This is a genomic window from Streptomyces sp. NPDC001156, from assembly GCF_053598275.1.
The window spans coordinates 55958-106415 of the sequence record NZ_JBSFJX010000019.1 but is presented as its reverse complement, the minus strand read 5'-3'; the positions used below and the strand labels follow the sequence as shown (position 1 = coordinate 106415).

At 69.4% G+C, this 50458-nt stretch carries 50 protein-coding genes, 1 tRNA gene and 2 pseudogenes (1 of these 53 only partly in view); 17 read left to right on the top strand and 36 right to left on the bottom strand.

Going from position 1 to position 50458, the window contains the following annotated elements:
• A partial coding sequence (locus tag ACWDA7_RS13265) for a GntR family transcriptional regulator (protein WP_450604210.1) occupies positions 1-679 on the top strand: 679 nt, incomplete at its 5' end.
• A gap of 62 nt (positions 680-741) precedes the next feature.
• Here ACWDA7_RS13265 and ACWDA7_RS13260 read toward each other — a convergent pair.
• The 4 genes and pseudogenes from ACWDA7_RS13260 to ACWDA7_RS13245 form a co-directional block, all read right to left on the bottom strand.
• Positions 742-1221 (bottom strand): hypothetical protein, encoded by a 480-nt coding sequence (locus ACWDA7_RS13260; protein ID WP_450604209.1) that lies wholly within the window; start codon positions 1219-1221, stop codon positions 742-744.
• Positions 1218-1712, bottom strand: coding sequence for a hypothetical protein (locus tag ACWDA7_RS13255; RefSeq protein ID WP_450604207.1), 495 nt, complete (start codon positions 1710-1712; stop codon positions 1218-1220). The genes ACWDA7_RS13260 and ACWDA7_RS13255 overlap by 4 nt, the downstream gene beginning before the upstream one ends.
• Before the next feature lie 2067 nt (positions 1713-3779).
• A pseudogene (locus ACWDA7_RS13250) lies at positions 3780-3872 on the bottom strand (DUF6233 domain-containing protein); the annotation flags it as partial.
• A gap of 61 nt (positions 3873-3933) precedes the next feature.
• Entirely contained in the window at positions 3934-4464 is a 531-nt protein-coding gene (locus ACWDA7_RS13245) for a hypothetical protein (protein WP_450604205.1), read from the bottom strand.
• A gap of 337 nt (positions 4465-4801) precedes the next feature.
• Between ACWDA7_RS13245 and ACWDA7_RS13240 the strand changes: the two genes are divergently transcribed.
• Positions 4802-5461 carry a hypothetical protein gene (locus ACWDA7_RS13240; protein WP_450604204.1) on the top strand — a complete coding sequence of 220 codons (660 nt, stop codon included), beginning with the start codon at positions 4802-4804 and terminating at the stop codon, positions 5459-5461.
• 268 nt (positions 5462-5729) lie between these two features.
• Positions 5730-5951 carry a hypothetical protein gene (locus tag ACWDA7_RS13235; protein WP_450604202.1) on the top strand — a complete coding sequence of 74 codons (222 nt, stop codon included), beginning with the start codon at positions 5730-5732 and terminating at the stop codon, positions 5949-5951.
• A gap of 672 nt (positions 5952-6623) precedes the next feature.
• Here the strand turns inward: ACWDA7_RS13235 and ACWDA7_RS13230 are convergent.
• Entirely contained in the window at positions 6624-7139 is a 516-nt protein-coding gene (locus ACWDA7_RS13230) for a YxiG-like protein (protein ID WP_450604200.1), read from the bottom strand.
• A 293-nt stretch (positions 7140-7432) separates the two neighbouring features.
• Complete coding sequence (locus tag ACWDA7_RS13225; RefSeq protein WP_450604198.1) at positions 7433-8323, bottom strand: hypothetical protein; 891 nt, start codon at positions 8321-8323, stop codon at positions 7433-7435.
• A 272-nt stretch (positions 8324-8595) separates the two neighbouring features.
• Here ACWDA7_RS13225 and ACWDA7_RS13220 point away from each other — a divergent pair, with 272 nt between their 5' ends.
• The 3 genes from ACWDA7_RS13220 to ACWDA7_RS13210 all read left to right on the top strand — a co-directional run bounded on the left by ACWDA7_RS13220 (position 8596) and on the right by ACWDA7_RS13210 (position 10229).
• Entirely contained in the window at positions 8596-9120 is a 525-nt protein-coding gene (locus ACWDA7_RS13220) for an SCO4402 family protein (protein WP_450604197.1), read from the top strand.
• Between the two features lie 76 nt (positions 9121-9196).
• The gene (locus ACWDA7_RS13215; RefSeq protein ID WP_450604196.1) at positions 9197-9613 is read left to right on the top strand and encodes a hypothetical protein; all 417 of its coding nucleotides are present in this window, start codon (positions 9197-9199) and stop codon (positions 9611-9613) included.
• A 259-nt stretch (positions 9614-9872) separates the two neighbouring features.
• The gene (locus ACWDA7_RS13210; RefSeq protein WP_450604195.1) at positions 9873-10229 is read left to right on the top strand and encodes a hypothetical protein; all 357 of its coding nucleotides are present in this window, start codon (positions 9873-9875) and stop codon (positions 10227-10229) included.
• A 142-nt stretch (positions 10230-10371) separates the two neighbouring features.
• Here ACWDA7_RS13210 and ACWDA7_RS13205 read toward each other — a convergent pair whose 3' ends face one another.
• Entirely contained in the window at positions 10372-10992 is a 621-nt protein-coding gene (locus ACWDA7_RS13205) for a hypothetical protein (RefSeq protein WP_450604194.1), read from the bottom strand.
• A 136-nt stretch (positions 10993-11128) separates the two neighbouring features.
• A complete protein-coding gene (locus tag ACWDA7_RS13200) occupies positions 11129-11416 on the bottom strand; it encodes a hypothetical protein (protein WP_450604193.1) in 288 nt (95 codons plus the stop codon).
• A gap of 84 nt (positions 11417-11500) precedes the next feature.
• On the opposite strand from ACWDA7_RS13200, the pseudogene ACWDA7_RS13195 reads away from it, so the two are divergent.
• Together ACWDA7_RS13195 and ACWDA7_RS13190 are read left to right on the top strand one after the other, a co-directional pair.
• Positions 11501-12755 (top strand): annotated as a pseudogene (locus tag ACWDA7_RS13195) (IS3 family transposase).
• A gap of 453 nt (positions 12756-13208) precedes the next feature.
• Positions 13209-14465, top strand: coding sequence for an IS256 family transposase (locus ACWDA7_RS13190; protein ID WP_450604192.1), 1257 nt, complete (start codon positions 13209-13211; stop codon positions 14463-14465).
• Positions 14466-14506: 41 nt separating this feature from the next.
• Here ACWDA7_RS13190 and ACWDA7_RS13185 read toward each other — a convergent pair whose 3' ends face one another.
• The 4 genes from ACWDA7_RS13185 to ACWDA7_RS13170 form a co-directional block, all read right to left on the bottom strand.
• A complete protein-coding gene (locus ACWDA7_RS13185) occupies positions 14507-14821 on the bottom strand; it encodes a DUF6416 domain-containing protein (RefSeq protein ID WP_450604220.1) in 315 nt (104 codons plus the stop codon).
• Between the two features lie 407 nt (positions 14822-15228).
• A complete protein-coding gene (locus tag ACWDA7_RS13180; protein ID WP_450604191.1) occupies positions 15229-16461 on the bottom strand; it encodes a hypothetical protein in 1233 nt (410 codons plus the stop codon).
• Between the two features lie 340 nt (positions 16462-16801).
• Positions 16802-17155, bottom strand: coding sequence for a tyrosine-type recombinase/integrase (locus ACWDA7_RS13175; RefSeq protein ID WP_450604190.1), 354 nt, complete (start codon positions 17153-17155; stop codon positions 16802-16804).
• Positions 17047-17778, bottom strand: a complete 732-nt coding sequence (locus tag ACWDA7_RS13170) for a tyrosine-type recombinase/integrase (protein WP_450604189.1) — start codon at positions 17776-17778, stop codon at positions 17047-17049. Before ACWDA7_RS13170 ends, ACWDA7_RS13175 begins: the two co-directional genes overlap by 109 nt.
• Before the next feature lie 425 nt (positions 17779-18203).
• Here ACWDA7_RS13170 and ACWDA7_RS13165 point away from each other — a divergent pair.
• Positions 18204-18275: transfer RNA gene (locus tag ACWDA7_RS13165), tRNA-Val, on the top strand.
• Positions 18276-18319: 44 nt separating this feature from the next.
• On the opposite strand, the gene ACWDA7_RS13160 is transcribed toward ACWDA7_RS13165, so the two are convergent.
• From ACWDA7_RS13160 to ACWDA7_RS13145, 4 genes are all read right to left on the bottom strand, one after another.
• Entirely contained in the window at positions 18320-18607 is a 288-nt protein-coding gene (locus ACWDA7_RS13160; protein WP_450604188.1) for a TFIIB-type zinc ribbon-containing protein, read from the bottom strand.
• Between the two features lie 74 nt (positions 18608-18681).
• Positions 18682-19623 (bottom strand): phosphotransferase family protein, encoded by a 942-nt coding sequence (locus ACWDA7_RS13155; RefSeq protein ID WP_450604187.1) that lies wholly within the window; start codon positions 19621-19623, stop codon positions 18682-18684.
• A 255-nt stretch (positions 19624-19878) separates the two neighbouring features.
• On the bottom strand, positions 19879-20088 hold the full coding sequence (locus ACWDA7_RS13150; protein WP_360991917.1) for a hypothetical protein: 210 nt from the start codon (positions 20086-20088) through the stop codon (positions 19879-19881).
• Positions 20089-20287: 199 nt separating this feature from the next.
• The gene (locus ACWDA7_RS13145; protein ID WP_450604186.1) at positions 20288-20563 is read right to left on the bottom strand and encodes a hypothetical protein; all 276 of its coding nucleotides are present in this window, start codon (positions 20561-20563) and stop codon (positions 20288-20290) included.
• Positions 20564-20759: 196 nt separating this feature from the next.
• Here ACWDA7_RS13145 and ACWDA7_RS13140 point away from each other — a divergent pair, with 196 nt between their 5' ends.
• Positions 20760-22067, top strand: coding sequence for a serine/threonine-protein kinase (locus ACWDA7_RS13140; RefSeq protein ID WP_450604218.1), 1308 nt, complete (start codon positions 20760-20762; stop codon positions 22065-22067).
• A 63-nt stretch (positions 22068-22130) separates the two neighbouring features.
• On the opposite strand, the gene ACWDA7_RS13135 is transcribed toward ACWDA7_RS13140, so the two are convergent.
• From ACWDA7_RS13135 to ACWDA7_RS13090, 10 genes are all read right to left on the bottom strand, one after another.
• A complete protein-coding gene (locus ACWDA7_RS13135; protein ID WP_450604185.1) occupies positions 22131-22523 on the bottom strand; it encodes an NUDIX domain-containing protein in 393 nt (130 codons plus the stop codon).
• Positions 22524-22535: 12 nt separating this feature from the next.
• A complete protein-coding gene (locus ACWDA7_RS13130) occupies positions 22536-23354 on the bottom strand; it encodes a TrmH family RNA methyltransferase (protein WP_432925725.1) in 819 nt (272 codons plus the stop codon).
• 89 nt (positions 23355-23443) lie between these two features.
• Positions 23444-24676 carry a uroporphyrinogen-III C-methyltransferase gene (gene cobA / locus ACWDA7_RS13125; protein ID WP_450604184.1) on the bottom strand — a complete coding sequence of 411 codons (1233 nt, stop codon included), beginning with the start codon at positions 24674-24676 and terminating at the stop codon, positions 23444-23446.
• 210 nt (positions 24677-24886) lie between these two features.
• Positions 24887-28420, bottom strand: a complete 3534-nt coding sequence (gene cobT / locus ACWDA7_RS13120) for a nicotinate-nucleotide--dimethylbenzimidazole phosphoribosyltransferase (protein ID WP_450604183.1) — start codon at positions 28418-28420, stop codon at positions 24887-24889.
• Between the two features lie 344 nt (positions 28421-28764).
• Positions 28765-29976: a precorrin-6y C5,15-methyltransferase (decarboxylating) subunit CbiE gene (cbiE, locus tag ACWDA7_RS13115; protein ID WP_450604182.1), complete on the bottom strand. Its 1212-nt coding sequence runs from the start codon at positions 29974-29976 to the stop codon at positions 28765-28767.
• Positions 29977-30105: 129 nt separating this feature from the next.
• On the bottom strand, positions 30106-30744 hold the full coding sequence (locus ACWDA7_RS13110; RefSeq protein WP_450604181.1) for a GNAT family N-acetyltransferase: 639 nt from the start codon (positions 30742-30744) through the stop codon (positions 30106-30108).
• Between the two features lie 163 nt (positions 30745-30907).
• On the bottom strand, positions 30908-31741 hold the full coding sequence (locus ACWDA7_RS13105) for a MetQ/NlpA family ABC transporter substrate-binding protein (protein WP_450604180.1): 834 nt from the start codon (positions 31739-31741) through the stop codon (positions 30908-30910).
• Between the two features lie 70 nt (positions 31742-31811).
• Positions 31812-32576 carry a methionine ABC transporter permease gene (locus tag ACWDA7_RS13100; protein ID WP_450604179.1) on the bottom strand — a complete coding sequence of 255 codons (765 nt, stop codon included), beginning with the start codon at positions 32574-32576 and terminating at the stop codon, positions 31812-31814.
• The gene (locus ACWDA7_RS13095) at positions 32573-33616 is read right to left on the bottom strand and encodes a methionine ABC transporter ATP-binding protein (RefSeq protein ID WP_450604178.1); all 1044 of its coding nucleotides are present in this window, start codon (positions 33614-33616) and stop codon (positions 32573-32575) included. Before ACWDA7_RS13095 ends, ACWDA7_RS13100 begins: the two co-directional genes overlap by 4 nt.
• 362 nt (positions 33617-33978) lie before the next feature.
• Positions 33979-34629 (bottom strand): HAD-IA family hydrolase, encoded by a 651-nt coding sequence (locus ACWDA7_RS13090; RefSeq protein WP_450604177.1) that lies wholly within the window; start codon positions 34627-34629, stop codon positions 33979-33981.
• A gap of 70 nt (positions 34630-34699) precedes the next feature.
• Here ACWDA7_RS13090 and ACWDA7_RS13085 point away from each other — a divergent pair, with 70 nt between their 5' ends.
• Positions 34700-35059 (top strand): hypothetical protein, encoded by a 360-nt coding sequence (locus ACWDA7_RS13085; protein WP_360991878.1) that lies wholly within the window; start codon positions 34700-34702, stop codon positions 35057-35059.
• Between the two features lies 1 nt (position 35060).
• The gene (locus tag ACWDA7_RS13080) at positions 35061-35489 is read left to right on the top strand and encodes a hypothetical protein (protein ID WP_450604176.1); all 429 of its coding nucleotides are present in this window, start codon (positions 35061-35063) and stop codon (positions 35487-35489) included.
• 36 nt (positions 35490-35525) lie between these two features.
• On the opposite strand, the gene ACWDA7_RS13075 is transcribed toward ACWDA7_RS13080, so the two are convergent.
• From ACWDA7_RS13075 to ACWDA7_RS13065, 3 genes are all read right to left on the bottom strand, one after another.
• The gene (locus tag ACWDA7_RS13075; RefSeq protein ID WP_359389882.1) at positions 35526-36029 is read right to left on the bottom strand and encodes a GNAT family N-acetyltransferase; all 504 of its coding nucleotides are present in this window, start codon (positions 36027-36029) and stop codon (positions 35526-35528) included.
• A 45-nt stretch (positions 36030-36074) separates the two neighbouring features.
• Complete coding sequence (locus ACWDA7_RS13070) at positions 36075-36581, bottom strand: RNA polymerase sigma factor (RefSeq protein WP_450604174.1); 507 nt, start codon at positions 36579-36581, stop codon at positions 36075-36077.
• Between the two features lie 99 nt (positions 36582-36680).
• Positions 36681-37841, bottom strand: a complete 1161-nt coding sequence (locus tag ACWDA7_RS13065; protein WP_450604173.1) for a glycerophosphodiester phosphodiesterase — start codon at positions 37839-37841, stop codon at positions 36681-36683.
• Between the two features lie 341 nt (positions 37842-38182).
• Between ACWDA7_RS13065 and ACWDA7_RS13060 the strand changes: the two genes are divergently transcribed.
• Positions 38183-38857, top strand: a complete 675-nt coding sequence (locus tag ACWDA7_RS13060) for a lysophospholipid acyltransferase family protein (RefSeq protein WP_450604217.1) — start codon at positions 38183-38185, stop codon at positions 38855-38857.
• 126 nt (positions 38858-38983) lie between these two features.
• Here the strand turns inward: ACWDA7_RS13060 and ACWDA7_RS13055 are convergent, their stop codons facing one another.
• From ACWDA7_RS13055 to ACWDA7_RS13035, 5 genes are all read right to left on the bottom strand, one after another.
• Positions 38984-40504, bottom strand: coding sequence for an MFS transporter (locus ACWDA7_RS13055; protein ID WP_450604172.1), 1521 nt, complete (start codon positions 40502-40504; stop codon positions 38984-38986).
• On the bottom strand, positions 40501-41052 hold the full coding sequence (locus ACWDA7_RS13050; protein WP_450604171.1) for a TetR/AcrR family transcriptional regulator: 552 nt from the start codon (positions 41050-41052) through the stop codon (positions 40501-40503). Before ACWDA7_RS13050 ends, ACWDA7_RS13055 begins: the two co-directional genes overlap by 4 nt.
• A gap of 80 nt (positions 41053-41132) precedes the next feature.
• Positions 41133-42104: an aldo/keto reductase gene (locus ACWDA7_RS13045; RefSeq protein ID WP_450604170.1), complete on the bottom strand. Its 972-nt coding sequence runs from the start codon at positions 42102-42104 to the stop codon at positions 41133-41135.
• A gap of 75 nt (positions 42105-42179) precedes the next feature.
• Positions 42180-43613: an argininosuccinate lyase gene (gene argH, locus ACWDA7_RS13040; RefSeq protein ID WP_450604169.1), complete on the bottom strand. Its 1434-nt coding sequence runs from the start codon at positions 43611-43613 to the stop codon at positions 42180-42182.
• A gap of 100 nt (positions 43614-43713) precedes the next feature.
• A complete protein-coding gene (locus ACWDA7_RS13035) occupies positions 43714-44907 on the bottom strand; it encodes an argininosuccinate synthase (protein WP_359389862.1) in 1194 nt (397 codons plus the stop codon).
• A 189-nt stretch (positions 44908-45096) separates the two neighbouring features.
• Here ACWDA7_RS13035 and ACWDA7_RS13030 point away from each other — a divergent pair, with 189 nt between their 5' ends.
• Together ACWDA7_RS13030 and ACWDA7_RS13025 are read left to right on the top strand one after the other, a co-directional pair.
• Positions 45097-45684 (top strand): pyridoxamine 5'-phosphate oxidase family protein, encoded by a 588-nt coding sequence (locus tag ACWDA7_RS13030; RefSeq protein ID WP_450604168.1) that lies wholly within the window; start codon positions 45097-45099, stop codon positions 45682-45684.
• A gap of 3 nt (positions 45685-45687) precedes the next feature.
• Positions 45688-46392 (top strand): L,D-transpeptidase family protein, encoded by a 705-nt coding sequence (locus ACWDA7_RS13025; RefSeq protein ID WP_450604167.1) that lies wholly within the window; start codon positions 45688-45690, stop codon positions 46390-46392.
• Here ACWDA7_RS13025 and ACWDA7_RS13020 read toward each other — a convergent pair.
• Both ACWDA7_RS13020 and ACWDA7_RS13015 read right to left on the bottom strand, forming a co-directional pair.
• Positions 46379-47869, bottom strand: coding sequence for a sensor histidine kinase (locus ACWDA7_RS13020; protein WP_450604166.1), 1491 nt, complete (start codon positions 47867-47869; stop codon positions 46379-46381). The genes ACWDA7_RS13025 and ACWDA7_RS13020 overlap by 14 nt on opposite strands.
• Positions 47866-48606 (bottom strand): response regulator transcription factor, encoded by a 741-nt coding sequence (locus ACWDA7_RS13015; protein WP_359389850.1) that lies wholly within the window; start codon positions 48604-48606, stop codon positions 47866-47868. Before ACWDA7_RS13015 ends, ACWDA7_RS13020 begins: the two co-directional genes overlap by 4 nt.
• 206 nt (positions 48607-48812) lie before the next feature.
• Between ACWDA7_RS13015 and ACWDA7_RS13010 the strand changes: the two genes are divergently transcribed.
• Positions 48813-50162, top strand: coding sequence for a ferredoxin reductase family protein (locus tag ACWDA7_RS13010; protein WP_450604165.1), 1350 nt, complete (start codon positions 48813-48815; stop codon positions 50160-50162).
• A gap of 7 nt (positions 50163-50169) precedes the next feature.
• Positions 50170-50458, top strand: the 5' portion of a protein-coding gene (locus ACWDA7_RS13005; protein ID WP_450604164.1) for an FMN-binding protein. Its footprint extends 215 nt past the window's final position; 289 of the gene's 504 nt are visible here — the first part of the coding sequence; its start codon is at positions 50170-50172; its stop codon lies beyond the right edge, outside the window.

Sequence of the window (50458 nt, the reverse complement as noted above, 5' to 3'; positions counted from 1 at the left end):
GTACGGTCCCGGTGACCGGCTTCCGGGAGAGAACGACCTGATGGCCGAGTACGACGTGGCCCGCATGACGGCCCGCCAGGCCCTGGGCGTACTCAAGGACGAAGGCGTCGCCGAAGCACGCAAGGGCGCCGGCGTGTTCGTACGAGACTTCCGACCCCTACGACGCCGGGGCATCCAGCGACTGTCACAGGAGCAGTGGGGAAGCGGCCGCTCTATCTGGTCTGCCGACATCGAAAGCCGCGCACTCGTTGTGGACCAGGTGACGGTGTCCGAGGAGGCTGCACCCGAGCGCGTCAGCCTGGTCCTCGACCTAGCCGAGGAAGACAGCGTCTGCGTGAGGCGTCGACGGTTCGTCCTGGACGGCAAGCCCGTCCTGCTCGCGACGAGCTACCTGCCCACGTCGGTGGTCGCAGGGTCCGCAATCACTCAGGAGGACACGGGTCCCGGCGGAACGTACGCACGGCTTGCCGAACTCGGCTACAAGCCAGTGCACTTCCGCGAGGAGATCCGCTCACGCATGCCCTCGAAACATGAAGCGGCACAGCTGAGCATCTCCGCGGGCACACCTGTCATCCTCATCTGCCGCACCGCATTCGCGGACGAAGGCCGCCCCGTCGAGATCAACGAGATGACACTCGATGCCGCCTCCTACATCCTGGAGTACGACTTCGACGCATGACCTGGCACGGGAACCCCCTTGATGCAGCATTGTTCGCGCTCCCGTGTGGCCCAAGGTGATGGTCACGCGGGTGGCTGCGCCTGCGATGCAGCGCTCGTGGCCCCCTTTGCGGCAGCTGCTACAGCCGACATGTCCCCAGCATCGCTACGCCGCAAGATGACGATCTTCAGGAGGGCAATCAGGCTCGGCCCGCATAGCAACATCGCCAGCCACCACACGTCCTTCGCGACGTAGACGCCGGCCCCCAGCATGGCGACGCTCATGATCGCTCCAACGATGAGGCTGGTCATACGGAACTTGTGCTGGCGGATCTCACGCTCGGCGCGGGCCTTCCGTTCCGCGGCGTGCCGCTGTCCCTCCAACTGCTTGAGTCGTATCTGGTGTTCGCGCTTCAGCTGCGGCTCAAGTGCCTCGAATGCGACCTTGAGCTGCTCGGGTCCGCCGAGCGCTGCTCCCCACTTCATGGCGATTTCCAGGCCGGCGGACACCAGTGGGTCATCGCCGCGGGGCACGGGTACCGCGCTGCTGTTCTCCAAGCTCACTGCTGGGCCCCTCCGCCACCGCTTCCCGCTGGTGTGTAGTCAAGTTCGGTTGGTTCCGGTGGCGGACCGAGACGCATAAACATCCTGGCCAGGGTGTGCTCGATGGTCTGCTCGGCGGTGGGGGCCACTGCCTCGATTTCCTCGCGTCCGAGCGGCTGCTCAAGCAGCCGGGCCAGCTTGTTCCGATAGAACCGAAGCTGCGCAGACAGATGTGTTTCTGCATCTACCTGATCTAGGAGTTCTCGGGCGTTCCGGTAAGCCTGTACGACTTCCTCTTCGGTGGTTGCGTCGTAAAGTAGTCGGTCAGAGTTCCATTCCTGCTTCGGCAAAAAGACGTACGTCTCGCCAGAAAGATGGATAAACCCGGCCTTATTGGACGGAAGATCCTGGGCCTCGGTCTCCTCACTGACTTGAGGCTGACCGTGAGCTTGTCTGCGCGCACGTCGGATGCGGCGTTGCCGTCCTGCTGAGAACCACGAAATTGCCCTCACCCCCTCGCTGTACACCCGAAACCGTATCGAGGCACAGGTTGAGGAGGGGAGGGTTCCGACATGACAACCTGCCCGAAAGTGCCGACCCGCCGCCTATGGGGTGTGCAGTGACGGGCCGTCCTTGTGGCTCGGCTGACTAGGCGTGGGGAAGCCCTCCGAGCGACTCAGTCCACGACCGGCCGCAGTCTTCGCAGGGCACACCACCGGCGGAGCGCCATCCCCGCCCTCTACGACCAGCCAGCGCCTGTAAGCCACTGGTACCGCAGGTCAGACACCACGCCCTTAAGCCGCTCAACGCGAGTTCAACGCGAGTTCAACGCGAGTACCTGTTACAGATTTCTCTACCTCATCAAGCCCCGGCTGCGCTCCGCTCCGCCGGGCGCGCTCCCGGCTCCGCTGCGCGCTGCGCTCCTGCCTTCGGCCCGCTCCGCGCACGCTGCACCGACGCGCGCCCACAACGGGTAGGACCGGAGGTCATGAGATGATGACAACCGTAGAACGGCAGCACGTCAGAGCATGCCTCCGGCGGGGGCGCTCAGGCTCCGAGATGGCGGGGGCACCGTCCGCGGGTGCCGGCCCGTGGAGGGCGTGGGCGGGAGGCTCCCATCCCGCCTGCCATCGACCCAGGCAGAGCCGAGCAGTCGCGGCCCAGGGCGTCAAGGTCGTTCGTACAGTGGCGCGCTCCACCTTGACGCCCTGAACCACGCCCGCTCCACGGTGTGTGGGTCGACGGCAGACGGGATGGGAGCTGGGCAGATTGTGGTTTCTGCTTGATCGAAAAGCCCCGCCCCCGTCGCTAAACTGGCCTAAGTTGGGAGGGGCGCTATGACAGCGTGGATCATGTTCGCCTGCGGGTGTTTCATTGCCGCTTTGGGGGTCTTGACCCTGAACGGCTGGCGGGCAGCGCAGTACAGGAAGCCGGTCGTAGCCGGTTGGGGGGCTGTCGCCATGGGCGCCGGCCTTGCCGTCGACGGACTGCCGAGAATGCTCGGGTGGTCTATCGGTGCAGGAGCCACCTCTGCCACCGTGGGCTTGATTCTCGTCGTGCTCGGTGCCGTGGCTCAGGTCCTTGGCCGCAGCGGCTGGAAACGCAGGCAGAGGACCACGGGCTGAGCGCGCCGCCCCAGGAGTCGTTGCAGTACAGCAGCGAAGTACAGCAACCATCACGACCGGATGCAGCCGCGAACAGTCCCGTATGACCGGCTGACCAGCCGAGCAGACCCCAGCGACCGCCCCGCCCATAGTTCGTATCGAGGGGCGGCGTGCGTGTCTAACTGCGTGACAACGCGGGCGAACGACGGCGGACGAGCGCGGACACAAGCGCACGCTAACCCCAGGCGAACGGGGCCGCAGTCCCAGGCCAAGCACAGGCCCAAGTTGCTTCGGGACGAAGAGGTCCGTGCCCGATCGAGCGGGGAACCACGGTGGCGAGCGGGCACCGCGCAGCACAACGACCCCTGACCGATTCGCCTGGTCAGGGGCCGTTCCACCTGGCGGTGGGTGTGGGATTTGAACCCACGGTGACTCGCGCCACGACGGTTTTCAAGATTACTCACGTGGGCGGTCCCTGACTTCCCCGCTTCCACAACACCGTGCCCGATGTCCGCCTCCGATGAGAAAGCGCCAGCCGGAGGAGCAAGGCATCCTCGCCAAGGACCGCCACGGTCCAAACGCTACCGAACAGACTCCGACCCCGGCCAAGGCCAAGCGTCGACCTCAGCCAGGGTCAGCCCACGGCTCAGGGGCGGCCAGCGCTGGGCCGTCTGTGGGCCGTCCGAGGGCGGCCGACGACGACAGATGACGACAGTCCACGCCAGCCCTTCCCCTGCTCAGCAAAGGTGCTTTGGGTACCGGCGCAGGTGCCCATCAGGGAAGCAGAGTTGAGGAAGATCAGAAGGTCCCCGAGACCCGTGCCACATCCGTGCCAGATCCAGCGGGGAGCCGCGGGGAACGGCGGGGCCGGCAGGTGTCTGATACCCCTCTCCGCCCACGTGGCTGTTTCGCAGGTCAGAGCCGCAGTCGCCTCACCTCGCTCCTAAAGCGGTGTCGGCGGCAGCCGCCCTCTCACTACTTCAGGAGCCCCAAGGCAGTGTCTGGACGGCAGTGCGTGCACGCAGGCACCTGCTGACGCAACGCCTCCAGAGCCTGTGTCCGCGAGACGCCGACACGCCGCGGTCAGGGCCCGTGGAGGCACCCCTGCGGGGACTGGGGTGGGTGGCGGTCAGGTGAAGGTGCGGGCGAACGCGTCCGGACCGTAGACGAGCTCGGGCGCGCGGGCGTTGATGATGGGCCAGAGCTGGATCAGGTGCTGCTCGGGGTTGATGCGGCTGATCTGGGGTGCGTCAAGCGGGGCGGGCTGCAGGCTGGCGGAGCGGCCGCGGACGTGGACCCGGCAGCGGTAGGCGCCCGGGGCGGTGCCGAGGACCAGGTGGGGCAGCTGGCCTTGCGGGCCGGTGACGGTGACGATGCCGTGCAGGATCTGCAGGTCGTACTCGGCGGCCATCTCGAAGGTGCGGTCCACCTTCGGCGGCATGCGGCGCAGAATCTCGACCCGGCACGGCAGGGGGCAGAAGTCGGTGCCGGTGAAGATGCCGAGCCAGGACGGGCCGCCGAAGGCGAGCCCGTCCTGGCTCAGGGTGTCGCGGCCGTCGCGCTCACCACCTGCTTCCAGCAGGTAGAAGTTGTCCTGGACGGTGAGATCGGCCTGGCCGGAGGAGGCGATGTCACGGGGCGGGCTGACGTACTCGGTCACCTGGTCCAGTGTGTCAGCGGCCCACTCGGGATCCCGCCCAATCCCATACGAAGCACGAGGGAACAGCAGGGATCCACGGAAATCGGATGACGCTTCGTTTCCCTGAACCGACCAGCATGCCCGTCCCAGTCGTGGTCTCACTTCTGGTCTCAATCTTGACTGCGTTAGAGGTATCGACGCCTCTCTGGCAGACCCAATAGGATGCGGCGCTCAATTCAACCGCGATCAAGCAAGGAGGGGGCGCGGGATGCTACTGACGTGCCGGAAGTGTCGGCAGCGTGGAGTTGCTTTTGACGGGATCAAAGGACTGTGTCCGGTCTGTCAGCAGGAGAGCGACTTGTCGAAGCCGCCTCAGCGTCGTGGGCGCAACGACAAGGCGGCGTTGCTGGTCCAGTCCAAGGTGAGTCCCGGGCGGGTCTCGCTGTCGGGCCCACTGCTTATGGTACTGGCTGCAGCCGCGGTAGCCATCGTCAGCGAGGCCGTGCGGTTCTCCGCCGAGCGCACGCGGGCCCACCAATGGGCCTTGGCTGCCGCTAACAACGGCTATGACCGGCAGGCTTTGCACAGCGCACTCCAAACGATCAACACCACGGGCATGTTGCGCTTCGTAGTCTTCATGGCAGTTCTGTACGCCTACCAGCGGTGGGCGCGCGCCGGCCACGCGAACGCCATGTCACGCACCGACATCGGGCTGGGATGGCTCAGGGCCCTGCCAGGCGGCCGCGGAGTCGTCTGGACCTACGGCGCGTGGTTCCTGTCGGTTTTCGCCGCGGTCTACTTCTCGTTCGTGACCAACTCCCACCTCCAAACGCCCGGCGACTACGAGACCGCGGCGAACGTCGACGCCAGCTACAGCCTGGTCCGAATAGCCCTGGCCGTCCTACTGAGCGTGTTCGTCGTGCAGTTGACCCTTGGGCTGAACAAGCTGCTGGCCACGCCGCAGACGATGGACGTGGCCGACCGGCCCGTCGAGCTGCAGACCATCGACGGGGAGTAACGTGCCACGCCTGGTCGCAGCGCCGAGGGAGCGCGACCTGCGATGTTCCAGTTATCCGTAAAGGTGCAGTTCCCTGAGGGGATCAGCACCCAACCGAAATAGCAAAACGGGCATCAGTTCGCGTACCGCCCTCTGAGGTCCAGGGAAGCTGCTAGCCAGCACGGGTCGGGTCTCGAAACACCAGGTCCGTGGCGTGCCGCGAGCGTTCCCGTCCGGATCTGTGCCGACGGCCGCAGCGAGAGGGATGCCCGTAGGCTCATACTGAGCCATGACAAAGCCTGCGGCACCGAAGCGTCATTTGCCTACCAGCCCCTTCAAGGCCCCGGTCACACCGACTCCCAAGCACTTCGCCATGGGTGACCAGGTCACACATGACGTGTACGGCCTCGGCCGGGTGGTCGGCATCGAGGACGGAATCGCGGCGCTCGTGGATTTCGGCTCGGCGCAAATGCGGATATTGAGCCCGTACGCCAAGATGACCAAGCTGTAGGACCGCTGTGCCCGGTCACGGCACGCCAGACCCCATCAGGGACCCGTAACGAAAGGCAGACCTCTCATCGACCCGACGTCGCTGTTCTCCGCCTTGGAAGGGCAACCCCGCCGTTCCACTGCAGTATCGCCGCCTCCGACGACAGATCCCTTCCAGGCCCCGGACTTCGGAGAAGACGAGATCTTCTGGTCCGAGGATGCACAGGAGCCCGCCCCGGGCACGCGTGCGGCGCGGCCCAAGGCTGCCTAGCGGTAGTTTCGACAGCTACCCGCGGGCTGTCTGCGGTGAGGAGTGCGGCCGTCTCAGTTTCCGTCTCATTCAGCCCCGTTCACGGTCGTTCAGGCGAGATCCAAAGCCGTCCTGGCACCGGCGGCTAGTTGCCCATGAACGCAGGTGAACGCCCTGGAACACAGCCCAGCACCCCACCAACACAGTTGGAAAGCGTGTTGGGGGCAACCCCTCACGAGTTCGAATCTCGTATCCTCCGCAGCCGCCCAGCAGGGCAAACGAAGGCCCCGACCGTGATTGGTCGGGGCCTTCGGTCGTGGTCTCATTCGGGCAGGTCCACAAGCCTGCCCGATTCGCGGGCCCGCGTAAGGGGCCGTGATCACTCGCGCCAAGGCAGCTCCAGCCCAAAGCCGTTCCACCGACCTACGCGCAATCGCTCAGGCGTCAGCCCTGATCCATGCCTTTCGTCGCGGTTGGTGCCCCCTCGTCCACCACTGTGAATGGGGCGTATCCCGGAGGCACCTTGCTCACCTGGACGTCAGAGAAGACCAGAGTCAGATCATGGGCGTTGGTCTCGATACGCACCTCGCGGAAGTCGATGCCGATGGCCTGCGCCCACCGGGCAGCGGCCTCCGACCCGGAAACGATGGTCGCGCCGGGATAGAGGGGCTGCCACTTGACGCCCCAGATGAAGCCATCGAGATCCTTGCCGGTCTCGTGCGTTGTGAGCCTGTCATCCAACGAGGCCTGCCACGTTGCGGGCGCCAGCGAGGTACGGCATCGAGCCTCCACGCAGTGGCGGAACAGGTACCGGTAGTGGGCCGGAGGAACGCCGGTCCTCGGATCAGCCGCCATGTACACGATCAGTTCGTAGTCGCGCATGTAGTCGGCGTAGCCGTGATAGATCAGGGCATGATCAAACATCTCGTCGAGTAGGCGCTGAAGATCCGGGACGTCCATGGCCCAGTTCTACATGGCGCGACGTTGGGCCGTCTGCGGGCCGTCCGAGGTGAACCAACGTCGACAGACGACGACGGTCCGTGACCGTCTTTGCGCTGGCCAGAAAGGCGCCGCAGGGCAGACCCCGAGGCGGGAGACTCGGCGCATCACTTCCAGAAGAACTGGATGCTCTGCGAGCCATTGTCTCGGTCATTGCGACACCGCCGCCCGCGCGATTGGGTCCGCGTCGTGTTGCGAACGAGTTCCTGGACCGACCGCGAAGGGACCCGGGACGGTAGCGCTGGGGAACCCGTCTACAGACCGGCTCGGGTAAGAAGAGCTTCTGCCTGTTCGAGGGTTAGTGGAGACGGCGCGGGGGCTGGTGAGGGGCACCCGTGGCGGCGGAGCGACAGATAGAAGTCCTCGGCCGGATCCTCGGTTGTCAGCGTGGCCTCGAGCTGCTCCCTCAGTACTGGCGGAGTGTCCGGGCGGCACGCGATTTCGTTGCGGACGAGAGGGTTCGAGTCCGCGGCGAGCAGGTCGCGCAGGTCGGCAGGTAGTTCAGGATGGGCGGCAACGGCGGTGCGCACAGAGGGATCTGGGTCGCTGGCCAGTTCCCGGGAGGGGGGTACATGCCGAACGGTGTCGACGCGAGTCGCCGGATCGGCGAGGAGGGCAGGCAGCATTTCAAGGGGCGGAGACCACCTGACGACTGCGCGCCAGCGGACGCCTGGTTCGGGATCCGTGAACAGTGCCCGGCGCACCATGTCTAGAACGTTGCGGCAGTACTGGGCAGCCGACTCCCGCACACCGGGGTCCGGGTCCGCAGCGAGACGGGCGCCGAGTTCCGCCGGCAGGTGCTCATTCATCGCCAGGAACGACCGCACCAGGGATTCCGGATCGTCGGCCAGGCGAGCCAGCAGTCCTGGCGGCTCGTCGGTGGCGGTGGCGGCGGCCGCGCACCGGACCGCCGAGTCCGAGTGCTCCGCCAGGCGGGCCTTGATCGTCGCAGGTACCGAGCCGTTGGCGGCGAGGGACCGTGCGGAGCCGAGCGCGATGATCTCCTCGATCTGTTCCTCGGTGAGGTCCCGGCGCTGCAGTGCCGCCGTACTGCGGGCCGCCGGATGCCGGAGCAAGCGCTGTACCAGGCGGGCCGGAAGGTCCTCTTGGGCTGCCAACGCGGTCAGTTCAGCGTCCAGGTCCATGGGTCGCAGGGTAGACCGACGCGCTGCGCTGCTCATACCCCGCCGCCAAGGTCACGGATGGCGTGCCCACGCGTGCCCCATGGTTCGGGCGTGCCACAACCGTGCCAGATCGAGCGGGGAACCACGGGGAACAGCGGCGAGTGGCAGGCAACTCGAAGCGATCGCCCGTGCCCCGGAAGCCGCAGCTCACGGCGCATCCTCCCCACCTCACTCCTAAAGCGGTGCTCCAAGAGCGCCGGCGCCTCCACCAGCTCCGTCGCTACGCTCGACTTGTGAGCGAAGACGCCCGACTCATAGCGAACCACCGAGTCCACGTCCTACCCGTTGTGTTGGCTCTGGCCAATCCACCGTGGCAGCGGGACGTGTGGCTTGACCCATCGGCGTTCGAAGACCTGGACCATGTCTTCCACACACTCTTCGACGACTTCTGCGACGCCGACGAGCCAGAGCGGTACCTCGGCGTCAGCCTTCGAACTGACGAAGAGGTCGTCCTGATGAGGGAGCTCGGTGTCGCACTCAACGCTGCGGCGGCCGAGGCACCCAACGACACCGACGCGGAGTATCTCCGAGCATCCGTCTGGCCAGAGGTCGTGGCCGTCGCCGGACGCCTCGCTCAGGTCATGGTCGCGAACGATCTGAGGGAACTTGCCGTGCTGCTCGACGAAGAGGCCGTGCCAGACCCGTGCCAGGTCGTGCGGGGAACCACGGGGAACACCGGGGATCAGGGCGACGGACGTCCAAGCTCCGACACCGCGTCGCCACAGGTCAGCCGGGCATCCTCCCCTAAACGCCCCTAGCTTCCCAAGCTGAAGTCCTGGGGCGACGGTCTTGCGATACGGTGCGGGCTTCATATGACGCCCCCTCGGAGAGCAAGTGGATCTGCTGAACAGCCGTGTTGCCCGCTTTGCGACCATGATCCTGCTGGGCTTGGCTGCACTCGCTATCGCCGGTTGCAACCCTGATCCGACCGACCCCGAGAACGTCGATCCGATCGCTCTGGTGAACAGCACACCGAACCCAGTGCGCGTCTTCTGGTGTGCCGGCGACGGGGACAACGAATGCGCGGAGGAGCACAGCTTAGGAGTCATCCCAGCAGGGGCACATCGCACCGTGCACATCTCCTCCTACGAAGTAATGCTGCACGTCGAGACAGCTTCGGGCCCAGGGGGATATGTCTGCGAAGACGATGCTCCGGGCAGTCGGATAGCTCTGAGCGCGTCGTACCCCTCCATGAAAGCCGCATACGACCACTGCCTGGACGGAGCCTCACCGAGCATCTCGCCCCGCTGAGATCCCGCATGGACGTGCCCTTACCCAGGAGTTGACATCCACCGCCGACATCAACGGCGCGGACAGCGGCAGAGGTAGACGCACGTGGACGGCCAGTACCCCCAAGCCAGGTGGGCCTACCGAAGGAGTTTCAGCCCTCCGGATCGAACTCCTGCAGCGGTGCTCAGTCGTAAAGACTCCGCCGACCGCGATCACAACTGCGGCGTGCATGATGACGCAGTGCAAACACTTCTGGTTAAGCGCGGACGACGGGGGAATCGTGGCCTACCAACTCAGCTTCTTCTGCCGCTCTGGAGAAGACAGAGGCGACGAGGCGCTTGATCGCCTGCTGCACTACCTGCTGGAGAGCGGCGACCGTCTGGTGGGCGAGTGGTTGCTGACACTGGAAGTACACGTGGGCGTAGCAGAGATCGCAGAGTCTGTGATCACTGCATCGCCTAATGACGAGCAGGGCATCTGGGGATGCGACCTGCTAGCCACCGTCACCCTCAGCGGGGACAACCCCGACTGGGCTCTGCTGCACCGCATTTGGGCCGCCGTGGTGAGCCTGTGGGGGGCGGTTCCTTGGGACGAGTCCTCCGGGTTCGAGATCGCTGCCGGGATGCCGCAGCTCTGAGCTCCTACCAAGATCACGGCCAGTTGCGGCGCAGGTCAGCAACGCCGCAGGCCAGACACCATCCACATACGCGATCTCCAGACTGGTGCTGAAGCACCCGGCCAACGGCGCTTGACTGGGTCATTAAGACTCCACCGCCCTATCAGAATTGACTGTGCGATGTGCGCAGCTTTTTGCGCATCCAAACATTGAATTCTTCATCCGTGAAGTGCGGCCTTAGTGACTCATACGGTGACCGCACTGAACCTTCCTGGCCTTCAGCGAGCACCGCAATTCCCGTGATCATCGGGATGGCGATAAGTTCCATCCTTCGAAATACCTCTCGGCACGCCTCCTGAACCTTCTCGGTGTAGGTTGGGAGGTAGGCCTGATGAACCACATCCATTGCATAGAGTTCCGAGTAACCGAACCCAAGCCGCTCCGAGGACGGCTCGACTCTAACCACACGAACCCAAGGCAACGCAGTCATCTTCGGTTCACCCTCGATTACATGAACGCCAACCATGGGTGCCCTGACGACAGCAACCGGAAAGACCGCCCGGACATCGTAATAGCAGTGCTGGGGCTTGGGTTGACAAACCCGTGACAGGTGCTTGAACGCCTTCATCAGGGGCAAGGCTATACCTCTGAAGGTCTCTTCTCCCGTCAATTCTATCTTCCCAGATTTCCGCACCGCCTTACTCATGGCAATCGCCCTTGGGGGTTCCAGGGAGAAGGGAGTTTCGTCGAGTCCTAGCACATGACCTAGCTGAATATTGATCACTATCGGAGCATCAGTGGTACCCCCGTCTGCAACCTTAAGTCCCAGTTGTCGATGAGGCATGCCAATGAGGTGAGGAAAATCACCGCAAGGAGCCGGTCGAAGAAAGAAAACAAAAGGAAGCTCGGATTGCTTGCATTCAACGAGCATGGTCAGATGTGGGCGAATATGATCCCCCCCCGATTTGGTCAAATTGACGGTCAACATAGGCGTCCAAATTGCGGAACTCGCCAGTATCCTCATCAATATAGGACCATTCCTCCTGGACCTGCAGAGGCTGCTGGTCTGAGGTCAATTTAGATGCGATCGAATCCACGGCGACCGATTGGAGGGGATAACCCGACGGGGTCACTGCCTTCAGTAGGTCTTCTTCTTTCACCCCCGCGCCCAGTTGATTTTCTTCTGGGTTCCCTGGACTGGCTTCCATCTACCCCACCCTGGATTAGACCTGTCTCTAATTATGAACCGCCCCGGGTCAGACGGAGGCTCGATTCTCTGAGAGGATTGAGTCATGGCACGTCCCTCCCGTTACCCCCCTGAGCTGCGCAAGCGTGCGGTCCGCATGGTCGCCGAAGTGCGGCCCGACTACGCCACCGAGTGGGCCGCGATGAAGGCGGTCGCGAGCAAGTTGGGGATCGGTTCGACCGAGACGTTGCGCTCATGGGTCCGCCAGGACCAGATCGACAGCGGGACTCGGCCAGGGACGACGACGGAGGAGTCCGCGCAGGTCAAGGCGTTGAAGAAGGAGAACGCCGAGCTGAAGCGGGCGAACGAGATCCTCAAGGCCGCAGCAAGTTTCTTCGCGGCCGAGCTCGACCGGCCACATCTGCGCTCGTAGCGTTCATCGACGAGTGCCGGGACCGCTTCGGCGGTGTCGAGCCGATCTGCAGAACACTCACCGAGCACGACTGCAGCATCGCCCCTTCCACCTACTACGCCCACAAGCAGCGCCAGGAGAATCCCTCCGCCCGCCAACTGCGGGACACGGATCTCAAGGCCCTGATCAAGGAGATCTTCGAAGCCAACTACCGGGTCTACGGGGCCAGGAAGATCTGGCGGGAGCTGAACCGGCGGGGCCACGCCGTGGCTCGCTGCACTGTCGAACGCCTCATGCGCGAACTCGGCATCAGCGGAGCCGTCCGCGGCCGGAAAGTCATCACCACCATCGCCGACCCGGCCGCCGAGCGGGCCCCGGACCGGCTCGACCGCGACTTCGTCGCTGACGCGCCGAACCGCACCTGGGTCGCGGACTTCACGCATGTCGCGGCCTGGGCCGGCACCGTCTATGTCGCATTCGTCGTGGACACCTTCTCCCGCCGCATCGTCGGCTGGTCCGCAGCGATGAGCAAGGAGACCCAACTGGTCCTGGACGCACACTGGAGATGGGAATCTGGCAGCGCGACCGCGACGGCCACCCGCACACGCCCGGCGAGCTGATACATCACTCGGATGCCGGTTCGCAGTACACCTCATTCAAGCTCGCCGAGCACCTGGACCGCGACGGCATCGCAGCCTCTATCGGCTCGGTCGGCGACGCATACGACAACGCCCTGATGGAATCCACGATCGGCCTCTACAAGACCGAACTGATCAAGCCCCAGCGGCCCTGGAAGACCCTGGCCGAGGTCGAGTTGGCCACCGCCGAATGGATCGACTGGTACAACTTCCGCCGCCTGCACGGTGAGATAGGCCACGTCCCGCCAGCCGAGTACGAGGCCAGCCACTACCAGACAACCCAGAAACCCCAGGTCACAACCGCAATCTAGAGTCTCCGACGAACCCGGGGCGGTTCATTATGCCACCCGTGAGTGATCCCGACTGGTGAGTTGTGGATGCAGGGCGAGCGCCTGGCCCTGGCATCAAGCTCCCTTTGCCACCCAGCTGATCAGAGTGCTCCGTCCCAACGCCGCCGTTGCCAGTTGAGAAGCGCACCGAAGAGGCGAGCGCCCTCCCGGGCCGTCCTCGGGCCGTGGAAGGGCACTCAGCGGTGACCAACTTCGACAACTGCTGACAGCTCAGCAGCAGATCAGACCGTTGATCCGTAAGGCAACCGCACGTCACGGCCGCCGATGGTCAGTTGTGGCTGTGCAGATTACGGAGCAATGCTCATGACTTGTGGATCGGCCTCGGGTTGGACGCGAAGGGCGTACCTTCCCGAATGATCGACTTCTGGTCATCGAGTAGGCCGACGTTGCACCGTCGGCCGGGAAGGCACGCCCGTGCTCAGCGTAGTGAATGCCGACGGTTCCACTGAGACCGGCTCCCTGATTGACGACATCGTCCGCGAGGGTGCGAGGCGGATGCTGGCAGCCGCACTGGAGGCCGAAGTCAACGCCTACATAGCCGAGTTGGCCGACCAGTGTGACGAGGCGGGCAGGCGTCTGGTGGTCCGCAACGGCTACCACCGCGAGCGGTCGGTGACCACGGCCGCCGGCCCCATCGAGGTCAAGGCGCCGCGGGTCAACGACCGGCGCATCGACGAGGCGACCGGCGAGCGCAAGCGGTTCTCCTCGAAGATCCTGCCGCCGTGGTGCCGCAAGTCGCCGAAGGTCTCCGAGGTGCTGCCGCTGCTCTACCTGCACGGACTGTCGTCCGGGGACTTCGTGCCCGCGCTGGAGCAGTTCCTGGGCAGCTCGGCCGGGCTGTCGCCGGCCACCGTGACGCGGCTGACCAAGCAGTGGCAGGACGACCACGCCGCCTTCCAGGACCGCGACCTGTCGCAGTCTGACTACGTGTACGTGTGGGCCGACGGAGTGCACCCCAAGGTCCGCCTGGGCCAGGCCCGTTCCTGTGTCCTGGTGCTGATGGGCGTGCGCACCGACGGCTCCAAGGAGCTGATCGCGCTGGCGGAGGGGCTGCGGGAGTCGACCGAGTCGTGGGCCGACCTGCTGCGCGACTGCCGCCGTCGCGGCATGCGCGATCCTGAACTGGTCGTCGGGGACGGCGCGATGGGCCTGTGGAAGGCCCTCGCGGAGGTGTTCCCCAATGCCCGGCATCAAAGGTGCTGGGTTCACAAAACCCGGAATGTCGTGAACGCCCTGCCGAAGTCCGCACAACCGGGCGCGAAGAAGGCCCTGCAGGAGATCTACAACGCCGAGGACCGCACCCACGCCGAGAAGGCCGTCACGGCGTTCGAGAAGGCGTACGGCGCGAAATGGCCGAAGGCCGTGAAGAAGATCACTGACGAGGTCGACGAGCTGCTGGCGTTCTACGACTTCCCCGCCGAGCACTGGATCCACCTGCGGACCACCAACCCCATCGAGTCGACCTTCTCCACGGTGAAACTCCGGACCAAGGTCACCCGCGGCGCGGGCAGCCCGGCCGCCGCCCTGGCGATGGTGTTCAAGCTTGTCGAGTCCGCCCAGGCCCGCTGGCGCGCGGTCACTGCACCCCACCTCGTCGCCCTCGTCCGGGCCGGCGCCCGCTTCGAGAACGGTCACCTCGTCGAACGCCCTGAGGAACCCGCCGCAGCGTGACACACCTCAACCGACCCACAACTCTTGACAGTTGCTCCAGATTACGCGGCGTCGAGCTGAGCGGCCAGGAACACCGCTGCCACCGAGGGGCGCACTGCGTACGTTGCACCCGCGCTCCCCTCGGGAGCCTCCCACCAGTAGAACGGAAGCCGCCGCTCACTGTTGCTGTGTCCCTTGCTCATCCCGGACAACACCCCTGCCACGCGCCGCGCCGGATCACTCTCGTTCGGCCCGCCCAGGGCCTTATCCACCAACTCCGTGCAGTGGATACTCCGGCCAGGGTTGCGCAGCAGGTACTGGAACACCAGCCGGGCCTGCGGCGCGAGTTCGGTCAAGAACATCGCGGCGCGCTCCAAGTCCTCCGGACCCCATTCCGAGGATCCGTAGTGCCCCGCTTCACCAGAGTGCTTAGCCCATCGTGGATCAGCCTCAGTCAGATACGCCGTCATGCCCGCCCCCAACAGTTCTAGCGTGTGTGTCGTTCGCACCGTACAGATCCGCCAGGACACTGCGTGTCGAATCCGTGTCGAAGTTCTACCGGCAAGCAGCTCAGCTGCGGAAGAGCCACAGGTCAAGAGGAGGACGGGACGCAGACACAGAGCGCCTTCTAGGCGCCTGGGCTCTCGGCACGTGCCACGGCTGTGGACCAATAGCAGTCCGGCGGGTTGCCTCCACGGGTGCGGAGGTAACCCACACACGAGCGCGATGCGCGCCGCGTATCAGCAGGAGGGGCTGCCCAGTCACCGTAGCCCTTTTCGAACCGTCAGGCCCGGATCATCGAGCCAATGCACCGCGAGCCGTTGATCTCGACGACTGCCGCCGGGCTTGCGCCTTGGGGCAGCTTCGTGTCGTCCAGGTCGCAGAGCAGACGCTCCACGTCGACGACGAGCGATCCATAGACATGCCACGCATCGGGCGTGCCGACTGCTCCCCGGTCGATGAGATCGGTCATCCCGGCATGCCAGGTACGCATACGCTCGATCACTGTGTGCAGGTGCCTTTGGGCATCGACTTCAGTCGAGCCAGCCGCCGCTCCGATCCCGGCATAGGTTATGAACACCTGCCCTGCCAGATCGAGAGCTTCGGCGTATCGAACAGCGAAGCCGCCGTTCAAGCCGGGGTGTGCGCCTTGAACGAGGCTGTCGGCCAGTGTCCTGGCGATGCCGCGCACCTGAAACGACGCCGTGTGCAGCACCTCCAAGGCTCCCTCATGGATCTGGATCATGTGTTGCCTTCGAGCCCCAGCTCGGACGTTCCAGCGCAGACTTTCCGCCGATGTTTGTACCTCCTCCCGTGCCTCCGAGAGCTGCTGCTCCAGGTCGCGTGCCCGCTCCAGCCAGATGGAGGCGTGGCTCAGGGACCGTTCCCCCTCCAGCCCTCGGCCCATGTCCCGCAGCAGCGTGCCGGTGCAGCGGGCCAGACGTCGGACGGCAGCGTCGGACTGGGTGAGGTGCGTCGATGGAAGGATCAAGGCGTTGACCACGACTCCCACCACGGCGCCGGTGAGGGTGGAGGCCACGGGGGAGACCACGTGTCCGACCGGAGCCGCGGCAGCAGCTGTCAGGGTGATCAACGCAGTCGATGCGATTTGGAGCCGGTCCTCGCCGTTGCCCCGTCTGCCGGTGAACAGCACCGCTGTCAGGACGGCCAGGATGCCTCCTGCGGTGGCCCCCAGCAGCCAGGCGGCGGCGACAGCCAGGAACACTCCCAATACCTGGATCCCCACTCGGCGCACGGCATGGACGACCGAGCTGTACACCGTAGGCGCGTTTGCCATGAACAGTGCAGTGGCCACACCCAGGAACTGTTGCTGTCCCGGTAGCCACAGGGCGATGAGCTGCCACGTAAACACTGTCGCGATCAGGCTCTTTACGCCGTGCAGGACGTACCCGCTCCGGCCCGAGCCGATCGTCCTGATCCGGCCCAGCAGCGCCACCAAGGCCTGCGCTGTTGCCGTCGAGCCACCACGGTACCGATCAGTGAGAGAAACACGCACGCCGAGCAGGATGTCTGATGTTTTCTATTTGTCCAATGATGTAGCTCACTTTAGCTCGGCGCCGCGGGAACCCCACGCGGTGGGGGACGAGCGTGTGGCACGCACGTCCGGGCTGTTTTGTGGGGGACGCGCCATGACCGATACGCAGGACGTCTGCCCGGTTGCACCTCCGTAATGCGTCCCACAGAGATGCCCCTTCGCGGGGTGACACCGACCGGCCCTCCCGCGCGTGGGTGTGCTCCTGCGGGCCGTTGGCAGCGCGTTGCTGCGCCGGATGATGACCTGCCAGCAGCCGCGTGGGCGGCCTACTCCGCAGCCTCGATAGACCACCCCATGTTGATCAGGCCACCGCGTCGCCCACTTCCGGGTCTTCCATCTCCTCCTCTTCCTGATCTTCGGCGAAGATGTCATCCATCGCTTCGGCACCCTTCGTGATCACAGGCCGGAGCTGTTTGCGGTAGACCGCCTGCGTGGTGGCCTGACTGCTGTGACCGACCAGCAGGGCGATGGTCTCCAGCGGGATGCTGTGGTCGGAGAGCAGGGACACGAAACTGTGCCGAAGCTCCCGCGGGGTCCACTCAGGCTTCAGTCCAGCCTTCTTGACGATGGCCTTGAAGTCTCGCCAGACGTTGGCCACGTCGAGCGGCTCGCCGCTCCGGGTCGTGAAGACGCGGCCGGCTGGGCTCCACTCCATGTCTCTCGATGCCGCTCCTGCTTCTGCCACCGCTTGTGCTCTTCGAGGACGTCCACCACCTGCTTCGGTAGGGCGATGGTCCGGCGGCTCTTCTTGGTCTTGGTCTCGCCGTGCTTGCGCACCGAGCGCCACACGGCGACGTGGGGCGGGATGCCGTCCGTCGTCTCCAGGAAGACGTGATCCCAGGTGATAGGCCGGGCCTCTTCCGTGCGTACGCCGCTAAGGAGCCAGAGCACGAGGTAGGCGTACAGCCGTGACGGGCGTGCGGCAGTGAGCACAGCCTTTGCCTGCTCCACGTTCAAGGCCTTGCTCGGACGTCCGGGGCGTCCTTCCGGCGCGGTGACGAGTAGGGCGACGTTTCGCGCGGCCTTGTCCCTGCGCTGAGCGTGCTCAATGGCTCGGCGCAGGATGGCGAGCAGGTCGCGGAGGCTGCGCATCACGAGGAATTCGGCCCTGTCGTCCAGCCAGTCGTCGACGTCGTCCGCGCTGAAGTCCTTCAGCTTGGCCTTGCCGATGTACGGGATGAGGTGCTTGTTCGCCATCGAGCGGTTCTTGCCGATGGTGCCCTTCTCGTCGCACCCCTTGAGACCGCGCTCCAGCCAGTCGTTCACCGCGTCGGCCACGGTGTATCCGAGAACGGCAAGAGACTGCCGTGGACAGTCACGGACTGTGCGTCGAGTCGGCACGCAGACCAGCGCGCAACTGGTCAGCTCTCCGCGGTTTCGACCGCGTTCGGGACGAAGAGGTCGTGTGCCACAGCCGGGCCAGATCCGGACGACCAGGGCTGAGCCCCCTCTTGATCGAGGCGCTCGCGGCCCTTGCCTGCGGTCTGGCTACGCCCGGCTTCCGGCCGAGGCGAGCCGCCGGACGATCGACACCTGATCGGCCTCACCCAGCCCAGAGGGTGAGGGAGCCACTGGGGGAGCCAGTGAGGGAGCCACCCGGCGCAGACACTCCTGGACGACGGCGGACGGACGCGGACGCCGGAGCCGAATTGGCGCAGGTGGCGGAGGATGCGCTACTGTCTTCCACGTCGCCAAGGCGACGAGGACGATTAGCTCAGCGGGAGAGCGCTTCCCTGACACGGAAGAGGTCACTGGTTCAATCCCAGTATCGTCCACACACGGAAGCCCCCGGCCCTGCGGCCGGGGGCTTCTTCGCGTCTCAGCTGGAGAACAGCATGTGGGCGAAGCTCTTGTGACCGTGATGACCGTAGTGGCCGTGACCGCCGTGGTGGCCGCCGTGCGGGGCACCCCAGGCGGGAGCCGCCGGGTAGGCCTGCGGAGCGGGCGGGGGCGGCGGGGCGGGCTGTGCCCACTGGCTCTCCAGACGGGTCAGCGTCTCCAACTCCCCGTAGTCGAGGAAGATGCCGCGACAGCCGCTGCACTGCTCGATCTGGACGCCGTTGCGGTTGTACGTGTGCATCGGCGCATGACACTTCGGACACTGCATGGTCGGCTCAACTCCTCGCCGGTCGGTGGTGCTTCGCCAGGTAAGGACTCCCTCCCCCGCTGGCCGGTTGCAGCTTACGTCGCACATCCTTGCGTCAATTCGGGTGGGGTGGTGCCCATTCGGGCGCAGGCGTCGACCACGGCCTGCTCGACCTCGTCCAAGGGGCGGCGGGCGGCCGCGGACTTGGCCACGGCCAGGGCCGCCGTCTGCACGGTGAGGGCGCGGGCGGGCACGTCGAGGGCGGGCCAGGGGTCGCCGGCGGAGGGAACGGCGGGGCCGCCCTCGCCCCGGTACGCCGCGAGGAAGCGGGACCACTCGTCGGGCGGGAGCAGTCCGCATGCGTACCAGGCGGCCGGGCGGGCCAGGTCCCAGGCCGGGTCGCCGACGCCGAGGTCGTCGACGTCGATGAGGAGCCAGGGACCCGTCCCGGCGGGGTGGCGCACGAGCTGGCCGAGGTGGAGGTCGCCGTGGCAGAGGGTGCGGGCGGACGGTGCGGGAGCCTCCGCGCGGGCCCAGGCCGGGAGCGCGGCCCAGGCGCGGAGAACGGGCTCGGCGGCGGGGTGCGGGCCGGCCGCGCTCAGCCGCCGGATGGCCCGCGCGGCCTTGGCGGGTCCGCGCATCGGCGGAAGGCCGGGCGGGGCGGGTGCCCGGTGCAGCCGCGCGAGGAGGGCAGCGGCCGCCTCCCAGGGGGCGGCCTCCGGGGTGTCGGGATCCACAGGGGTTCCGTACGGCCAGAAGGTCACCAGACGGCCGTGGAGGGGGACGGGGGCGGGGCGGAGGGGGGCGAGGATGGTGTCGGGCAGCCCGGCGGCGGCGGTGAGGCGGAGCTTGAGGTGGGCGGGGTCGGTGCCGGGGGCGTGGGCCTTGGCGACCGTGGCACCGTGGCGGACGACAGTGGCACTGTCACTGCGCTCGGCGAGGACCGTGTGAGCGGTCGGGCAGTGGCAGTCAGTGCCGGGACTCGTATGCACCGCGGCACGTGCGGTCGCGGCGAGTGCGGGCAGAAGTGCGTTCACGGGTCCCCTCGGATGCCTACGGCTCTGTCCGGGAGCGTACGTGGCGGGGGTCGGCCGCAGATGAGGTGTGCCGGCGCCGGGACGGCGATCGACCGGATCCGCGAGCGCGGTGCCGCTCCGGCCCGGAAACGGCGCAACGCCCGCGCAGCTCCCCAGCTGCGCGGGCGTTTGTGCCGTCCGCCGCACCCCCGTCCCCACGGGGTTTCATGGGTGGATGTCCCCGCCCGGACCGCTCTTCCGGGCCCGGGGCGCCGCTCAGCGCCCCAGCATCACTCCCACGGACGACGCTTGTGTGACCACTGCCTCCCAGCCGCCGAAGGCGTACACGAGCAGGGCCGCCAGGGGGAGGACCATCGCGGTCGCCACCAGCGGGTGGCGACGGCCCTGACGGTGCGTACCGAACGCGAGGCCGAACGCCTTGCGTCCCTGCGTGCGGACCAGCGTCCGCGGTGCCGTCTGGGCCATGGTCCCTCTCCTGACCGTTGTGTGGTTGTCGTCGGCAGCGGCGGGTGACCGACCTCGGGGGACGAGTGCTGCACCCGCCGCTTGACCTCAAATCTAGGATCCTGGCGCCCCCGGGGCGTCATGCCCTCGTATCGATTGCCTGGCCTCCCGGAGGATGAGCGATGACCTGTGGTGTACTCCCCTGGGTGGAGACGGGGTCCTAGTTCTCAGGGTCATCCCCGAGGGGGCGTCCGCTACGCCCCTTCTGCTCGGATCCGTCCTCCCGTGGAACCGGCTGCTCCACCAGTGCGAGCACCCGGTTCGCCATGAAGCGGGCCGTCCGTACGACAGTCCCACTTCGGGTGACTTCGCTCACTTCCACCACTCCCCTGCGCACCGCCGTCTCCACCCGGCGGCCCGCCCTGCTCGCCACCACCTCGTACGTGCGCGTCGTGTCACCGGCGTCCACGACTATCTCCACACGATCACCCTTCACGGGCTCAAACCCCCTTCGACGTAGGGTGGTTGAGATCAAGGGTGATGCGAAACCGCCCTGCTCGCACGCCCCCTGACCACCTCTCAAGTCTCCCACCCGGCACTGACAATCGATCGATGGGAGAGGGCGCGGCCTCTGCGCGCACCCGGGCGCGGAAACGTAAGCTGTGGCTCGTCAAACGGACCGGGCAGCGGGGATGGACATGGCGATGATGCGCCTGAGGCGTGAGGACCCGCGTGTCGTCGGCTCGTTCAGGCTTCACCGGCGGCTCGGCGCGGGCGGGATGGGCGTCGTCTACCTGGGCTCGGACAAGCGCGGCCAGCGTGTCGCCCTGAAGGTGATCCGGCCCGATCTAGCGGAGGATCAGGAGTTCCGGTCGCGGTTCGCGCGTGAGGTCTCGGCGGCACGGCGGATCCGCGGCGGATGTACGGCGAGACTGGTGGCCGCCGATCTGGAGGCGGACCGTCCGTGGTTCGCCACGCAGTACGTGCCCGGCCCCTCCCTGCACGACAAGGTCGCCGATGCGGGCCCCCTCACCGCCGCCGAGGTGGCCGCGGTGGGCGCCGCCCTGTCCGAGGGGCTCGTGGCGGTGCACGAGGCCGGGGTCGTCCACCGCGACCTCAAGCCGTCCAACATCCTGCTGTCCCCGAAGGGGCCGCGGATCATCGACTTCGGCATCGCCTGGGCGACGGGCGCCTCGACGCTCACGCACGTCGGCACGGCCGTCGGATCGCCCGGCTTCCTCGCCCCCGAGCAGGTGCGCGGGGCCGCCGTCACCCCGGCCACGGACGTGTTCTCGCTGGGCGCCACGCTCGCGTACGCGGCGACGGGGGACTCGCCGTTCGGGCACGGCAGTTCCGAGGTCATGCTCTACCGAGTGGTGCACGAGGAACCCCAGCTGCACGGCATGCCGGACGCGCTCGCCCCGCTCGTCCGCGCCTGTCTGGCGAAGGACCCCGAGGAACGGCCCAGCACGCTCCAACTCTCGCTGCGGCTCAAGGAGATCGCGACCCGGGAGGCCCAGGGGCTCGGGGATGTGCGGCCGCCGTCCCAGCGGGGCGAGCCGGACCGGCCCACGGGGCGGCTCGCGGAGCAGTACGCGGATCAGCGCACCGTGCGGCGGCCGCCGGGGCCGGGTACTCCCCCGCCCCGCAGCAACGGCTCCCGGCCGGGTGCGCGCCCGACACCGGCGCAGCGCAACTCGACCCGCTCCGGCGGCCGGCCCGTGCCGCGCAGCGGCGCCGGACGCCCCGCCCCTCGGACCACCGGAACCGGGCGGCGCCCGGCCAATCCGCGGCTGCTGCGCCAGCGCCTGTTCGTCTTCGTGGTGGTGACGCTGCTGGTGGCACTGGGCATCGCGGCGGCCCAGGGCTGCCAGGGGCCCGCGCGAGGGCTGGACGACGGGAGCGCCCACCGGGACGTCCGGCCCGAGCGGTCGTACGCCTCCCCGGCCGCCGCTCTCATGACCGACCGGCACCGCGGCGGGCTGAGCCAGGCCAGCTGACGGGTGAGCACCGAGCGGCGCCCGCGCTGATCCCGGCGCCCGTGCTCGGACGCCGGGGGACCGTCACAGCTGCGGCAGGATCCGTTCGAAGAACTCGCGGTCGCCGTCGAAGACCGGGTCCATCGCGAGGAACTCCTCGGCGGTCACCCAGCGGGCGTCGCCGACCTCCCCCGGGTCGGCGACCACCTCGTCCGTGCCCGGGTCCGCGGTCCACCAGTGAAGGCGGAAGATCCCGTCGTCGGTCTCGGACTGCCAGACCTTGGCCAGCGGGCGGACGGTCAGACCGACCTCCTCACGGACCTCCCTGACCAGCGCCTCCTCCTGGGTCTCGCCGGGTTCGAGCGTGCCGCTGAGCGGGGCCCAGTAGCCGGGGCGGCGTGCCGCGGGACCGCGTTTGATGACGAGCAACCGGTCGGCGCGGCGCAGCACCGCGACGATCGCGTCTCGCTGGGCCATCGGCCTGTCCGATCAGAGCTGGGGGCGGCCCGTGGCCACCGCGTAGAAGGCGACGGCCGCCGCCGCGCCCACATTGAGGGAGTCCACGCCGTGGGCCATGGGGATGCGGACCCATTCGTCCGCAGCGACGAGCGCCTGGGTCGACAGACCGTCGCCCTCCGCGCCGAGCATCAGCGCGACACGGTCCATCCGGTGCGGCGCCGCCTCGTCGAGGCTCTTGGCCTTCTCGTCCGGTGTGAGCGCGAGCAGCGTGAAACCCGCCTCGCGCACCGAGTCCAGGCCCTTGGGCCAGGTGTCGAGACGGGCGTAGGGCACCGAGAAGACCGCGCCCATGGAGACCTTCACACTGCGGCGGTAGAGCGGGTCGGCGCAGTCGGGCGACAGCAGCACCGCGTCCATGCCGAGGGCCGCAGCCGAGCGGAAGATGGCGCCGATGTTGGTGTGGTCGTTCACCGACTCCATGACCACGACCCGGCGAGCGGTCGCCAGGAGTTCGTCCGCCGTCGGCAGCGGCTTGCGCTGCATGGAGGCGAGCGCTCCGCGGTGCACGTGGTAGCCGGTGACCTGTTCGGCGAGTTCCGGGCTCACCGCGTACACCGGGGCTGGGAGTTCGTCGATGACGTCCCGCATGACGTCGACCCACTTGGCCGACAGCAGCATGGAGCGCATCTCGTAGCCGGCTTCCTTCGCTCGCCTGATGACCTTCTCGCCCTCGGCGATGAACAGGCCCTCGGCGGGTTCGCGCTTGCGGCGCAGCTCTACGTCGGTCAGGCCCGTGTAGTCGCTCAGACGCGGGTCGTCGGGGTCCTCAACGGTGATGAGATCGGCCACAGGGTGATACTGCCTTGTCCTGGGGGCGGTGCCAACGGCTGGAACGGGCCGGGTTACCGCGGGTTACGAATGGGTCTGTCCGGTTCCTGTCAGCCCACCGGGCGCGGGCCTGTCTGCACGACCTCGCCGATGACGATGACGGCCGGGGGCTTCACGTCCTCGGTCCGCACGGCCTCGGCGACCGTCGCGAGCGTGGCGTCGACCCGGCGCTGGGCGGCGGTGGTGCCCTCCTGGACCAGGGCGACGGGGGTCTCGGGCGCCTTGCCGTGGGCGACGAGCGTGTCGGCGATCTTCCCGATCTTGTCGACGCCCATGAGGATCACCAGCGTCCCCCTGAGCCTCGCCAGCGACGGCCAGTCGACCAGCGAGCGCTCGTCGTCGGGAGCGACATGACCGCTGACCACGGTGAACTCGTGTGCGACACCGCGATGGGTGACCGGGATGCCGGCCGCACCCGGCACCGAGATCGAACTGGAGATGCCCGGGACCACGGTGCACGGGATGCCCGCCTCGGCGAGCGCCTGGACCTCCTCCATGCCGCGGCCGAAGACGAACGGGTCGCCGCCCTTGAGCCGTACGACCGACTTGCCCTGCCGGGCGTGCTCGATCAGCGCGTTGTTGATCGCCTCCTGGGCCATGAAGCGGCCGTACGGGATCTTCGCCGCGTCGATCACCTCGACGTGCGGCGGGAGCTCGGCCAGCAGGTCGCGGGGGCCGAGCCGGTCGGCGATGACGACGTCCGCCTCGGCGAGCAGGCGCCGGCCGCGCACCGTGATCAGATCGGGGTCGCCAGGGCCACCGCCGACCAGCGCCACACCGGGCGTACGCGTGCGGTGGTGCGGGGCGACGAGCGTTCCGTCGCGCAGGCCCTCCACGACGGCGTCGCGGATGGCGGCGGTGTGACGGGGGTCCCGGCCCTGCGGCCGCGTGGTGAGCACGGCCACCGTGACGCCTTCGCTGTGCCCGGTCGCCGGGGTCCAGGCGGTGGCCGCGTCCGCGTCGTCGGAGCGCACGCACCACACGCGGCGGCGCTCGGCTTCGGCGGAGGCGGCGGTGTTGGCCTCGGGGTCGCTGGTGGCGATCAGGGCGTACCAGGCCTCTTCGAGGTCCCCAGGCCGGTACGGGCGCTGCAGCCAGGTGATCTCACCCGCGTCCGCCATCGCCTCCACCGAGGGGGTCGCCTCGGGGGACACCAGGTGGACGTCCGCGCCGGCCGCGATCAGCGCGGGCAGACGGCGCTGCGCGACCTGGCCGCCGCCGAGGACGACCACACGGCGACCGGTCAGACGGAGCCCTACGGGGTATGGGGGGTGTTCGGCCATGGAGGTGCGGCTCCTCGTCCAGGCGGTACGGAAGGGGCCTCTGCGGCGTTGGAGCGGCCCTGACATGGGGATTTTAGGCGCGACGGGCAAGCGCGGAGCCGGGCGGGGCCGGACGACGCGGTCCGATGCGGGCGTCATGCGCGGGCTGTGCCCACCCGTTCCTCCAGAACGGAACGCGTGGGCACAGCCCCGCAGCGGCTTCGCCGGGCCCTACTTCTCGGTGACCCCGGCCGAGTCGAAGGTCGCCACCTCGTGCATCGCCCTCGCCGCGCTCTGCACGAGCGGCAGGGCGAGAAGCGCGCCCGTACCCTCGCCAAGGCGCAGGTCCAGGTCGACCAGGGGGCGCAGCCCCAGCTTGTTGAGGGCGGCCACGTGACCGGGCTCGGCGCTGCGGTGGCCGGCGATGCAGGCCGAGAGGGCCTCGGGGGCGATGGCACGGGCCACCAGGGCCGCGGCGCCCGCGCTGACACCGTCCAGGATCACCGGCGTGCGCAGGGAGGCGCCGCCGAGCAGCAGACCGACCATCGCAGCGTGCTCCAGGCCTCCGAACGCGGCCAGGACGCCGATCGGGTCGGCCGGGTCGGGCTGGTGGAGTTCGATGGCGCGGCGCACGACCTCGGTCTTGCGGGCCAGCGTCTCGTCGTTGATGCCCGTACCGCGGCCCGTCACCTCGGACGGGTCGGTGTCCGTGTAGACCGCGATCAGGGCGGCCGAGGCCGTCGTGTTGGCGATGCCCATCTCGCCCGTGAGCAGCGCCTTGTTGCCGGCCGCGACCAGGTCCCGGGCGGTCTCGATGCCGACCTCGATCGCCTGCTTGACCTCCTCGCGGGTGAGCGCGGGGCCGGTCGTCATGTCGGCCGTGCCCGGGCGGACCTTGCGCGGCAGCAGGCCGGGGGTGGCGGGCAGGTCGGAGGCCACACCCACGTCGATGACGCAGACCTCGGCGCCCACCTGGCTGGCGAAGGCGTTGCAGACCGCTCCGCCGCCGAGGAAGTTGGCGACCATCTGGCCGGTCACCTCCTGGGGCCAGGGGGTCACGCCCTGGGCGTGCACCCCGTGGTCGCCCGCGAAGATGGCGACGGCCGCGGGTTCCGGGATCGGGGGCGGGCACTGCCGGGACAGTCCGGACAGCTGAGCGGAGATGATCTCCAGCATGCCGAGCGCACCCGCCGGCTTGGTCATCCGCTTCTGCCGCTCCCACGCCTCGCCGAGCGCCTTGGCGTCCAGCGGCCGGATGCTCGCCACGGTCTCGGCGAGCAGGTCGTGCGGCTCCTCGCCGGGCAGTGCGCGACGGCCGTACGTCTCCTCGTGCACGACCCAGGACAGCGGGCGGCGCTTGGACCAGCCCGCCTGCATCAGCTCGGGCTCCTCCGGGAACTCGTCGACGTAGCCCACGCACAGATAGGCCACGACCTCCAGGTGCTCGGGCAGGCCGAGGGCGCGAACCATCTCGCGCTCATCGAAGAAGCTGACCCAGCCGACGCCGAGGCCTTCGGCGCGAGCCGCGAGCCACAGGTTCTCCACCGCGAGCGCGGAGGAGTACGGGGCCATCTGCGGCTGGGTGTGCCGGCCGAGGGTGTGGCGGCCGCCGCGGGTCGGGTCGGCGGTGACGACGATGTTCACCGGGGTGTCGAGGATGGCCTCGATCTTCAGTTCCTTGAACTGCTTCGCCCGGCCCTTGGGCAGCGACTTGGCGTACGCCTCGCGCTGACGCTGGGCCAGTTCGTGCATGGTGCGGCGGGTCTCGGCCGAGCGGATGACGACGAAGTCCCACGGCTGGGAGTGGCCCACGGAGGGTGCCGTGTGGGCGGCCTCCAGGACACGCAGCAGCACGTCGTGCGGGATCGGGTCGCTGCGGAAGCCGTTGCGGATGTCGCGGCGCTCGCGCATCACGCGCAGCACGGCCTCGCGCTCGACCTCGTCGTATCCGGGCGCCGCCGGGCCGGTGGACTCTCGTACCTCTTCCACTGCGGCCGTGCTCTCTTCCTGGTCGGCGGCCCTGGTGTCCAGGTCCTCCGCCTGCTGTGCGACTACGGGCTCCGGGTCCGCGGGGAGCGGCTCCGGGGCGGGTGACTCGCCCTCACGGGGGGCGGGAACCGTGGCGACGGGTTCCTCCGGCGCCGGGCCGGCGGCCGGCTGCTCCTGCGGGGCGGCCGCCGCGGCGGGTTCTTCGCCGGTCTGCTGCTCCCGCTCGGGCAGCGGCGGCACACGCAGGGCGTGGGGCGGGGTCGGGGCGAGGTACGGGGTGGTCGGCACCGTGCCCTCGACGGGCACGAAGTGGCCGAGCGAGTGGTCCGCGGAGAACTCCGCACCGGCACCAGGGGCACCGGACTGCTCACCGGACGCGGGCGGTTCGCCGTCCGCCTGCACACCGTGCGGCGGGGTCGAGGACGCCTCGGACTCCGCGGACCGGGCGGAACCCACCGGCTGGACCTGTTCGGGCCCGGCGACCGCAAGGCGCCGCCGCCGGGCGGTGCGTTCCGGCGCGGGCTTCTCGAAGTGCGCCTCCGCGCCTTCTGCTTCTGCCGTGGTGTCCTCGACGGAGCCGACGGGAGCAGCGGGGCGAAGCTCGGGCGCGTGCGGGTCCGGTACGAGGGGCACGGCTTGGACCGGGTCCTCCTCAGCCGAAGCCGAGGCGACGGCGACGGGCTCGGCGGCCGGCGGAGGAGACAGCGCGATGTCGTCGAGGGCGGAGCCGTGGATCCCGGCGCCATGGGAGGGCGTGCCGATGCCGGCGGCGTCGGCCGGTCCGGCGTGCGGGGTCTCGTCCGCCGGGTGTGCGGTGTCCGGTACCGGCGCGAAGGACGCGGCGTCCGGCGCGGCTTCCGGGAACGGCGGGGTGACCGGAACAGGCGAGGCGTCCGCGGACGCTGCCGGCTCGGCGATCGGGGTGTGCGGGAAACGCGGGCCTTCCGGGGCGGGCGTGGCCTCAGCCGTCGGCATGCCCTCGGGGGCGGGTCCGGTGTGCGCCGCGCTCGGTGTGTGCGGGGCCGCCTGCTGTGCCGCAGCCGTGCCCGCGAGGCCGTGGGGAGCGGCCGGGCCGTACAACGGCTCGGGGCCGAACGGCGCACCGAGGGCCTGGAATCCCGCCGAACCAGCCGGGATCGCCTGTGCGTGGAATGCGCCGGACCCCTCCGCGACCATGACCGCGGCCTCGGGCGCGGCCGGCACCGGCTCGGACGCCGATGCAGGGGCGCCCGTTTCTGCGGCCGTCGCCCCGGAACCCACCGCCGGCACGAACTGCGTCTGCGCGGACGCGTCCCACGGCGCCGCCGCCTGCGGGGAGTTCTCCCCCAACTGGTGCACGTCGAGGTACTCGGGGCCGGTCGTCGGCGGCCCGGAGGGACGCATCGGCGCGGCGGCCGGGCCCCGGTCGGCGAGCGAACGCACCAGGCTGGAGGAGTTGTCCGGGGTGGGCGGACCGAGGTGCAGCGGGCGGCGCGCCGGCGTCGCGGGAGGCGGCATCCGCACCGCGCCGACGTCGATCGAGCCGCTGTCCCGGCCGGACGTCTCGTGCGGGCCCGGCTCGTGGTGGAAGGACGCCGGGGCCGGGGCGGGCTGCGGCATCTCGTTGCCCCACGCGCCCTGCTGGCCGGGCATCAGGAGCAGGTCGTCGTCTTCCACGGCGGCGGTGTCGGAGTGGTCAAGGTAGGTGTACGCGCCCGGCGCGAGGACGCCCGGCTGCTCCACCATGCCTGCGTTCTCCGGCAGCCCCTCGCCCGGGACCTGGCCGGTGTCGGTCATGCGTACCCCTCGCCCATCGGTTTAGTGCTTCCACGGCCAGCTCGCCCGGAATGTCGCGCCGACCGCCCGCAGTGAAGAACGAGCGTGCGTGCCCAGCGGCACGAACGACCCGGCAACAATGACGACAAAGCCCTTGAACGGCATTGTCGCGGTCGTCCCGCCGTCACGGCAGGTTGATCCGCGACGACCCACTGTGGACTGCGCCACGTTGCGCGCCCTCCGGTTCTGCCGTACCACACTTGCCTCAAAAGGGGCACAGTTTCCGGACATTGGCTGACGAATGCCGGATCACCCTAGTGCGGTGCGACGGTCGGCCAGCCTACCGCGCCGGTACGACAACCGGATCACGGGGCGCGTTCAGGCAGTCGCCCACTGAGCAGGAACGCGACACTCCGTTCCTTCTCCGTCCAGGCACGCGTGTCGAGTTCGACGGACTGCAGCAGCGCGCACTCGACGTCGTAACCGTGCTCCGAGAGGTCCCTGCCGACGAGTTCGGCCGTGTCGCGGGTCGCGGCATGCGCGACGATGCACTGCGGGCGGCGGTCGGCGACGGCCGAGACCACCGCGGCTCCCCCGCCCCCGACGCGCACGACGTCCGGTTCGGGCAGGTTCTCCAGGATGTGCGGGGCGGTGCCGTGCACGATCTGGAGCTGGACCCCGAAGCGGCGGGCGACGGCAGCCGTACGGCCGCAGGCGTCCGGGTCGCGGTCCACGGCGATGACGGCGGCTCCGCACCGGGCGGCCTCCGCGGCGAAGGCCCCGCTGCCACTGCCGATGTCCCATACGAGGTCACCCACCCGCGGCCCGAGGCGGGCGAGTTGCGTGGCGCGCAGCAGATCCGTTTCGCCTTCGCCGAGTCCCCCGCCGTACGCGTCGGCGGGCAGCGCCCAGCCGCGCGGTCCCGCACCCGGATCGCGTCCGGCGAGCCAGCCGCCGCCGTCGGCCGCGGTCACGGGTCCGCCGATGACGATGACGACGTTGGGATCGCGCCAGGTGTGGTCGGCCGCCTTGTCGGAGGTGACGACCGTGACCTGTTCCCGCTCGGTGCCGAGTTCCTCGCAGATGACGAAGGTGCGGTGGACCCCGACGAGCAGCAGGCCGAGTTCGGCGGGTCCGGCGCCCGGAGAGGTGAGTACGGCGACCTTCGTATGGGCACGGCATACGTTCACGGCCCGTCGCAGGGTGCGGCGGTGTGCGACGACCACCTGTGCGTCGTCCCAGGGCATCCCGGCGCGGGCGAAGGCGGCGGCCACCGAGGAGACCGCCGGCACGACTTCGACCTCGAGGCCGAACTCGGGGGCCCGCAGTGTGCGCACGACGCCGAAGAACCCGGGGTCGCCGTCGGCGAGCACGACCGCGGTGCCGCGGTGCGCGGCGATACGGCGGGCGGCGAGGCCGACGCTGCCGAGGCGGATGCGCTCAGCCGTCGCCGGCACCTCGGGCAGCGCGAGGTGGTGGGCGGCGCCGGCGACGAGCGTGGCGGCGCCGAGGGCGGAGCGCGCCGCGGCGGTCAGCGGCGAGCCGTCCCAGCCGATCACCGTGACCCGGTCGGCCATCGTCGTCAGTCTCCAGGGGGTTTGCGCAGGTCGTCAGGAGGGCAGCCCGCACGGCAGGCACCGTGAGGGTACCCGGTTCGGTTCGGAGCGCCCGCCCCGGGCCCGGCCGGTGGGAGCGGTCCCCCGGTGTCAGTTCCAGTTCGAGAACGACGTGAAACCACCGGCGTCGGCCAGCTCCTCACTTACCCCGTCGAGGTCCTCGGGCAGCAGGCTCCAGATGATGAGGTCGGTGCGGACGTCGGTCCACTCGCCGTTGTCATCCCTGGTACGCGCTATCCAGGCGCCGCGCAGGACGCCCTCGCTGATGCAGCCGATCTTCTGGGCGACCTGCTGGGAGGCGGTGTTGTCGGCGGCGGTGCGCAGCTCCAGGCGCTCGAACCGCTGATCGCGGAAGAGCCACTGCGCGGTGGCGAAGGCCGCCTCGGAGGCATATCCCTCTCCGCGCGCCCAGGGGGCGATGACGTAGGCGATCTCGGCCGAACGCACCCGCCAGTCGGTGTTCCGCAGGTGAAGCGTGCCGACCAGGCGCTGGGTGAGGAACTCGGTGACCGCGAAGACGATGCCGCGGCCCTCGGCACGCTCCGCCGGCGCGAGTTCGGTGATCCAGCTGCGGGCGTGGGCCTCGGTGTAGGGCTGCGGCACGGAGGTCCAGGCGGTGACGAGCTCGTCGTTCATCATCTCGGCGAAGGCGTCCATGTCCGGCTCCTCGAGAGGGCGCAGTACCAACCGCTCCGTGCTGATGGAGACGTTGGGGAAGGTGCCAGTCATGCGCCGCTCCGTATCCTTCGGAAGACCTTCAGGGCCTGCTGAACTGCCCAGCATGCAGCATGAAAGCACCGGACCGCACCACGGGGTCCGCTCCCTCATGAGGGACCGGACCCCGTGCGTGGCGATACGCGGTATACGCGTCGTCAGCGGTGGCCGGCCGTGTTCAGAAGGACGGGAGGACGGAGCCGGCGTACTTGTCCTCGATGAACTTCTTCACCTCGGGAGAGGTGAGGAGCGCGGCCAGCTTCTTCACGCGCGGGTCCTTCTCGTTGCCCTTCTTGACCGCGAGGAAGTTGCCGTACGGGTTGTTCTTGGCGGACTCCAGGACCAGGGCGTCCTTGGCGGGCTTGAGGCCCGAGGAGAGGGCGTAGTTGCCGTTGATCACCGCCGCGTCCACGTCGTCCAGGGAGCGCGGGGTCTGGGCGGCCTCCAGCTCCTTGAACTTCAGGTTCTTCGGGTTCTTGGTGATGTCCTGCGGGGTCGCCTCGGTGCCCACGCCGCTCTTGAGCGCGATGAGTCCGTTGGTCGCGAGCAGCTTGAGGGCCCGCGCCTCGTTCACCGTGTCGTTCGGGATGGCGACGGTCGCACCGCTCTTCAGGGCGTCGGCGTTCTTGACCTTGTGGGAGTAGAGACCGAGCGGCTCCAGGTGCACCGTGACGACAGGCACGATGTGGGTGCCGTTCTTCTTGTTGAAGTCGTCGAGGTACGGCTGGTTCTGGAAGTAGTTGGCACCGACCGACCCGTCCTCGGTCGCCGTGTTTGGCGTGACGTAATCGGTGAACTGCTTCACCTCCAGGTCGAGGCCCGCCTTCTTCGCCAGGTTCTGCTGGACGAAGTCGAGGATCTCGGCGTGCGGGGCGGGGCTCGCGGCGACGACCAGCGGGCCGCTGTAGTCGGCGGAGGCGGAGGAGCTCTTGCCGGAACCGCAGGCGGTAAGCCCCACGGTGAGGGCTCCGGCGGCGAGGACGGCGGCGGTGATCTTGGCAGTGTTACGCACGAAAAGTGCCTTTCCTGATGGGTGGTGCGACCCCGTCGCGGGTGGGAACGGGGAGATCGGGGCGAAGGATTCAGGCGGCCTTGCTCGCATCGGCCGTGGCGGCTTCGGCGGTGGCCGCCGGTGCGGCGGGCGCCTCGTCCTTGAGCAGCCTCAGCCGGGGCGCGGCCGACGAGCCACCGCCGCGGCGGTGCAGGGCGCGGGCCGCGTAGTCGCCGGCGAGCTGGATCAGCGAGATGACGACGGCGAGGATCGCCACGGTGATCCACATCATCTGGGTCTCGAAGCGCTGGTAGCCGTAGCGGATGGCGATGTCGCCCAGGCCGCCGGCTCCGACCGTGCCCGCCATCGCCGAGTAGCCGATGAGGGCGACAACCGTGGTGGTGGCGGAGGAGATCAGCGAGGGCAGGGCCTCCGGTACGAGGACCTTGCGCACCACGGTCCAGGTGTTGCCGCCCATCGCCTGCACGGCTTCCACCAGTCCGCCGTCCACTTCGCGGACAGCCGTCTCGACCAGGCGCGCGAAGAAGGGGATCGCGCCGATGGCGAGCGGCACGATGGCGGCCTCACGGCCGATCGTCGTTCCCGTGATCGTGCGGGTGAAGCTCATCAGCGCGACCATCAGGATGATGAACGGCATCGAGCGGGCGACGTTCACGACCTGTCCGATGACCTTGTTGGCGAGGACGTTCTGAAGAAGCCCGCCGCGGTCGGTCAGTACGAGCAGGATGCCGAGCGGCAGACCGCCGGCGACCGCGATCAGGGTGGACCAGCCGACCATGTAGAGGGTGTCCCAACACGCCTGGGACAGCAGCGGCTGCATCTCGGACCAGGTCACTGTGCACCGTCCTTCACCAGCACGGGCTCCTGGCCCAGCACGTCGATCTGCAGCCCCTGCTCACGCAGGAAGCCGATCGGCACGACGTTCTCCTCGTAGGCGCCGGGCAGTTCGATGCGCATCCGCCCGACCTGCCTGCCGCCCACGGTGTCCATCGCGGCGCCGAGGATCGAGATGTCGATGTTGTAGGTGCGCGCGAGCTGCGAGACGACGGGCTGTGTGGCGGCGTCACCGTGGAAGGTGACGTCGACGACGGTGCGGTCGTCGCCGGACGCGTCGCCGCTGACCGGGAAGAGCGCGGCGGCCAGTTCGGAGCCGGGGGTGGCGAGCAGCTCGCTGACCGTGCCGGACTCGACGATGCGGCCTTTCTCCATGAGGGCGGCCGAGTCGCAGATGCTCTTCACGACGTCCATTTCATGGGTGATGAGCAGGACGGTCAGGCCCAGCCGGCGGTTGAGGTCGCGCAGCAGCTGGAGGATGGAGCGCGTGGTCTCCGGGTCGAGCGCGCTCGTCGCCTCGTCGGAGAGGAGCACCTTGGGGTCGCCTGCGAGGGCGCGGGCGATGCCGACGCGCTGCTTCTGACCGCCGGAGAGCTGGGCCGGATAGGCCTTGGCCTTGTCTGCCAGACCTACCAGATCGAGCAGTTCCAGGGCCCTGCGGGAACGTTCCTTCCCAGACCGGCCGAGGATTTCGAGGGGCAGCTCGACATTGTCCTGCACGGTGCGCGAGGACAGCAGATTGAAGTGCTGGAAGACCATGCCGATACGGCTGCGCGCCTGCCGGAGTTCCTTACCGGCGCGCGGTCCGCGGCGGGCGAGCGCGGTGAGGTCCTGGCCGGCCACGGTGACCGTGCCGGAGGTGGGGCGCTCCAGGAGGTTGACGCAGCGGATGAGCGTGGACTTGCCGGCGCCGGACTGGCCGATGACGCCGAACACCTCGCCCTCGCGTACATGCAGGTCGACCCCGTCGAGGGCGGTCACCTCGCGGTCGCGCGAGCGGCCGGCCCGGTAGGTCTTGGTAAGGCCCGATGTGGTGATCACTGGGTTTCCGTCACTGTCGAGTGCAGGCGTGGATGTGCGCCGGGCACGGGTGCGTGCGTGGGAACGCGGCACGGTTCTCGCGTTGGCGATCGAACCGGGGAGAACGTGTGCGCGCTGAGGCTCAGTCACGTACGAAGAAGGCGTACGGACATGCCACGGCGGTCTCGCTTCGGGGCGCGAGGCTCTGGGCGGTGCGGGGGCCCTCTAGCAGGCGCACATTCGACACATACAACGAGCACCGGGCGTCATGGTCGCCTCGGTCGCAAAGGTGCGGTCGCTCGTCGTGGTCATGGGCCAAGTAAAGCAGACGCACAACCGCACCCTGGCCACGACTGTCCGCATTATGGACAGCCGTGGACACTTCAGCCGCGGGTGCGGACCTCCACGGAACCACCCTCGACCAGGGCGGACAAGGCCGAGAGGTCCTTCACCACCAGGTCGGCGTCCAGTTCATGGGCGCCGTGGGTTGTGGCCAAGGCCACGGTGGTCATACCGGCGGCGCGTCCGGCCGCCAGGCCCGCGGGAGCGTCCTCGAAGACGACGCAGCGGGACGGCTCGACACCCAGCGCACGGGCGGCGAGGAGGTAGGGCTCGGGATCGGGCTTGCCGCGCGTGACGTCCTCCGCGGCGACGAGGGTCTTGGGCCGGATGCCGACGGCCTCGAGACGGGCCTCGGCGAGGCGGCGCGTCGCGGAGGTGACGACGGCCCAGCGGTCGGCAGGCAGGGAATCCAGGAAGTCCCGAGTGCCCGGCAGCAGACGGACACCTCCGTTCGCCACGTCCTCGACCTCCAGTCGCTCGATTCGCGCGACGGCCTCCGGGACGACGTCGGCGGGCAGCAGGTCGGCCGCTATGTCCACGGCGGTACGGCCGTGCAGCTGGATGCGCCCGAACTGCTCGGCGGTGACCCCGTACTCGTGCGCCCACCGCGTCCAGCACCGCCTGACCGACTCGAGGGATGAGACGAGCGTCCCATCGTTGTCGAACAGCAGCGCGTCAGCATGGATCTTCATGCCCCCGACCCTACGGAGTCGCCCCGGGGGCGAGCGCATCGGGCCTTTTGGCCCGTAATAGGGTCACGGCATGCTTGATGCCCTGACACTGGTGACCGGTGTCGCCGCGTTGCTGCTCGCCGCCTGGTGCGGCTGGGCGGCTCACCGAGATCAGCCCACCAAGGACTGGCACTTCATCGGCATGGCCGTGCTGACGTTGCTGGTCCTGGTCCAGCTGGTCGTCGGCATCGTCCAGCTGGCGCGCGGCGAGAAGGCGGAGCAGGGCACGACGATCTTCGTGGCGTATCTGATCGGCGCCTTCGCATGCATCCCGGCGGTGGGGTTCATGTCGCTGGCCGAGCGCACGCGCTGGGGCTCGGTGACGGTCGCGGCCGGCGGTGTGGTCCTCGCCGTGCTGGAGGTGCGGCTCTATGACATCTGGGGAGGGTGAGATGACGGCCACACAGGAGAAGCCGGTGAGGACGCGGCTGATCAGCGGGCCGGGCATGCTGCTCGTCTGGCTGTACGGCGTGATGGTGGTCGGCGCGGTGTCGCGTTCGGTGGTGCAGATCTCGACCGAGTTCGACAAGGCTCCGCTGGCGTACTCCCTGTCCGCGGTCGCCGGCCTCGTCTACGGCTTCATCACGTACTCCCTGGTCCGCGGCGGCGAGACGGCGCGGCGGGCGGCACTGGTGTGCTGCGCGGCCGAGTTGGCGGGAGTTCTGATCGTGGGCACGTGGACGCTGGTGGAGCCGTCGGCGTTTCCGGACGCGACCGTGTGGTCGGACTATGGCATGGGGTACATCTTCATTCCGGTGCTGCTGCCGTTGTCCGCCATGTACTGGCTGCGCAAGGCGCAGGCGCGGCAAGAGGGCGTCTGAGGCGATCGGGGCGCGCCCCTTGCGGGGCGCGTTCCCTCAGGCCGTCGTCGCGTAGGAACCCGCCGGTACCTGCTTCTCCAGGATGATCATCGGTACGCCGTCGGCGCCCTGCGACGTGCCGACCGTCTCGTAGCCGACCCGGCGGTACAGGCGCAGATTGCCCTCGCTGCGGTGGCCGGCGCTGAGGCGGAGCTTCTTCGCGCCGCGCTCCTCGACCAGCGCGGCCTCCGCGGCACGCAGCAGCCGGGCGCCGATGCCGTGACCCTGGAGCCGCGGGTGCACACAGAGCTTGCCGATGGACGCCGCGCCGTCCTCGGTCACGCTGCCGCGCACCGAGCCGACGACCTCCTCGCCCAGCCGCGCCACGAAGACGCAGTCGGAGGTGACCTCCTCGCGGACCGATTCGAGGCTCTGGACGAGCGGGTCGATGCGGTAGTTGCCATACAGCGCGGCCTCGCTCTGGAAGCACAGGTACTGCAGCCTGAAGATCTGCTCGGCATCCTGCTCGGTCGCCACCGAGATGGTCACGCTCATGCCCATGTGCGCACTCCTCCCGCTCACCTGATCGCCTGTTGTTCCACACTCCTATCCCCGCACTTCGTGAGCCGCAACCTCCGCCGTCAGCAATCGACGTAGACATCCCAGACATTTGGAGCGTTCCGGTCCGAGACTGCCCTGTGAGATACCCAACTCCCCCGCGATTTCCCGGTAGGTCAGATCCTGTGGGGAGAGCAGCGCGGCCACGAGACGCGGGCAACGCCCGGGCAGCCGGCGCACGGCCGCGTACAGGGCCCGGCGGCGGGCCGCGATGAGCGCCTGCTGGTCTGGGCCGGGGCGCAATTCGTCCGCGGGCTCGGTCTGGTGGGGCAGTTCGAGACGAGCGGTGCGGCGGCCGCGGCGCGCCTCGGAGCGGACGGCCCGGCGCAGCCATCCCGGGGCGTCGATCAGCGGCCGGTCCGCCGCGAGCCGTTCCAGGAGCCGTAGCCAGACCGCCTGTTCCAGGTCGCCCGGCTCCATCCCGCATGCGTACGCCTCCGCCGACGCCTCGGCGGCGAGCAGGGGACGCAGGGCCGTGAGCATCTCGTGGGTCACGTCCGGCGTGACGCGGCCGCCCCGGCAAGAGGTTGCCGGGACGGCCGTAAGTCACCCCAACCGGGGCGAGAGTCCGCTGCGTTGACGCGGGCCCGCTGTTCAGCCGCGGAGGAAGTCCGCGCGGGCGAGCAGTCCGGTGTCGGCGTTGTCGGTGAAGACACCGTCGATGCCGGTGGCGAAGTACGTCTTGAAGGCACCGAAGGCGTCGCCGTAGCCGTCCACGTCCGTGCCCTTGCGGAATTCCGCGGGCAGGAACGGGTTCTCGTTGCGCATCGTGTACGGGTGCAGGATCAGGCCCACCTTGTGCGCGTCGGCGACGAGCATGGTCGGCTTGGTGAGGCGGCCGTTCGCGTCCTTGGGGATGATCAGGTCCAGGGTGGGACCGATGCCCTGCGCGTAGCCGGCGATCTCCCGCAGGCCCCGCGGCGTGATCAGGTCGGCGACGGTGCGCGGGTCGCCCGCGTCCACGAAGTCCCAGGGGCGGCTGTCGGCGGTGGAGAGCAGGACGACGAGCGGGTTGTCGACCAGCTTGTTCAGCCGCTCGATGCTGCCGGGCTCGAAGGACTGCAGGATGACCGGCGAGTTCCGCTTGTCCTTGCCGTACTTGCGCAGCAGCTTGGCGACCCGCTCCTCCAGGCCCAGGCCGAGCTTGCGGAAGTAGGTGGGGTGCTTGGTCTCGGGGTAGATCCAGACCTGCTTGCCGCGCTTACGGGTCTGCTCGTCCTGCCACTTCAGGACCTCTTCGAAGGTGGGGATCTCCCAGTGGCCGTTGTAGAGGGTGTTGTGCGGGCGGTTGGCCGGGATGCGCTCGATCGCGCGCAGGGTCTTCAGCTCGGCGAGCGTGAAGTCCTCGGTGAACCAGCCGGTGGTGGGGACGCCGTCCAGGACCTTGGTGGTCTTGCGGCCCGCGAACTCGGCGTGGTCGGCGACGTCGGTGGTCCCGCCGATCTCCGGCTCGTGCCGGCACACGAGGTGGCCGTCCTTGGTGGGCACCAGGTCGCCGGCCTCGACGATGTCGGCGCCGAGGTCGAGGGCCAGCTGGTAGGAGCCGAAGGTGTGTTCCGGCCGGTAGCCGCTCGCCCCGCGGTGCCCGATGATCGCGGGCACGGGCAGGCTCTTCAGCCCGGCGCTGGGCCGCGCGTCCGCCGTCGCGGCACCGGGCAGTCCGAGGACCGCTCCGCTCGCGCCGAGGACCGCGGCCCCGAGCAGCGCCCGTCGTCCCGTTCCTCGCCCCTGCTCGTACGACTCCTGGGTCGCCATGAGTGCCCTCCCGTGACATCTGTCGAAGCGGGTCGATCGTAGGTCTGTACCGATGACGGCCGGGAGACGCGCGCGGGAACGCGTGGCGGACGTGCGCCGTCCTGCCGGATGCATGACGGAGGGCTTACGGGGCACTCGTAGTGACGGACCGTCACCCTCCGGCGCGATGTCCGTCACACCCGTCCGGCGGATGACGAACGTGCGACAAGGCGTCGTCGCAGGTAAACACTCGTCAACGACGCGATTTCGCAGTGTGACTCGATGTGCGACACGGCGGTTGTCGCGAGTATCGTCCTCACCTGCACAGACTCATACCGCATCCCTTGACACCGGAGGGTACGTTGTCCCGCTTCGCGCTCATCAAGGCAGTGCTCGGACCGATCATGCGCCTGATGTTCCGCCCACAGGTGGAGGGCGCGGAGCGCATCCCGGGCGACGGCCCCGTCATCCTGGCCGGCAACCACCTGACGTTCATCGACTCGATGATCCTGCCGCTGGTCTGCGACCGTCAGGTCTTCTTCATCGGCAAGGACGAGTATGTCACCGGCAAGGGCCTCAAGGGCCGGCTGATGGCCTGGTTCTTCACCGGCGTCGGTATGATCCCGGTCGACCGCGACGGCGGCAAGGGCGGCGTCGCGGCGCTGATGACCGGGCGCCGGATCCTCGAGGAGGGCAAGCTCTTCGGCATCTACCCGGAGGGCACGCGGTCTCCCGACGGCCGCCTGTACCGGGGGCGCACCGGTATCGCGCGGCTGACGCTGATGACCGGGGCGCCCGTCGTCCCCTTCGCGATGATCGGCACCGACAAGATCCAGCCCGGCGGCTCGGGCCTGCCCCGGCCGAGCAAGGTCACGGTCCGCTTCGGCGAGCCGATGGAGTTCTCGCGGTACGAGGGGATGGACCGGGACCGGTATGTGCTGCGGGCCGTGACCGACTCCGTGATGACGGAGGTCATGCGTCTGTCGGGGCAGGAGTACGTGGACATGTACGCCACGAAGGCGAAGGAAGCGGCGTAGCGAAGGCTGAGGGCTCGTCCGTGCCGTCGGCGGCGTCGCGCTGGGCGGGCGAGGGTGCGCCGTGAGGGTTCGCGCGGTTTCCGCACCCGTCGTGGGCGCGGACCCTCCGCCCGCCCGGGGGCGGGACTAGGAATCCCCGAGCCGCTGGCCCTGCAGCAGGAACCACGCCGCCACCGCCGTGGCCAGCAGCACCGCCGCACCGACGCCCGTCGCCAGCGTCAGGCCGTCCACGAACGCCTCCCGCGCCGACGACAGCAGCGCACGGCCCGGCCCGGGCGGCATGGCCGATGCCGCCCGGGCCGCGCCGCCCAGTGACTCGTGTGCCGCGGCCGGGGTGCCCGCCGGGCCGGTGAAGCCGCGGTAGACGCCGGTCACGATGGAGCCGAGCAGCGCGATGCCGAGAGCCGCGCCGAGTTCGTACGCCGTCTCCGAGACCGCGGAGGCCGCGCCCGCCTGGTCCTTGGGGACGCTGGAGAGGATGACGTCCGCGGTCACCGTGAACGACAGGCCGGCGCCCACGCCCACGACCAGCAGTGCGGCCCCGATGAGCGGGTAGCCCGTGGTCCGGTCGACCACGGTGAGGGCGGCGAGCGCCAGGCCCACCGCGGCGAGCCCGGCCGAGACCACGGCCCGCACCGAGAAGCGACGGGCCGCGGCGCCCGCGGCCAGCCCCGCTGCGACCGCGCCGACGGCGGCCGGCAGCTCGGCGAGGCCCGCCTCGAACGGCCGTCTGCCCTGCACCAGTTGCAGGAACTGCGAGAGGAAGAAGACCAGCCCGGACATGCCGAGGACGGTCAGCAGGTCGGCGAGGACGGCACCGCTGAAGCCGCGGCTGCGGAACAGCCGCATGTCCAGCAGCGGTACCGGAAGGCTGAGCTGGCGGCGCACGAATCCGTACAGCGCGGCGGCGCCCAGGACGCCGGTGGCCAGGGCGGGCCAGGCGAAGCCATGCGCGGCCGCTTCCTTGACCGCGTACACGATGCCCACCATGCCGACGAGCGACAGCACGACACTGTTCAGGTCCCAGGGACCGGGGTGGGGGTTCCGCGACTCCGGCAGCGTCCTGATGCCGACGAGGACCAGGACCACCATGACCGGCACATTGATGAGGAAGACCGAGCCCCACCAGAAGTGCTCGAGGAGGAAACCGCCGGTGATCGGGCCGACCGCCGTACCGGCCGAGGCCGCGGCGCCCCAGATGCCGACGGCGACGCTGCGCTCGCGCGGGTCGTGGAAGAGATTGCGGATCAGGGCGAGGGTGGCCGGCATCAGGGTCGCGCCCGCGACACCGAGCAGCGCCCGCGCCAGGATCATCATCTCCGGCGTCGACGCATAGGCGTTGAGGACGGATATCAGTCCGAAGGCCGTCGCCCCGCCCAGCAGGATCCGCTTGCGGCCGATGCGGTCGCCGAGACTGCCCATGGACACCAGCAGACCGGCGATGACGAAGGAGTAGACGTCTCCGATCCAGAGAAGCTGCGTGCCCGAGGGCTCCAGGTCCTCGCTGAGATAGGGGGTCGCGAGGCCGAGGACGGTCGCGTCCACGGCCACGAGCAGCACGGCGAGCACGAGGACGCAGAGCGCGAGCCACCGGCCCGGACGCCTCTTCGCCCGCGGCGCGGCAGCCGGCTGCAGGGTGCTGGTCATGGTTCCTCTCTCCGGAGTGCGCCACCGAGCACCAGCTCGACGATCATGTACGTGAAGTCCTTGCGGGCCAGACGCCCCTCGGCCACGGCCCAGGCGCCCGAGGCCATCAGGCCGTACAGGGCCTCGGTGAGCCATGCCGGGGTGAGGTCGATCCGGAACTCGCCGCTCGCCTGGCCGCGGCGGAACAGTGCCGCGATCCGGGCGTCGAGCCGGGCCCAGCCCTCGTTCTGCTCCTCGCCCTCGAAGAGCTGGTTCTCGGTGTACAGGAAGGCGAGCAGGCCCGCGGCCGGCTCGATCTCCGACACGAAGCGGCGCAGGGCCTCCTGGGCCGTGCCCTCGTCCAGCCGGGCGGCGTCCAGCGCCGACTCGCACTCCTCGATGCCGAGCGCCTCGAGCGCCCGTACGAGGGCGTCCCGCCCGGCGAAGTAGCGGTGCAGGGTTGCCCGGCTGATCCCGGCCGCCCTGGCGACCTCATCCATGGTGGCGGTGGATTTCCGGGTGAGCAGGGCTGCCGCAGTGCGCAGCATGTGATCGCGATCGACGGCCATGAGACAACAATAACCCATGTGAGACATTGTTGTCTCAACAGAAGCGTACGTGTCTCACGATCTCCGTCAGCGGGCGTTGGTCAGTGCCAGGGCAGCCGGCCCCGCTGCTCCCAGTACGCGCCCGGCTCCTCGGCGAGGGCTTCGAGCCGCGCGATCTGCTCCTCGCCGAGGTCGACGGCGGCGGCGTGCAGGTTGGAGGCGAGCTGACCGACGGTCGCCGCGCCGGAGAGAACGACGCCCGCCCAGGGCAGACGCAGGATCATCGCGAGGGCAACCGCGTCGCTGCCGAGGGAGGTCTCTGCCGCCACGGCCCTCAGCGCCTGCGGCGCGTGCGGGTCGGCCAGGCGGCCGTTGGCCATCCCCTCCTTGACGATCACCGCCAGCCCGGCGTCGTGCGCCTCGGCGAGCGCGGGGGCGGCCGAGGTCTCCAGCAGGTTGTACGTGGACTGCACCGTACGGAAGAGAGGTTCGCCGTCGACCGTCACCTCCAGCGCGGCGCGGATCGCAGCGGCCTGCGCGGGCCCACTGGTGGAGAAGCCGATCGTGGTGCCTCCCGCGGCTGTCTCGGCGAGCTTGGCGTGGAGTTCCTTGTCGGTGAGGGCCGGGCTGTCCGGGGTCACCGAGTGGATCTGGTAGAGGTCGAGCCGGTCGCCGATCAGGGCCGTGGTCTCGGCGTGCTGCCGTTCGAACGTGGCGAGACCGTGGTCCTTCACCTCGTGCTGCTCGGCGTCGGTGCTCCAGGCCGCGGTGTAGGTGTAGCCCCACTTGCTGCCGACCACGACGTCGTCGATGCCGGGGCGGGCGTGCAGCCAGTCGGCGAGGAACTCCTCGGAGCGCCCGTAGGAGCGGGCGACGTCGAAGTAGCGGACGCCTTGCGCGTAGGCGGCGTCGAGCAGTTCATGGGTGCGTTCGCGCAGGGCGTCCACGCTGCGGTCGGGCGGGAGGTCCTGCTCCCGGCCGAGGTTGATGTAGCCGGGCCTGCCGACCGCGGCGAGGCCCAGGCCGAGGTGGCAGGTGGGAGTCGTTGCTGAGGCCAGTCGGGCGAAGGGCATCGCGGGCTCCGTTCGGTCGGCTCCTTGCGGCTGCCGACCAACGTAACCCGCGACGCCCTTCCTGTACGCGACCTGCTACTTCTTCTGCTTTGCGGTCGCCCACGCCTGCTGGGCCGCCACGTCGGCCCTCACCTCGGCGAGTTGCACGGCGACCGCCTCGGGCGCCGTACCGCCGCGGCCGTTGCGGGAGGCGAGGGCACCGGGCACGTTCAGCACGGATCGCACCTCGGGGGTCAGATGCGCGGAGATCTTCGCGAACTGCTCGTCCGTGAGCTCGTCCAGTTCCTTGCCCTCGGCCTCGGCGGCCTTCACGCACTCACCGGCGACCTCGTGCGCGACCCGGAACGGCACGCCCTGCTTGACCAGCCACTCGGCGATGTCGGTGGCGAGCGAGAAACCGGCCGGCGCCAGCTCCTCCATCCGCTCACGGTGGACGGTCAGCGTCGCCATCATGCCGGTGAAGGCCGGGAGCAGGACCTCAAGCTGGTCGATGGAGTCGAAGACCGGCTCCTTGTCCTCCTGCAGGTCACGGTTGTACGCGAGCGGGAGTGCCTTCAGGGTGGCCATGAGCCCGGTGAGGTTGCCGATGAGCCGGCCGCTCTTGCCCCGCGCGAGCTCGGCGATGTCCGGGTTCTTCTTCTGCGGCATGATCGACGAGCCGGTGGAGAAGGCGTCGTGCAGGGTGACGAAGGAGAACTCCTTCGTGTTCCAGATGATGACCTCCTCCGCGATACGCGAGAGGTTCACCCCGATCATCGCGGTGATGAAGGCGAACTCCGCGGCGAAGTCACGGGAGGCCGTGCCGTCGATGGAGTTGGCCGAGCTGCCGTGCTCGAAGCCGAGGTCCTTGGCGACCGCCTCCGGGTCGAGGCCCAGGGAGGAACCCGCGAGCGCGCCCGAGCCGTACGGGGACACGGCCGTGCGCTCGTCCCACTGGCGCAGCCGCTCGGCGTCCCGGGACAGGGACTGCACATGGGCGAGAACGTGGTGCGCGAAGAGCACGGGCTGGGCGTGCTGCAGATGCGTACGGCCGGGCATCGCCACGCCGGGATGTGCCTCCGCCAGACCGACCAGCGCGTCCTGGAGGTCGGCGATCAGACCGCCGATGATCCGGGCGTGCTCGCGCAGGTACATACGGAAGAGGGTGGCGACCTGGTCGTTGCGGGAGCGGCCCGCGCGCAGCTTGCCGCCGAGGTCGGGGCCGAGCCGCTCCAGAAGGCCCCGCTCCAGGGCGGTGTGCACATCCTCGTCGGCGACGGTGCCGGTGAACTCGCCGGAGGCCACGTCGGCCTCCAGCCGGTCGAGCCCATCGATCATGCGCGCCAGCTCGTCGTCGGTGAGGAGTCCCGCCGTGCGCAGCACGCGCGCATGGGCACGGGAACCGGCGATGTCGTACGGCGCGAGGCGCCAGTCGAAGTGGACGGATGCGGACAGATTCGCCAGGGCTTCGGCGGGACCGTCGGCGAAACGGCCGCCCCAGAGCCGTACGTCACCGCTGTTGCTGCTCACTCTGCGTTGCTCCTCGAAGGTGGCGGTGTGCGACCGCCTCCCCACTCTCGGCAAGTGAGGAGGCGGCTGTCAGGCTAGTCCGTGCCAGGTGGCCGGGCGGTCAGACCAGGTCGCGCTTGGCGGCGATCTTCGACGACAGGCTGTAGATGTCGATGAAGCCCTTGGCCGCGGCCTGGTCGAACGTGTCGCCCGTGTCGTAGGTCGCGAGGTTGAAGTCGTACAGCGACTTCTGGGAGCGCCGGCCGGTGACGACGGCGCGACCCCCGTGCAGGGTCATCCGGATGTCGCCCGAGACATGCTCGTTGGCCTCGTTGATGAAGCCGTCCAGGGCGCGCTTGAGCGGGGAGAACCACTGGCCGTCGTAGACCAGTTCGCCCCAGCGCTGCTCGACCTGCCGCTTGTAGCGGGCGAGTTCGCGCTCGACGGTGACGTTCTCCAGCTCCTGGTGGGCGGTGATCAGGGCGATCGCACCCGGAGCCTCGTACACCTCGCGGGACTTGATGCCGACCAGCCGGTCCTCGACCATGTCGATCCGGCCGATGCCCTGGGCGCCGGCGCGCTCGTTGAGCTGCTGGACGGCCTGCAGGACGCTGACGGGCTTGCCGTCGATCGCGACCGGGACGCCCTTCTCGAAGGTGATGATCACCTCGTCGGCCTCACGGGGCTCGGCCGGGTTGGAGGTGTACTCGTAGATGTCCTCGATCGGGGCGTTCCAGATGTCCTCGAGGAAGCCGGTCTCCACGGCGCGGCCGAAGACGTTCTGGTCGATGGAGTACGGCGACTTCTTGGTGGTCGCGATCGGGAGGTTCTTGGCCTCGCAGAACGCGATGGCCTTGTCGCGGGTCATCGCGTAGTCGCGGACCGGTGCGATGCACTTCAGGTCGGGGGCGAGGGCGACGATGCCGGCCTCGAAACGGACCTGGTCGTTGCCCTTGCCGGTGCAGCCGTGCGCGACCGTCGTGGCGCCGTGCTTCTTGGCGGCGGCGACGAGGTGCTTGACGATCGTCGGCCGGGACAGCGCGGAGACCAGCGGGTAGCGGTCCATGTAGAGGGCGTTGGCCTTGATCGCCGGGAGGCAGTACTCGTCGGCGAACTCGTCCTTGGCGTCGGCGACCTCGGCCTCCACGGCACCGCAGGCGAGCGCGCGCTTGCGGATGACGTCCAGGTCCTCGCCGCCCTGGCCGACGTCCACGGCAACGGCGATGACCTCGGCGCCCGTCTCCTCGGCGATCCAGCCGATGGCGACGGAGGTGTCCAGACCGCCGGAGTAGGCGAGTACGACGCGCTCGGTCACGGGTTTCTCCCTCACAGTGCATTCGCTGATATGCATGAGTATGCAGCATCATGCATGATTCGTCAATTCAGCCACGCACGGCGCCGCGGACCTCGCCACGGAGGGGCTTCGGCCGGGCCTGCGGACACGGGCAACCGGAAGCGGCGATTCATTAGACAGCCGAACGACTTTCCCCAATAATCGGTGGACATGGGTAAGACCTATGAACGCATTGACGGCAGACTGCGTACGTTCATCGAGGCGCAACCCGTCTTCTTCACCGCCACCGCACCTCTGTCGGGCGATGGCACGGTCAACCTCTCCCCCAAGGGACTCAGGGGCTCGTTCGCCGTCGTCGACGAACTCACCGTCGCCTACCTGGACTTCGCCGGGAGCAGCGCCGAGACCATCGCTCACCTGCGGGAGAACGGCCGGATCACCCTCATGTGGTGCGCCTTCCAGGGCCCGCCGAACATCGTGCGGGTGCACGGCCGCGGCGAGGCCGTCTTCCGCGACAACCCCCGGTTCCCGGCACTCCTCGAGCACTTCCCGGAGATCGACCCGACTCCTCACGGTCTGCGCGCGATCATCGTCGTGACAGCCGAACACGTGCGGGACTCCTGTGGCTACGGGGTGCCCTTCATGTCCTACGAGGAGGACCGCGATCTGCACGGCAAGCGGTTCGCACGTGAGGACGACTCTTCCCTCAGCGACTACTTTCGAAGGAAAGAACACGTCGAAACCAGCCTCGACGGCCTGCCGGGCCTGCCTCTGCCGCTGCCGCCGTCTACGTTCTGACCCATGCGCCCTGGTGTCGTAGCCGCCCTCGCCTTCGCCTCCCTCCTTCTGCCCGGTGCCGCGCCGGTCCCCCGCGAAGACGCCCCGCTGCCGGAGCGGCTGGCGGGCACCGGCGGCGGCACCCAGCTGATCACCGCCCTGGCGCCCACCACCGGCGCGACGTCGGGCACGGTCAGCTGGTGGGACCGCCGGGACGGACAGTGGGTGAAGGCCGGCTCGGCACCGGCACGCTTCGACGCGCGAGGGCTCGTCGAGGGTGGCTCGCGCACTCAGGGCACCAGCACGACGCCGACCGGCCTGTACGACCTGCCGTACGCGTTCGGGATCAAGGCCGCGCCCACGGGCGCCAGGACGCCGTACCGCCCGGTCCACCAGGATTCGTGGTGGTGCGAGGACAGCGCCTCCACCTCCTACAACCGCTGGACCGAGCCCCTCCCGCCCGACTGCCGCGCCTCCGAGTCGGAGCACCTGGCCGCTTACGACCCCCAGTACGGGCATGCCTTGGTCATCGGCTTCAACTACCACCATCCGGTGCGCGGCCGCGGCGCCGGCATCTTCCTCCACGTGAACGGCAAGGGTGCGACGGCCGGTTGCGTGTCGGTGCCGGAGGACGCGATGCGGCGGATCCTGCAGTGGGCGGACCCTGCGCGGGGGCCGCACATCGCGATCGGGACGGCCGGCGGGACGACCGCGATCAGCCGCTACTAGCCCGGGCCGCGGGCAGCCGCACGGTGAACGTCGTCGATCCCGCGCGGCTCTCCAGTCCCACGCTCCCGCCGTGCGCCTCGGCCACCGCCGCCACGATCGACAGGCCGAGCCCGGCGCCGCCGCCGTGGTTCTCCGGGCGGCGGCGGTGTTCGGCCCGGGTGAAGCGCTCGAAGACACCCGGCTGGATGTCTCCCGGGACCCCGGGCCCGTCATCGTGGACCGTGAGCACGGCCCCGGCACCGCCGCCCTCCAGCGAGACGGTCACCTTCGAGCCCTCCGGCGTGTGCAGACGCGCGTTGGCCAGCAGGTTGGCCAGCACCTGGTGGAGACGGTGCTCGTCGCCGGTCACCGTCACCGGCTCCTCGGCCAGCTCCAGCGTCCAGCGGTGACCGGGACCGGCCGCGCGCGCGTCGGTAACCGCGTCCAGGACCAGACGGGTCAGGTCGACGGGGCGCCGCTCCAGCGGGCGGCCCGCGTCCAGGCGGGCCAGGAGCAGCAGATCGTCCACCATCTCACCCATGCGGGCCGACTCGGCGGCGATCCGCTCGAGCGCCCGGGTCACCTCCGGCGGGACCGGGCCCGGGTGCAGCAGCGCCAGCTCCGCATGGCCGCGGACCGAGGCGACGGGGGTGCGCAGCTCGTGGCTGGCGTCGGCGGCGAAGCTGCGCAGCCGTTCCTCGCTCGCGTGCCGCTTGGTCAGGGCGTCCTCGACATGGCCGAGCATGCGGTTGAACGCGGTGGCGACCCGGCCCACCTCGCTGCGCGGCTCGTTCTCGGGAGCGCGCGGCGGCAGGGCGACCTCACCGCTGGCGAGCGGGAGTTCACTGACCCGCGTGGCGGTCGCGGCCACCCGGTTCAGCGGCCGCAGGGACCAGCGCACCCACAGGGCGCCGGCGACCCCGGTGACCGCGAGGGCCGCGCCGAAGACGACCACGGCGACGAGCTCCAAACGGTGCACCGCGGCCTCGACCGGCTCCAGCGGCAGTCCGGTGATCAGCACGTCGCCGTCCGGGGCGGTGGCCGCCATCAGGCGGTACCCGCCGAGGGAGGCCAGACGGACGGTGTGGCCCCGGCCGTCCGTCGGGATCGCCGCGAGCATGCGCCGGTCCCGCGTGTCCAGCGGGGCGCTCAGATGGGTGCTGTCGCTGAGGGGGCGCACCACCGCCGCGCTGGTGACCGTGCCGTGGACCACACAGGCGCCGAAGGTCCCGGTGGACTGCTTGCGGGTGTCGCCGTGCTCGTCCCCGTCGTGGTCCGAGGGCCTGACGCCGTGCTCCAGGCTCGCCGGGAAGCGCGGGCCGACGTCGCGCAGCTGCTGGTCGAGCCGGCCGGTGAGGAAGCCGTTCAGCTCCACCACGGCGGCCACCCCCACCGTGGCGCAGCAGAGCGCGAGCAGGACGACGAGCCCGGCGGTCAGCCGGGATCGCAGCGTGCGCGGCCAGGGCAGGCGCCGCACCCACCACAGCCGGGCCCTCACCGGGCCCCCGGCTTGAGCACGTATCCGGCCCCGCGCACCGTGTGGATCATGGGCTCACGGCCGGCGTCCACCTTCTTGCGCAGGTAGGAGATGTACAGCTCGACGACATGGGCCTGGCCGCCGAAGTCGTAGGACCACACCCGGTCGAGGATCTGCGGCTTGCTGAGCACCCGCCGCGGGTTGCGCATCAGGAAGCGCAGCAGTTCGAACTCGGTCGGCGACAGCTCGATCAGCCGGCCGGCCCGGGTCACCTCGCGGGCCTCCTCGTCCATGACCAGGTCGCCGACCGTCAGCCGGGGGCCCTCCTCCAGCTGGCGCGCCATGCCGGCGCGGCGCAGCAGTCCGCGCAGCCGGGCGACGACTTCCTCGAGGCTGAACGGCTTGGTCACATAGTCGTCCCCGCCCGCCGTGATGCCGGCGATCCGGTCCTCCACGGCGTCGCGGGCAGTGAGGAAGAGCACACAGACCTCGGGCTTCACCTCGTGAAGGGAACGCAGCACGGCGAAGCCATCGGTGTCCGGCAGCATCACGTCCAGGACGACGGCGTCGGGCAGCAGATCGCGGGCCTCGGTGACGGCCGAGGCGCCGTCGCCCGCCGTGCGCACCTCCCAGCCCTCGTACCGCAGGGCTCCCGACAACACCTCGGCGAGATCCGGATCGTCGTCGACGACGAGAACACGCAGGGGCGTGCCGTCGGGGCGGGTGAGGGCGGGGCGGCCGGAGCGGGGTGTGTTCATCGCGCTCCCCAGGATCCCCCCTCCCGGCGGCGTCCGGCGAGGCCCCTTCCTCTGAGTTCGCCATGAATGCCGGGGGCACGCCCGCCGAAGGACCCCTGCCCACGGGCCCCTCCCCCGGTTTCTTCAGCACGGGCTCAGATTCCTCAGAGCCGCCACAGAGGTTCCGGCGGCACAGTTGCGTTCCCGATGTCCGAAAGGAACGGATCATGACCACGGTCCACCAGCAGCAGGCGCCGCCCGCGCCACCGCTCGTCAGGCGCTTTCCGGCGGGCCTGGTGCCGGCCCTGCTGTGGGCCGGGGCGGCCGCCGTGGTGGCCCTGTGGTGGCAGAACACCGGCTCGGTCGTGGGCACGGCCGGCCGGCTGCAGGGGGCGGGACGGATCGCCGGGCTGCTGTGCGGGTACTCCTGCGCGGTGCTCGTCGGGCTGATGGCACGGGTGCCGCTGCTGGAGCGGCGGATCGGTTCGGACCGGGTGGCGCGCTGGCATGCGATGGCGGGGCGGTACACGGTCTGTCTGCTGGTCGCGCACATCGTGCTGATCCTGGCCGGGTATGCCGCGCAGGACCGAGCCTCGATCGTGCACGAGACGGTCAACGTGGTCCTGCACTATCCCGAGATGCTGAAGGCCGCTCTCGGGACCCTCGTCCTCTTCGCAGTGGGCATCACCTCGGCGCGTGCCGTCCGCCGCAGGATCAGCCACGAGTTCTGGTACTACACGCATCTGCTGACCTACGCGGCGGTCTTCCTCACCTTCGGGCACCAGCTGGCGCTGGGCGCGGAGTTCATCGGGAACAAGGCCGCGCAGGCCGCCTGGTACGCGCTGTACCTGGGCGTCGCGGCCCTGGTCGTGTGGTTCCGGCTCCTCGTCCCGGTGCGGGCCAATCTGCGCCACCGCTTCCGGGTGGAGTCGGTGCACCAGGAGGCGCGGGGCGTCTGGTCGGTCGTCGTGCGCGGCCGGCGCCTGGACGAGCTGGACGCCGAGCCGGGGCAGTTCTTCCGGTGGCGGTTCCTCACCCGCGGCCTGTGCTGGACATCCACGCCGTATTCGTTGTCGGCACCGCCGCGCCGCACCCGGTTGCGCATCACCGTCAAGGCGCTCGGCGACCACAGCACATCGGTGGCCCGGCTGCGGCCCGGCACCCGGGTGTGGGCGGAGGGCCCGTACGGGTCGCTGACCGCGGGCCGCCAGACCACGGGCAGGTCGCTGCTGATCGCCGCCGGCGTCGGGATCACCCCGCTGCGCGCCCTCTTCGAGACCCTCCCGGGCGAGGTGACCCTGCTGTACCGGGCCGGCGCGGCCGAGGACCTGGCGCTGGGGGCCGAGCTCGAGGCGATCGCCCGCTGGCGCGGCGCCCGGGTGCTGTACGCCCTCAACGGCGAGAACGGCTCGCGCCCGCGCCTGACGCCCGGGGCGCTGCACTCGGCGGTGCCCGGTCTCGCCGACCACGACGTCTTTCTGTGCGGCCCGCCCGGCTTCGCCGAGGACATGTACGAGGCACTGCACGCGGCCGGCGTCCCCGACCGCCGTATCCACCACGAGTCGTTCGAGCTGTGAGGCCGTCATGCACCCGTTGAAGAGGAAGAGCCCGCTGCGCCGGATCGTGCTGGCGAGTGCCGCCACCGTCACCGGGATGGTGCTGCTGCTGTCGCTGAAGCCGCACACCCCGCCCGCTCCGGCCGTGGCCGCACCTGCCCCGACCAGTACCGCGAGCGCGTCGGCCGGATCCGGTGGGTCCGCGGGCGGTTCGGGCGGTTCCAGCGGATCGAGCGCCACGGCGGGCACGGCGGGCACGAGGACCGTCACCGGGGACTCAGTCGAGACCCGCTACGGCCCCGTCCAGGTCCGGATCA

Bases quoted from the DNA above. Each gene is read 5' to 3' on its own strand.
- ACWDA7_RS13085 (WP_360991878.1), top strand. From the start codon at position 34,700: ATGCTTGATGCCCTGACACTGGTGACCGGTGTCGCCGCGTTGCTGCTC.
- ACWDA7_RS13110 (WP_450604181.1), bottom strand. From the start codon at position 30,744: ATGACTGGCACCTTCCCCAACGTCTCCATCAGCACGGAGCGGTTGGTA.
- cbiE (WP_450604182.1), bottom strand. From the start codon at position 29,976: ATGGCCGACCGGGTCACGGTGATCGGCTGGGACGGCTCGCCGCTGACC.
- ACWDA7_RS13160 (WP_450604188.1), bottom strand. From the start codon at position 18,607: ATGCAGTGTCCGAAGTGTCATGCGCCGATGCACACGTACAACCGCAAC.
- ACWDA7_RS13010 (WP_450604165.1), top strand. From the start codon at position 48,813: ATGACCACGGTCCACCAGCAGCAGGCGCCGCCCGCGCCACCGCTCGTC.
- ACWDA7_RS13135 (WP_450604185.1), bottom strand. From the start codon at position 22,523: ATGGCCCAGCGAGACGCGATCGTCGCGGTGCTGCGCCGCGCCGACCGG.
- ACWDA7_RS13055 (WP_450604172.1), bottom strand. From the start codon at position 40,504: ATGACCAGCACCCTGCAGCCGGCTGCCGCGCCGCGGGCGAAGAGGCGT.
- ACWDA7_RS13235 (WP_450604202.1), top strand. From the start codon at position 5,730: ATGACAAAGCCTGCGGCACCGAAGCGTCATTTGCCTACCAGCCCCTTC.
- ACWDA7_RS13175 (WP_450604190.1), bottom strand. From the start codon at position 17,155: ATGGAGTGGAGCCCAGCCGGCCGCGTCTTCACGACCCGGAGCGGCGAG.
- ACWDA7_RS13140 (WP_450604218.1), top strand. From the start codon at position 20,760: ATGGACATGGCGATGATGCGCCTGAGGCGTGAGGACCCGCGTGTCGTC.
- ACWDA7_RS13015 (WP_359389850.1), bottom strand. From the start codon at position 48,606: ATGAACACACCCCGCTCCGGCCGCCCCGCCCTCACCCGCCCCGACGGC.
- ACWDA7_RS13045 (WP_450604170.1), bottom strand. From the start codon at position 42,104: ATGCCCTTCGCCCGACTGGCCTCAGCAACGACTCCCACCTGCCACCTC.
- ACWDA7_RS13150 (WP_360991917.1), bottom strand. From the start codon at position 20,088: ATGGCCCAGACGGCACCGCGGACGCTGGTCCGCACGCAGGGACGCAAG.
- ACWDA7_RS13200 (WP_450604193.1), bottom strand. From the start codon at position 11,416: ATGGAAGCCAGTCCAGGGAACCCAGAAGAAAATCAACTGGGCGCGGGG.
- ACWDA7_RS13080 (WP_450604176.1), top strand. From the start codon at position 35,061: ATGACGGCCACACAGGAGAAGCCGGTGAGGACGCGGCTGATCAGCGGG.
- ACWDA7_RS13025 (WP_450604167.1), top strand. From the start codon at position 45,688: ATGCGCCCTGGTGTCGTAGCCGCCCTCGCCTTCGCCTCCCTCCTTCTG.
- ACWDA7_RS13075 (WP_359389882.1), bottom strand. From the start codon at position 36,029: ATGGGCATGAGCGTGACCATCTCGGTGGCGACCGAGCAGGATGCCGAG.
- ACWDA7_RS13230 (WP_450604200.1), bottom strand. From the start codon at position 7,139: ATGGACGTCCCGGATCTTCAGCGCCTACTCGACGAGATGTTTGATCAT.
- ACWDA7_RS13050 (WP_450604171.1), bottom strand. From the start codon at position 41,052: ATGGCCGTCGATCGCGATCACATGCTGCGCACTGCGGCAGCCCTGCTC.
- cobT (WP_450604183.1), bottom strand. From the start codon at position 28,420: ATGACCGACACCGGCCAGGTCCCGGGCGAGGGGCTGCCGGAGAACGCA.
- cobA (WP_450604184.1), bottom strand. From the start codon at position 24,676: ATGGCCGAACACCCCCCATACCCCGTAGGGCTCCGTCTGACCGGTCGC.
- ACWDA7_RS13090 (WP_450604177.1), bottom strand. From the start codon at position 34,629: ATGAAGATCCATGCTGACGCGCTGCTGTTCGACAACGATGGGACGCTC.
- ACWDA7_RS13065 (WP_450604173.1), bottom strand. From the start codon at position 37,841: ATGGCGACCCAGGAGTCGTACGAGCAGGGGCGAGGAACGGGACGACGG.
- ACWDA7_RS13225 (WP_450604198.1), bottom strand. From the start codon at position 8,323: ATGGACCTGGACGCTGAACTGACCGCGTTGGCAGCCCAAGAGGACCTT.
- ACWDA7_RS13030 (WP_450604168.1), top strand. From the start codon at position 45,097: ATGGGTAAGACCTATGAACGCATTGACGGCAGACTGCGTACGTTCATC.